This window comes from Fibrella forsythiae, from assembly GCF_017353175.1.
Lineage (GTDB): Bacteria > Bacteroidota > Bacteroidia > Cytophagales > Spirosomataceae > Fibrella > Fibrella forsythiae.
Genome location: NZ_JAFMYW010000001.1, coordinates 1,316,486 through 1,373,418, shown reverse-complemented (window position 1 = coordinate 1,373,418; position 56,933 = coordinate 1,316,486). Strand labels below are relative to the sequence as shown.

General features: G+C 52.2%; 52 protein-coding genes and 1 tRNA gene (1 of these 53 cut by a window edge). 29 read left to right on the top strand and 24 right to left on the bottom strand.

The window, feature by feature from the left end:
- Positions 1-291: 291 nt before the first annotated feature.
- The 3 genes from J2I46_RS06140 (at position 292) to J2I46_RS06130 (ending at position 5,802) form a co-directional block, all read left to right on the top strand.
- Positions 292-3,381 carry an amidohydrolase family protein gene (locus J2I46_RS06140; protein ID WP_207328067.1) on the top strand — a complete coding sequence of 1,030 codons (3,090 nt, stop codon included), beginning with the start codon at positions 292-294 and terminating at the stop codon, positions 3,379-3,381.
- Positions 3,382-3,546: 165 nt separating this feature from the next.
- Complete coding sequence (locus tag J2I46_RS06135) at positions 3,547-4,848, top strand: amidohydrolase family protein (RefSeq protein ID WP_207328066.1); 1,302 nt, start codon at positions 3,547-3,549, stop codon at positions 4,846-4,848.
- A gap of 132 nt (positions 4,849-4,980) precedes the next feature.
- Positions 4,981-5,802: a mechanosensitive ion channel family protein gene (locus J2I46_RS06130; protein WP_207328065.1), complete on the top strand. Its 822-nt coding sequence runs from the start codon at positions 4,981-4,983 to the stop codon at positions 5,800-5,802.
- Here J2I46_RS06130 and ispF read toward each other — a convergent pair.
- Together ispF and J2I46_RS06120 are read right to left on the bottom strand one after the other, a co-directional pair.
- Positions 5,789-6,268, bottom strand: coding sequence for a 2-C-methyl-D-erythritol 2,4-cyclodiphosphate synthase (gene ispF, locus J2I46_RS06125; RefSeq protein WP_207328064.1), 480 nt, complete (start codon positions 6,266-6,268; stop codon positions 5,789-5,791). The genes J2I46_RS06130 and ispF overlap by 14 nt on opposite strands.
- A gap of 4 nt (positions 6,269-6,272) precedes the next feature.
- Complete coding sequence (locus J2I46_RS06120) at positions 6,273-7,517, bottom strand: M16 family metallopeptidase (RefSeq protein ID WP_207328063.1); 1,245 nt, start codon at positions 7,515-7,517, stop codon at positions 6,273-6,275.
- A 156-nt stretch (positions 7,518-7,673) separates the two neighbouring features.
- Here J2I46_RS06120 and J2I46_RS06115 point away from each other — a divergent pair, with 156 nt between their 5' ends.
- Positions 7,674-8,780: a tetratricopeptide repeat protein gene (locus J2I46_RS06115; protein ID WP_207328062.1), complete on the top strand. Its 1,107-nt coding sequence runs from the start codon at positions 7,674-7,676 to the stop codon at positions 8,778-8,780.
- Positions 8,781-8,857: 77 nt separating this feature from the next.
- On the opposite strand, the gene J2I46_RS06110 is transcribed toward J2I46_RS06115, so the two are convergent.
- The 8 genes from J2I46_RS06110 to J2I46_RS06075 all read right to left on the bottom strand — a co-directional run bounded on the left by J2I46_RS06110 (position 8,858) and on the right by J2I46_RS06075 (position 15,010).
- Positions 8,858-9,451 carry a bifunctional nuclease family protein gene (locus J2I46_RS06110; RefSeq protein WP_207328061.1) on the bottom strand — a complete coding sequence of 198 codons (594 nt, stop codon included), beginning with the start codon at positions 9,449-9,451 and terminating at the stop codon, positions 8,858-8,860.
- Between the two features lie 145 nt (positions 9,452-9,596).
- On the bottom strand, positions 9,597-10,805 hold the full coding sequence (locus J2I46_RS06105; RefSeq protein ID WP_207328060.1) for a DUF3570 domain-containing protein: 1,209 nt from the start codon (positions 10,803-10,805) through the stop codon (positions 9,597-9,599).
- Positions 10,806-10,831: 26 nt separating this feature from the next.
- A complete protein-coding gene (locus J2I46_RS06100) occupies positions 10,832-11,062 on the bottom strand; it encodes a DUF4266 domain-containing protein (protein ID WP_207328059.1) in 231 nt (76 codons plus the stop codon).
- On the bottom strand, positions 11,059-12,018 hold the full coding sequence (locus J2I46_RS06095) for an FAD:protein FMN transferase (RefSeq protein WP_207328058.1): 960 nt from the start codon (positions 12,016-12,018) through the stop codon (positions 11,059-11,061). Before J2I46_RS06095 ends, J2I46_RS06100 begins: the two co-directional genes overlap by 4 nt.
- Positions 11,993-12,436 carry a thioredoxin family protein gene (locus J2I46_RS06090; RefSeq protein WP_207328057.1) on the bottom strand — a complete coding sequence of 148 codons (444 nt, stop codon included), beginning with the start codon at positions 12,434-12,436 and terminating at the stop codon, positions 11,993-11,995. Before J2I46_RS06090 ends, J2I46_RS06095 begins: the two co-directional genes overlap by 26 nt.
- A 34-nt stretch (positions 12,437-12,470) precedes the next feature.
- Entirely contained in the window at positions 12,471-12,998 is a 528-nt protein-coding gene (locus J2I46_RS06085) for a Rieske (2Fe-2S) protein (RefSeq protein WP_207328056.1), read from the bottom strand.
- A 179-nt stretch (positions 12,999-13,177) separates the two neighbouring features.
- Positions 13,178-14,143, bottom strand: a complete 966-nt coding sequence (locus J2I46_RS06080; RefSeq protein WP_207328055.1) for an electron transfer flavoprotein subunit alpha/FixB family protein — start codon at positions 14,141-14,143, stop codon at positions 13,178-13,180.
- 129 nt (positions 14,144-14,272) lie between these two features.
- Positions 14,273-15,010, bottom strand: coding sequence for an electron transfer flavoprotein subunit beta/FixA family protein (locus J2I46_RS06075; protein WP_207328054.1), 738 nt, complete (start codon positions 15,008-15,010; stop codon positions 14,273-14,275).
- Positions 15,011-15,206: 196 nt separating this feature from the next.
- Here J2I46_RS06075 and J2I46_RS06070 point away from each other — a divergent pair, with 196 nt between their 5' ends.
- From J2I46_RS06070 to J2I46_RS06060, 3 genes are all read left to right on the top strand, one after another.
- Positions 15,207-15,536: a tetratricopeptide repeat protein gene (locus tag J2I46_RS06070; RefSeq protein ID WP_207328053.1), complete on the top strand. Its 330-nt coding sequence runs from the start codon at positions 15,207-15,209 to the stop codon at positions 15,534-15,536.
- Positions 15,537-15,701: 165 nt separating this feature from the next.
- Positions 15,702-16,796 carry a catalase family protein gene (locus tag J2I46_RS06065; protein ID WP_207328052.1) on the top strand — a complete coding sequence of 365 codons (1,095 nt, stop codon included), beginning with the start codon at positions 15,702-15,704 and terminating at the stop codon, positions 16,794-16,796.
- A gap of 124 nt (positions 16,797-16,920) precedes the next feature.
- Entirely contained in the window at positions 16,921-19,218 is a 2,298-nt protein-coding gene (locus tag J2I46_RS06060; protein WP_207328051.1) for an FdhF/YdeP family oxidoreductase, read from the top strand.
- Between the two features lie 62 nt (positions 19,219-19,280).
- Here J2I46_RS06060 and J2I46_RS06055 read toward each other — a convergent pair whose 3' ends face one another.
- Positions 19,281-20,486 carry an FAD-dependent monooxygenase gene (locus tag J2I46_RS06055; protein WP_207328050.1) on the bottom strand — a complete coding sequence of 402 codons (1,206 nt, stop codon included), beginning with the start codon at positions 20,484-20,486 and terminating at the stop codon, positions 19,281-19,283.
- A 234-nt stretch (positions 20,487-20,720) separates the two neighbouring features.
- Between J2I46_RS06055 and J2I46_RS06050 the strand changes: the two genes are divergently transcribed.
- The 7 genes from J2I46_RS06050 (at position 20,721) to J2I46_RS06020 (ending at position 28,200) form a co-directional block, all read left to right on the top strand.
- A complete protein-coding gene (locus J2I46_RS06050) occupies positions 20,721-21,821 on the top strand; it encodes a mandelate racemase/muconate lactonizing enzyme family protein (RefSeq protein WP_207328049.1) in 1,101 nt (366 codons plus the stop codon).
- A 94-nt stretch (positions 21,822-21,915) separates the two neighbouring features.
- Entirely contained in the window at positions 21,916-22,479 is a 564-nt protein-coding gene (locus tag J2I46_RS06045; RefSeq protein WP_207328048.1) for a GNAT family N-acetyltransferase, read from the top strand.
- A complete protein-coding gene (locus tag J2I46_RS06040) occupies positions 22,476-23,759 on the top strand; it encodes a serine hydrolase domain-containing protein (protein ID WP_207328047.1) in 1,284 nt (427 codons plus the stop codon). The genes J2I46_RS06045 and J2I46_RS06040 overlap by 4 nt, the downstream gene beginning before the upstream one ends.
- A gap of 141 nt (positions 23,760-23,900) precedes the next feature.
- Positions 23,901-25,154: a dicarboxylate/amino acid:cation symporter gene (locus J2I46_RS06035; RefSeq protein WP_207328046.1), complete on the top strand. Its 1,254-nt coding sequence runs from the start codon at positions 23,901-23,903 to the stop codon at positions 25,152-25,154.
- A 64-nt stretch (positions 25,155-25,218) separates the two neighbouring features.
- Positions 25,219-26,856 (top strand): ABC-F family ATP-binding cassette domain-containing protein, encoded by a 1,638-nt coding sequence (locus J2I46_RS06030; RefSeq protein ID WP_207328045.1) that lies wholly within the window; start codon positions 25,219-25,221, stop codon positions 26,854-26,856.
- Between the two features lie 110 nt (positions 26,857-26,966).
- Positions 26,967-27,410 carry a peptidylprolyl isomerase gene (locus J2I46_RS06025; RefSeq protein ID WP_229379550.1) on the top strand — a complete coding sequence of 148 codons (444 nt, stop codon included), beginning with the start codon at positions 26,967-26,969 and terminating at the stop codon, positions 27,408-27,410.
- Between the two features lie 151 nt (positions 27,411-27,561).
- Positions 27,562-28,200 carry an acetoacetate decarboxylase family protein gene (locus J2I46_RS06020; RefSeq protein ID WP_207328044.1) on the top strand — a complete coding sequence of 213 codons (639 nt, stop codon included), beginning with the start codon at positions 27,562-27,564 and terminating at the stop codon, positions 28,198-28,200.
- 61 nt (positions 28,201-28,261) lie between these two features.
- On the opposite strand, the gene J2I46_RS06015 is transcribed toward J2I46_RS06020, so the two are convergent.
- On the bottom strand, positions 28,262-29,011 hold the full coding sequence (locus tag J2I46_RS06015; RefSeq protein ID WP_207328043.1) for a TrmH family RNA methyltransferase: 750 nt from the start codon (positions 29,009-29,011) through the stop codon (positions 28,262-28,264).
- A gap of 5 nt (positions 29,012-29,016) precedes the next feature.
- Between J2I46_RS06015 and tamL the strand changes: the two genes are divergently transcribed.
- A complete protein-coding gene (gene tamL / locus J2I46_RS06010; protein ID WP_207328042.1) occupies positions 29,017-31,641 on the top strand; it encodes a translocation and assembly module lipoprotein TamL in 2,625 nt (874 codons plus the stop codon).
- A 122-nt stretch (positions 31,642-31,763) separates the two neighbouring features.
- Here the strand turns inward: tamL and tgt are convergent, their stop codons facing one another.
- Positions 31,764-32,894: a tRNA guanosine(34) transglycosylase Tgt gene (gene tgt, locus J2I46_RS06005; protein ID WP_207328041.1), complete on the bottom strand. Its 1,131-nt coding sequence runs from the start codon at positions 32,892-32,894 to the stop codon at positions 31,764-31,766.
- Positions 32,895-33,107: 213 nt separating this feature from the next.
- On the opposite strand from tgt, the gene J2I46_RS06000 reads away from it, so the two are divergent.
- The 4 genes from J2I46_RS06000 (at position 33,108) to J2I46_RS05985 (ending at position 35,722) form a co-directional block, all read left to right on the top strand.
- Positions 33,108-34,271 carry a glycosyltransferase gene (locus tag J2I46_RS06000; RefSeq protein WP_207328040.1) on the top strand — a complete coding sequence of 388 codons (1,164 nt, stop codon included), beginning with the start codon at positions 33,108-33,110 and terminating at the stop codon, positions 34,269-34,271.
- A gap of 140 nt (positions 34,272-34,411) precedes the next feature.
- The gene (gene rsmG, locus J2I46_RS05995) at positions 34,412-35,032 is read left to right on the top strand and encodes a 16S rRNA (guanine(527)-N(7))-methyltransferase RsmG (RefSeq protein WP_207328039.1); all 621 of its coding nucleotides are present in this window, start codon (positions 34,412-34,414) and stop codon (positions 35,030-35,032) included.
- Positions 35,033-35,138: 106 nt separating this feature from the next.
- Positions 35,139-35,465 (top strand): hypothetical protein, encoded by a 327-nt coding sequence (locus J2I46_RS05990; protein WP_207328038.1) that lies wholly within the window; start codon positions 35,139-35,141, stop codon positions 35,463-35,465.
- A gap of 183 nt (positions 35,466-35,648) precedes the next feature.
- Positions 35,649-35,722: transfer RNA gene (locus tag J2I46_RS05985), tRNA-Asn, on the top strand.
- A gap of 41 nt (positions 35,723-35,763) precedes the next feature.
- On the opposite strand, the gene J2I46_RS05980 is transcribed toward J2I46_RS05985, so the two are convergent.
- Complete coding sequence (locus J2I46_RS05980; protein WP_207328037.1) at positions 35,764-38,130, bottom strand: T9SS type B sorting domain-containing protein; 2,367 nt, start codon at positions 38,128-38,130, stop codon at positions 35,764-35,766.
- A 368-nt stretch (positions 38,131-38,498) separates the two neighbouring features.
- Here J2I46_RS05980 and J2I46_RS33150 point away from each other — a divergent pair, with 368 nt between their 5' ends.
- Positions 38,499-38,627, top strand: a complete 129-nt coding sequence (locus J2I46_RS33150) for a hypothetical protein (protein WP_262898004.1) — start codon at positions 38,499-38,501, stop codon at positions 38,625-38,627.
- Positions 38,628-38,734: 107 nt separating this feature from the next.
- On the opposite strand, the gene J2I46_RS05975 is transcribed toward J2I46_RS33150, so the two are convergent.
- Both J2I46_RS05975 and J2I46_RS05970 read right to left on the bottom strand, forming a co-directional pair.
- The gene (locus tag J2I46_RS05975) at positions 38,735-39,712 is read right to left on the bottom strand and encodes an aldo/keto reductase (protein WP_207328036.1); all 978 of its coding nucleotides are present in this window, start codon (positions 39,710-39,712) and stop codon (positions 38,735-38,737) included.
- Between the two features lie 312 nt (positions 39,713-40,024).
- Positions 40,025-41,296 carry a DUF2264 domain-containing protein gene (locus J2I46_RS05970; RefSeq protein ID WP_229379547.1) on the bottom strand — a complete coding sequence of 424 codons (1,272 nt, stop codon included), beginning with the start codon at positions 41,294-41,296 and terminating at the stop codon, positions 40,025-40,027.
- 255 nt (positions 41,297-41,551) lie between these two features.
- Between J2I46_RS05970 and J2I46_RS05965 the strand changes: the two genes are divergently transcribed.
- Positions 41,552-42,355 carry a sialate O-acetylesterase gene (locus J2I46_RS05965; protein ID WP_207328035.1) on the top strand — a complete coding sequence of 268 codons (804 nt, stop codon included), beginning with the start codon at positions 41,552-41,554 and terminating at the stop codon, positions 42,353-42,355.
- Between the two features lie 44 nt (positions 42,356-42,399).
- Here J2I46_RS05965 and J2I46_RS05960 read toward each other — a convergent pair whose 3' ends face one another.
- The 3 genes from J2I46_RS05960 to J2I46_RS05950 are packed head-to-tail and all read right to left on the bottom strand — an operon-like array spanning position 42,400 to position 44,548.
- Complete coding sequence (locus J2I46_RS05960; RefSeq protein ID WP_207328034.1) at positions 42,400-43,689, bottom strand: MFS transporter; 1,290 nt, start codon at positions 43,687-43,689, stop codon at positions 42,400-42,402.
- Positions 43,690-43,699: 10 nt separating this feature from the next.
- Positions 43,700-43,927 carry a hypothetical protein gene (locus tag J2I46_RS05955; protein WP_207328033.1) on the bottom strand — a complete coding sequence of 76 codons (228 nt, stop codon included), beginning with the start codon at positions 43,925-43,927 and terminating at the stop codon, positions 43,700-43,702.
- 30 nt (positions 43,928-43,957) lie between these two features.
- A complete protein-coding gene (locus J2I46_RS05950) occupies positions 43,958-44,548 on the bottom strand; it encodes a TetR/AcrR family transcriptional regulator (protein ID WP_207328032.1) in 591 nt (196 codons plus the stop codon).
- Positions 44,549-44,677: 129 nt separating this feature from the next.
- Between J2I46_RS05950 and J2I46_RS05945 the strand changes: the two genes are divergently transcribed.
- Entirely contained in the window at positions 44,678-45,790 is a 1,113-nt protein-coding gene (locus J2I46_RS05945; RefSeq protein WP_207328031.1) for a bile acid:sodium symporter family protein, read from the top strand.
- Between the two features lie 27 nt (positions 45,791-45,817).
- Here the strand turns inward: J2I46_RS05945 and J2I46_RS05940 are convergent, their stop codons facing one another.
- The 3 genes from J2I46_RS05940 to J2I46_RS05930 all read right to left on the bottom strand — a co-directional run bounded on the left by J2I46_RS05940 (position 45,818) and on the right by J2I46_RS05930 (position 48,421).
- Positions 45,818-46,081, bottom strand: a complete 264-nt coding sequence (locus J2I46_RS05940; RefSeq protein ID WP_207328030.1) for a hypothetical protein — start codon at positions 46,079-46,081, stop codon at positions 45,818-45,820.
- A 62-nt stretch (positions 46,082-46,143) separates the two neighbouring features.
- Entirely contained in the window at positions 46,144-47,265 is a 1,122-nt protein-coding gene (locus J2I46_RS05935; protein ID WP_207328029.1) for a glycerate kinase, read from the bottom strand.
- A 115-nt stretch (positions 47,266-47,380) separates the two neighbouring features.
- On the bottom strand, positions 47,381-48,421 hold the full coding sequence (locus J2I46_RS05930) for a glycoside hydrolase family 43 protein (RefSeq protein ID WP_207328028.1): 1,041 nt from the start codon (positions 48,419-48,421) through the stop codon (positions 47,381-47,383).
- Between the two features lie 178 nt (positions 48,422-48,599).
- On the opposite strand from J2I46_RS05930, the gene J2I46_RS05925 reads away from it, so the two are divergent.
- Together J2I46_RS05925 and J2I46_RS05920 are read left to right on the top strand one after the other, a co-directional pair.
- Positions 48,600-49,298, top strand: a complete 699-nt coding sequence (locus J2I46_RS05925; RefSeq protein WP_207328027.1) for a murein L,D-transpeptidase catalytic domain family protein — start codon at positions 48,600-48,602, stop codon at positions 49,296-49,298.
- 105 nt (positions 49,299-49,403) lie between these two features.
- A complete protein-coding gene (locus tag J2I46_RS05920; protein ID WP_207328026.1) occupies positions 49,404-50,105 on the top strand; it encodes a murein L,D-transpeptidase catalytic domain family protein in 702 nt (233 codons plus the stop codon).
- Between the two features lie 5 nt (positions 50,106-50,110).
- On the opposite strand, the gene J2I46_RS05915 is transcribed toward J2I46_RS05920, so the two are convergent.
- Both J2I46_RS05915 and J2I46_RS05910 read right to left on the bottom strand, forming a co-directional pair.
- Positions 50,111-51,265: a L,D-transpeptidase family protein gene (locus J2I46_RS05915; RefSeq protein WP_207328025.1), complete on the bottom strand. Its 1,155-nt coding sequence runs from the start codon at positions 51,263-51,265 to the stop codon at positions 50,111-50,113.
- Positions 51,266-51,336: 71 nt separating this feature from the next.
- Positions 51,337-51,927 (bottom strand): DUF6962 family protein, encoded by a 591-nt coding sequence (locus tag J2I46_RS05910; protein ID WP_207328024.1) that lies wholly within the window; start codon positions 51,925-51,927, stop codon positions 51,337-51,339.
- 92 nt (positions 51,928-52,019) lie between these two features.
- Between J2I46_RS05910 and sucD the strand changes: the two genes are divergently transcribed.
- The 5 genes from sucD to porK form a co-directional block, all read left to right on the top strand.
- A complete protein-coding gene (gene sucD, locus J2I46_RS05905) occupies positions 52,020-52,895 on the top strand; it encodes a succinate--CoA ligase subunit alpha (RefSeq protein ID WP_207328023.1) in 876 nt (291 codons plus the stop codon).
- Positions 52,896-52,963: 68 nt separating this feature from the next.
- Positions 52,964-54,154 (top strand): DUF4271 domain-containing protein, encoded by a 1,191-nt coding sequence (locus J2I46_RS05900; RefSeq protein ID WP_229379544.1) that lies wholly within the window; start codon positions 52,964-52,966, stop codon positions 54,152-54,154.
- 72 nt (positions 54,155-54,226) lie between these two features.
- The gene (locus J2I46_RS05895; protein WP_207328022.1) at positions 54,227-55,012 is read left to right on the top strand and encodes a uroporphyrinogen-III synthase; all 786 of its coding nucleotides are present in this window, start codon (positions 54,227-54,229) and stop codon (positions 55,010-55,012) included.
- A 133-nt stretch (positions 55,013-55,145) separates the two neighbouring features.
- The gene (locus J2I46_RS05890; protein ID WP_207328021.1) at positions 55,146-56,108 is read left to right on the top strand and encodes a PorP/SprF family type IX secretion system membrane protein; all 963 of its coding nucleotides are present in this window, start codon (positions 55,146-55,148) and stop codon (positions 56,106-56,108) included.
- A 224-nt stretch (positions 56,109-56,332) separates the two neighbouring features.
- Positions 56,333-56,933 carry the 5' portion of a T9SS ring complex lipoprotein PorK/GldK gene (gene porK / locus J2I46_RS05885; protein ID WP_229379541.1) on the top strand. The gene runs 542 nt beyond the window's last position, so the window shows 601 of its 1,143 coding nt (coding positions 1-601); the start codon lies at positions 56,333-56,335; its stop codon lies beyond the right edge, outside the window.

The following is a 56,933-nucleotide window of genomic DNA, read 5'->3' as shown; positions in this document are numbered from 1 at the left end:
CTATACATAAGCATTCAAACAGCTAAGTGAGAACGTGCGAAACAGCGATAACTCAAGAGCCAACGGCAGGCAGAATACGTTGACCGAATAGGACACCGCTGACTCCATAGGAAACTCGATTTAATCAGAATAGTATTCTGATAGAGATTGTGATTAAGGTAGTTGGCTTATAATTTATTTGGTTTTTTTGAGCTGGTCAGGATATATATACCGTATCGTATCGAAAAGCGGATTGTTCTTTCGTTGTCTGAGCTATTTTTGATGCTTAAACTAAACAGAACACTCATCTACATGCGTAAACATCTCCTGTTGCTCTTGTTGGCAGTCGGGTTCACAAAGTCAGGGCTGGCACAATCTATAATACCCCAGAACGGTGTCCACGACGAGCGACCAAACTTCTACGCGTTTACCAACGCAACCATTGTAGTTGACCCACAAACTACCCTACAAAATGCCACGCTTATTGTTCGCAATGGTCGGATCGAAGCCATTGGCACATCTGTAACTGTACCGGCCGGAGCCGTTGTTGCCAATCTGGCCGGTCGCCGAATATACCCCGGCCTGATCGATCTTGATTCTGACTATGGTATGCCTGAAATCGTTCGGGGAGCACCCGGTCAGGGACGTGGCTTTGGCGGTGCGCCTCAGCTTGAATCAAACAAAAAAGGAGCCTACTATTGGAATCAGGCTATCCAGCCAGAAAACGATGCCAGCCAGCTTTTTAAAGTAACGGCCGCCAAAGCTGACGAACTGCGTAAGCTGGGTTTCGGAGCTGTGCTGACCCACAACCACGATGGCATTGCCCGTGGTAACGGCGCGCTGGTGACTGTGGCTGATGACCGCGAAAATATGGTGTTGTTACGCAATGGGTTGAGCCAGCATTTTTCGTTCAGCAAGGGGACATCAGGGCAGTCGAATCCCAATTCAATAATGGGTACGGTGGCTCTGCTGCGGCAATCGCTCTATGATGCGGATTGGTTCAAGCGGTCGAAACAGAAACCGCAGATGAACCTATCGCTCGATGCATACAACCGGATGGCGGGCGTACCGGCGTTTTTCGAAGTCGGCGATAAATTAGGTGTACTTCGGGCGGATAACATTGGCGATGAATTCAGAATGCAGTTTATCATCCGCACGGGTGGCGATGAATACCAGCGGATCGACGAGATCAAGGCAACCGGCGCTACACTGATTGTGCCCGTGGCGTTCCCACAGGCCTACGACGTTGAAGATGCCTGGGATGCCGACAACGTGTCGCTGGCGGAAATGAAACATTGGGAAATGGCACCTGCCAATGCCGCGATGCTGGCCGCAGCAAACATTCCGTTTGTATTGACCAGTTCAGGGCTCAGAAACCGGAGCGAGTTTATGGCCAATGTGCGCAAAGCCATCGAATATGGTCTTAGCGAGCAAAAAGCGCTGGAAGCATTAACAATTGGCCCTGCCAAATTAATTAAAGCTGATGACCTGCTGGGTACGTTGGCGGTTGGCAAAGTGGCCAACTTTGTGATCACGTCGGGCAACCTCTTTTCGCCTACCAATGTCGTCTATGAAAACTGGATTCAGGGTAAACAGTATGTGGTGACTAACCCGAACATTGCGGATATCCGGGGTACGTATGACCTGAAAATCGGCACCGCCGGGTCGCCGGACCGGCCTAACGTAAAACTGCTGGTAACGGGGGATAATCCGGAGAAGCCGACGTATCAGGTGACGGTTAACGATACGACAAAGCTGACGCCGATCGTATCGCTCGATAATAACCTGATTTCGATGCGGGTGGCCCTGAACCGGCGCCAGCCCAACGCCATGACCCGCCTGACAGGCTACCGCGATGGCACTGGTTTCAAGGGAGACGGCGAGCAGCCAAACGGCCAGGATGTGACCTGGTCGGCCACCCTGAGCAAACCATTCAGCGCGTCGATTGCCAAAGCCGATACGGCCAGAAAGCCTCAACTTGGTGGCATGCTCTATCCGTTTGTGGGTATGGGAAACACCAGAAAGCCACAGGCCCAGACCATGCTGATCCGGAACGCAACCGTATGGACCAATGAGGCCGATGGTATCCAGTCAAATATGGATGTGCTGGTGACCGACGGCAAAATTGCGAAGATCGGTAAAAACCTGCCGGCCCCCGCCAGCGGAAGCGTTGTTGACGGAACAGGCAAGCACCTGACAAACGGTATCATCGACGAACATTCGCACATTGCGCTGGTATCGATCAACGAAGGCTCGCAGTCGAGCACGGCTGAGGTACGTATGTCAGATGCCATCAATCCAGATGATATCAACATCTACCGGCAGTTGGCGGGTGGGGTTACCTCATCGCAACTCCTGCATGGTTCGGCCAATGCCATTGGTGGTCAGTCGGCTATTGTGAAATTGAAATGGGGTGAACCGGCTTCGAATATGCTGATCAAAGGTGCCGACGGTTTCATTAAGTTCGCCCTTGGTGAGAACGTAAAACAGTCGAGTGCGCCAGCTGCTGCTCAGGTACGTTTCCCACAAACACGGATGGGCGTTGAGCAGGTATACATGGACCACTTCATGCGCGCCAAAGAATACGCTAAAGCCTGGGCCGACTATAATGCGCAGGTTGCTACGCCCGCTAAAGGAAAGAAAGGTGCCGCAACCGCCACGCTTGAAATGCCCCGTCGGGATATCGAACTCGACGCACTGTCTGAGATTCTGGCGAAGAAACGGTTCATCACGTGTCACTCGTATGTACAATCGGAGATTAACATGCTGTTGAAAGTAGCCGATTCGCTGGGCTTCAAAGTCAACACGTTTACCCATATTCTGGAAGGGTATAAAGTAGCCGACAAGATGGCAAAACACGGCGTTGGTGGTTCGTCGTTTGCCGACTGGTGGGCCTACAAAATGGAAGTGAAAGATGCCATTCCATACAACGCTGCCCTGATGAGCCGCGAAGGCGTAACGGTATCGATCAACTCGGATGATGCTGAAATGGCCCGCCGACTGAACCAGGAGGCTGCCAAAACGGTGCTGTATGGTGGCATGACAGAAGAGCAAGCCTGGAAAATGGTGACACTGAACCCCGCCAAACTGCTTCACCTCGATAGCCGCATGGGTAGCATCAAGGCCGGTAAAGATGCCGATCTGGTGCTTTGGAACAACAACCCGCTCTCGATCTACGCTCGTCCAGAATTCACGATGATCGAAGGAGCGATTTATTACAGCCGGGAAAACGACGATAAGAATCGCGAAACGATGGAGGCAGACCGTGCCCGATTGATCCAGAAGATGATGCAGGCCAAATCGGGGGGACAGTCTACCGTACGGCCAACCATGCGCCGTCAGCGGATGTGGCATTGCGAAGACGTTGAAGGTGTATTCGCTGAAGGAGAAGAAAAGAACTAGTCAGTCGGTAAGCGTCATTAATTGGTATTGTGCTTCGCTGTTAGTCAACGGTCATTGCTAGTCATCAATCTTTTCGATGAACGCTAACCTGTTGTCTATCAGTGATTCTCAACCCGACGACCATGAATTAGACGCGCCGAAAGACAATCAAAAGACATGTATACTATGAAACACATTCTCATTACCATATTATCGCTGGCCTCGCTCACAAGCTTTGGCCAGAACCCCGCCCCGGGGCGGGCACAGGAGCGGCCTATTGCGTTGCTCGGTGCCACCATTCACACGGGAACCGGCCAGGTTATCCAGAACGGCCTGATCACCTTCGATAAGGGAATCATTACAAACGTGGCCGATGCCAGCACCATTCGCCTGAATACCAACGAGATGCAGGTGATTGATGTGACGGGTAAACACATTTACCCCGGTCTGATATCGCCCGCGTCGCTGGTTGGTATGCAGGAAATCGCCTCTGTGCGGGCCACCGTCGATTCGCGTGAGATTGGCGTACTGAACCCAAACATGCGTTCGCTGATCGCCTACGATTCTGACTCGGAGATTATCCCGACGATTCGGAACAACGGTGTTTTGCTGACGCAGGCAATGCCGATGGGCGGTACTATCTCGGGGTCGTCATCGGTCATGCAAACGGATGGTTGGAACTGGGAAGATGCCGTGTTGCGGAAAGACGATGGTCTATGGCTCAACTGGCCGGGCTATTATGCCCGTGAGTTCGATTTCGAAACGTTCCAGGCAGCCATCAAGAAAAACGAACGCCGCGACGAAGCCATTCGGGCCTTGCAGGCTACGTTTGCAGAAGCCAAAGCTTACGCCGATGGTACCAAACAGGCCTCATCGAACCTACGCTTCGAATCGATGAAAGGGCTATTCAAAGGTACACAGAACCTCTACGTGCGCGCCGACTACGCTAAAGACATTATTGAAGCTGTTCGTTTTGCCAAAGGGGCAGGCGTTGCCAAAGTAGTGATCGTTGGCGCTGAAGATGCCGATAAAGTGGCGGGATTCCTGAAAGAAAACAACGTACCTGTGATCCTGAGTGCATTGCACCGCCTGCCTAACCGGCAGGATGAACCAACGGATATGCCGTACCGACTGCCAGGCATTCTGCAAAAAGCAGGCGTAATGGTTAGCCTAAGCTACGCTGAAGAATGGTGGCGGACCCGTAACCTGCCTTTCCTGGCCGGTACAGCCGTTGGCTTCGGCGTTTCTGATCGGGAAGAAGCCCTCAAAATGATCACGTCGAACACGGCCAAAATTATGGGTATCGACGCTCTGGTAGGTACGTTGGAAACGGGGAAGCATGCCACGCTCGTTGTCTCGAAAGGCGACCTGCTGGATATGCGGACCAACCTGGTTGAACACGCCTTTATTCAGGGGCGTAAGGTTGACCTCGACGATAAGCACAAACGCCTGTACAACAAATTCAAAACGAAGTACGGTCAGAAGTAAGTAACGATCTGTTTGTTTTGTAGGGCCGCAATATCTTGCGGCTCCTCACGCGAAAGCAACGTATTGCCCACATCGCTGACGCATGAGGAGCCGCAGGATAATGCGGCTCTACGTTTTACCAGACATCCCTCCATGAACGATCTAACCCATCTTTCGACCACTTTAAGTGCGCACCTTACGCAGTACGGCTGGCAATTACTTATGGCTGGGCTGATGGCTGCGGGTGGGTTGTGGCTCATCAAACTGGTTACACAGGCTATCGGGCGGTTGATGAACCGGCAGGGTATTGAACGGGATGTACAGCCATTCCTGCTGGCAACCCTGCGCATAGGATTACGGGTGGCCCTGTTGCTGAGTGTACTGAGTGCACTGGGCGTAGAGACCTCATCATTCGTGGCTGTAATTGGGGCAGCCGGGCTTGCCGTTGGCCTGGCATTGCAGAATAGCCTGGCCAATTTTGCCGGTGGGCTGCTGCTTCTGGCATTCAAACCGTTTCGGGTAGGTGATCTTATCGCGGTGCAGGGGTTCACTGGGTACGTTGAAGCGGTTCATCTGTTCAACACCATCTTGATTACCAGCGATAACCGGACGCTGACGCTGCCAAACAATTCGATCACGACCAACTCGATCACGAATTACACCCTGCTGGGTACGTTACGCGTCGATGCCCAGTTTCAGGTCGATCGCGACTACGATATCGATCAGGTGCGTGGAGTTATTGAGCACGCACTAACTACCGCTACGCACCTGCTTCCCGATCATCATCATGAGGTTTTGCTGAGTAAACTCACCGCCGATGCGCTCCAGTTCGACGTCCGCGTCTGGATCAATGCGGCCAGTGTTGAAGAAGCACCGTTTGTGGTTCAGGAAGCCGTGGCAAGGGCCTTTGCACGGCATAAGATAACCGGGCCGAGAAATGTGGTTGAGATCGGTAGTAGAGTTACTGCTGGTTAATCAACGCCACGCAGAAGCCTGCGATGCCTTCTTTGCGACCGACGAAGCCCATGTGTTCCGAGGTGGTGGCTTTGATGGCAATGTCTTCGCTGGGTACGTTCATCACGCCAGCCAGGCAAGTCACCATGGCGGGAATATGCGGGTTCAGCTTCGGCTCCTGCAAAACGATTGTTACATCGACGTTACCGACTTCCCAACCCGCTTCGCGAATCATCCGCATCACCTCGGCCAGCAACACTTTGCTGTCGACTCCTTTCCAGCGCGGATCTTTATCGGAGAAGTGATACCCGATATTCCGCATGTTGGCCGCACCCAGCAGCGCGTCGCAGATGACGTGGCAAACAATATCGGCATCTGAATGACCGTAGGCCCCGTGGGTGTGCGGAATCTGAATACCACCCAGCCAAAACGGATGCCCTTCTACGAGTTTATGGACGTCGTAGCCCTGTCCAACGCGAATTTTCATACGTTCAGGCAGCTTCTTCGCGGCGATAGTAAAGCGTTGAGCTGTTTTCGGGACGTAGAATCTGGCGGGCAGCGGTTTGAATAGCCTCGGGGGTAACGGCCTGAATTTTTTCGGCTTCCTGATTCACCAGTTCGGGATCACCCGCGTTGGCAGCAAAGGCAAGGTTCATAGCCCGGTTCAATAACTCCACTTCCGAAAAAGCCAGGGTTGACTCGGCCTGGTTTTTTACTTTCGTGAGTTCTTCGTCAGGTACGTATTGATCGATTACCTCCTGTAAGACGCCCTGCACGGCAGCATCGGCCTCTTCGAGTGTAACGCCTTCATTCAGCGTACCCTGTACCAGCAACAGACCAGGGTCGATGGATGAGGTGATGTACGCACCAACGTTACTGAACAGCGATTGTTCCTTCAGCAGTTTCTGATATAACCGCGACGATTTACTACGGCCCAGCAGGTCGCTTAGCAGATCAGCTTCGGCAAAACCAGCGTCGAACCGGCCGGGCATGTGGTAGGCTTTGTAGAGGGCATTGAGCGGCACATCAGCCATCGTCTCTTCAAAACGAGCCTGTGTCTGGCGAGCCTCGGTGGGTAAGCTACGGACATAGTCCTTTCCGGCTGGAATTGGCTCGAACCACTTCCGGCAGAGTTGCTTCACCTGCTCGGTGGTCACGTTGCCGGCCACAACCAGAATAGCGTTGTTGGGTAAATAATATTTGTAGAAAAAGGCCTTTACATCATCCAGAACGGCATTTTCGATATGACTAATGTCTTTGCCGATTGTGGCCCAGCGGTAGGGATGCTGCTGATACGCCAGCGGCCGCAATTTCAGCCAAACGTCGCCGTAAGGTTGATTCAGATAACGCTGGTTGAACTCTTCAATCACCACTTTCTGCTGCACATCAAGCACCTGCTGATCGAACGACAAACTCAGCATCCGGTCAGATTCGAGCCAAAAAGCTGTTTCAAGATTGGCCGAGGGTAGGGTAATGTAGTAGTTCGTAATGTCGGGACTGGTGAAGGCGTTGTTTTCACCACCTACCCGCTGCAGGGGTTCGTCGTAGCTTGGAATGTGCTTCGACCCGCCAAACATCAGGTGTTCGAACAGGTGAGCAAAACCTGTGCGGTTGGGGTCTTCATCGCGAGAACCAACGTTGTAGAGAATATTGACGGCGGCCATTGGCGTGCTGGCATCCTCGTGGACAAACACCTTCAGGCCATTATCCAGAACAAATTGAGTATATTGAATCATTGAAAACGGTTCGCAAAAGCCTTGTTGAAGCTATAAACAAAAGTACACTGCCAAATGCAGATAGCCATCGCATCTAGTCATCATAGACAGCTATCGCAGACAGACAATAAACCATTAGTGGTAAAAAACAGTCATACTAATGGTTATTACTTACCTATGAAACGCATCTCACTACTGCTTCTGTTCGTACTCACGTCATTTCTTGCGCCCGCCCAGATCCTGACTGATCCTGCTGCGCAACAAACCGTTGCCAAAGCACTCGATCACATCTATAATTACGAGTTTGCGGAAGCCGCTCCATATATCCGGCAAATTCAGACCAAATACCCCCAAAGCCCGATCGTTCCTGTTCTACGAGCACTCACGCTGCAATGGCAATACCTGCCCATCAGCGAAAGTCGAACCGTGACGAACCAGTACGTTCAGCAGGTTAACCTGGCAATTCAGGGCGTCGAGAAAATGATTGAGAAGAATGAGAACGATCCTGAAGCGATCTTTCTCGGGTTAACGGCGCATGGCTACATGTCGATGAAGCACAATTTCGATAACGAGACGATGAAGGCCGTTAGTGAGTCGCGGAAAGCCTATGTGTACATGAAGCAGGGCTTCGAGTTGCTGGATAAGAACATCGAGTTTTACTTCTCAACCGGCCTCTACAACTTCTACGTTGAACGCTACCCCCTCGACCATCCGGCGGTGAAACCGTTCATGTTCTTCTTCAAAGACGGCAATATGGCGTTGGGGTTGAAGCAGATGGAGGTATCGGCTAAACGGGCGCTATTTACCCGGCCAGAGGCGAACCTGTACCTGGCCCACATTTACGTGAAACACGAAACCAACTTCCCGAAAGCCGTTGAGAACCTCCAGTTTCTGGTTGAACGTTACCCGAAAAACCCGATTTTCATGCTTAGGTACGTTGAGGCGTTGCTACTAGCCGGACGTTACGAGGCCGGGCAGGAGGCGTTGCAAAAACTGAAGAAAATGCAGCATAGGCTGCTGCCCGCCGCCATCTACACGTTTGACGGGATGCTGGCCGAACGCGTTGCCAAAAACGATTCAGCCGCGTCGGTAGCCTATCAGGCCGCGTTGAAACAGCCGGTAAACATCGCCTACACGACAGAAGAGCATGGGTTGGCATACTGCGGTCTGGCTCGTATTGCAGCGCGGGCAAACAACCACGCTCAGGCAAAAGCTTATTATAAAAAGGCGCTCGACATTGCCGAATACAAGTTCGTCATCCGCGAAGCGAAAGGGTATAAATAATTAATCATTACGAATTGATAATGGCTCTGCCAAAGTACCATTGGTGCTTTAACAGAGCCATTATCAATTCGTAATGATTAATTCCGCTTCGAAATTTCGTCGCGGATTTTGGCGGCGCGTTCGTATTCTTCGTTGCCAAGGGCCTCATCTAGCATTTTTTGCAATTCGTCTACGGTCATGTCTTTCAGCTGCTCGCTGAAAGCGCGGGGCGACTTGTTGGAGGTGCGAACCAGTTCTTCCTGCTCTTCATCTTCGTCATCGGCCGAGGCCGTAATGCCCGCTTCCGACAGAATAGTTTCATAAGTGAAGATCGACACGCCGAACCGAATGCCGATGGCGATCGCATCTGATGGACGGGCATCGACTACCGTCTCCTGAACGCCGTCTGAGCAGACGATTCGGGCGAAGAAAATGCCTTCGCGCAGATCAGAAATCACGATTTCGCGCACAGTGAAGCCGAAATTCTTGGCGAACTGCTTGAACAGATCGTGCGTCATGGGCCGGTTGGGCACAATCTTCTCGATCTCGATGGCAATTGCCTGCGCTTCAAACATGCCAATGATGATCGGTAAACGACGATTACCGTATTCTTCGCCCAGTACCAGCGCAAACGAACCCGACTGCGACTGACTCGGCGATAAGCCTAATATCTCTAACTTAATTTTTTCCACGACGCAAAATTAACTGATAGCAGGCTTGTTTGTTCGGTTGTTGGTGGGATTATCGGGCCGTTTGTTCGACAAACCGGCGACTATGTACCCGATAACGTACCTGTCTCTACAACAAAACGACTAAAAAAATGCCCGGATCAATCACCTACTTCACTTTCACCATCAGCGTAACGATGTTGGCCGTCATGCCGGTGCTGCGTAAATAGTGGCCGTAGCGTAGTTCCATTGCGTTCCAGCCGCGAAGGCCCATGATACCGCCGGGAGGAGCATACCGAATACCCGAGCCAACAAACTGGGTGGTCATGTTGCCAATGTCGTAGTCGCTGGTGTAATAGGCCTGGGTTGGGTTGTGCTGGCCGTAGGGATGAAAATAGCGAACCGCCGTTTGGGTATGGAACCGGTAAAACGGACTCACCGACAGGAAAGGCGTCAGCTTCACCGGCACCTCAACGCTTGCTGTATGGGCTACCATGCCCCAATCATCCAGGTAGAATCGGTAAAACGTACGCAGAATAGCCCGGTCGCCTTCAAAGTAGTTGGCGCGCAGACTGATCGGAAACTTCAATCGGGTACCGGGCAATTTTTCGGTCGTCACGGCCCCGTTGGTGAAATACACGCGATGGAACGGCGTGCTCAGCAGACCATCCTGATACGACGGCTCAACCGTGGCCAGCATCTGTAAGCGTTTATTGACAACCTGCGACACTGAGAGGGCCAGGTTGAACGAGTTTCGTGGCTTACTATCTACCCGGACCCGATCGTTATGCGAGCCTGATCCGTAATAGGATGGGCGAAGCTCAGACGGCAGAATGGCGTCATACGTATCCAGAAAGGCACTGGCCCGCAAACTTACCTCGCGGTTACGATCAGCTGAGAGTTTGGCAAATTGTGCCGTAAATCCGTGCGATCGGTAATCATACTCTGTTGAGTACGAATAGCCGAAGCCTTTAGTGATCCGACTCTTGGGATCGAATACCCGCCATGAAACAGACGGGTAGATGTGTACATCGCTTTTCGAGGCCGACGACACGGTCAGTGGGTCAATATTGTCTGATGAAGCTGAAGTGTACGCGTCAATATTGAAGTCGATATTGATGGAATGAAGCCGGCCGTAACGGTCTGTTTTCGAGAGCGTCAGGTCAAACGAATTGGCAAAGTCGGTCAGTTTTTCGGTGCCGATTCCGCCTGTTACGGCCGACCGGTTACCATCCTGACTGTAGTAGCTGGAAACGAAATTGATCTCTTCCACTTTCAGCGGACGAGCTTCATACGACGAAGCCGCTTCTGGCTTCGTCTGAGCCCACGTGCCTGATAGTGAGAGTAATGCAGCGACGGTGAATACGATTTTTTTCATGGCATGTCTATGTAGCGAAGGACAGTTCAGTTACAGCCACAGCCACCGCTGCTCTTACCGCCGCTGGCTCCCGACGGTCCTTCCCGATAGAGATAGAAACTGCCCTCGAATTTCTCCGATTTGCGGTTCGACAACTCCATTTCCGAATCGTTAATCCGGCTCTTTTGATACTCTTTCACCGATACGCAGGACGTTGCAACAAGGGCAAACGCGAAAGCGATAAGAAGTGATAGCAGCGAGTTACTACGTGTTTTCATGCGTGTAGGCGAATATTTTTTGACGTAAAGAGCCGGTCGTTATCGTCGATCAGGATGCAGCCGACCTGCGGCATTTGGTTGATCAGGTGTAGTCCCACGCTTCGACCCATGACCATGACCGGCGTGGCCAGTGCATCGGCAAGCTCGGCGTTTGGCGCCAGAATCGTGACGCTTTTCAAGCCCGTTACCGGGTAACCCGTTCGCGGGTCGATGGTGTGGCTGTAGCGTTTTCCGGCGATCAGCACGTATTTTTCGTAATCGCCCGACGTTGCCACGGCAAATCCGCTGATCGATAATTTGGAAAAAGCCGCTTGGCGCGTGTTTGGGTCAGCAATGCCGATGGTCCAGGGTTCGCCGTTGGGTTGTTTTCCCCAAGCCGTCAGGTCACCCGCCGCGTTTACCACGCCCGACGTTACGCCCAACCGGGCCATAACGTACCTGGCGCGTTCGGCGGCGTACCCTTTCCCGATACCGCCGAAACCAATTCGCATGCCTTTCTCGCGAAGGAAAACGCTATTATCGGCTTCGTTTAGTAATACGTTTCGGTAATTGATGAGCCGAACTGCTTGCCGGGCCATTTCGCGGTCGGGCAGGGCCGTCATCGTCGTGTCGAAATTCCAGAGCCGCTGATCAATCGAGCCGTAGGTGATGTCGAACGCGCCCTGGGTCAGTTCTGAGAGCTTTAGTGATCGACCAATAAGGGCAAACACCTCCTGATCAACCCTCACCGGGGAAATACCCGCCTGGGCATTGATCTGGTTCGTCTGACTGTCGGAGTGAAACGTTGTCAATAGCGCTTCAATCCGGCTCACTTCATCGATGGCGGCGTCGATGGCGGTCTCAGCAAAAGCAGCATCGGTCGTTACAGCGCTGATCTCGAACCGGTTACCCATCAATCGCAGCACTTTTTTATGCAATTGACCCGCCGGGTCAGTGAGCAGCGGCGTGCTGGGCATCTATCTCGTTAACAAGCGTTTGCACGTTCAATGTAGCCGGATAGCCAACCCAATGTTTCAACTCTTTACCCGAGGCGTCGATCAGGACGGTGAGCGGAAATTGTCCTTCCGGATTGTAGCGTTCGGCAAGACTTTCGTTGTGGGTCGTCTGTTGTGGGCTTAGCTGATTCTTTTTCGAGCGGGGGAAATCGGCGCGAACCAGTACCAGGTTTTTATCGGCGTAGCTCAAAAACGCTTCTGACTCAAATACCTCTTTTTTGAGTTTGATGCAGGGTCCACACCAGTCAGAGCCGGAGAAGTTGAGTAGAATGAACTTATGGTTGGTCTTGGCCTCTGTTTTGGCCTGTTCCATGTTTAGCTGCCACTGCGGCGCGTTGGCCATTCCCAGGATCAGCAGGAAAGTAAATAGGGACTTCATAGGTGAAAATTGGCGTTACGGATAAAGACGAAAACTAGCTATAAACCACCAGGGTTGTCCCGTCGGTGATAACCTTATAAGCAGTAATACCGCGACCGGCAAGGCTGTTTCGGCCAGAACCGTCGATATTGAACTGAGCACCGTGGGCGGTGCAATAAAATACACTGCCACTATAGATAACCTGCCGTTTAGGCTCGTGGCTGCAAGTTTGGGTAACGGCAGCGTAGGCGGTTGCACTCACCTTGGCCACGACGATGCCGCCAGACACGATGTAGCCGCCCACATTCTTCAGGGCAGTAGTCGTGGCCAGATTGATCTTGAGCAGTGGGTTCGCCACGCCCAATATGTCAGATGAGGAAGCTGTAGTACTGGTTGGCGTACCGACAGAGGTTGAAGTCGATGAACTGACGGTTGTGCCATTTGGTCCCGTTACAGTCTGGCCCTGAGAATTTAAGGTCAGCGCAGGTACGTAGGTGTCCTCCTCATGAACGCAGGAAGTCAGCACAGCCATCAGGGCGGCTCCCCGAAATCCGAGATTTTTTAAGAAAGTGTAGCGATTCATCAGTTCAAGCAGTTACCGTTTATAATAATCAGTACGCAGGGGTAGAACGGTTCGTTGCGCTTTTACTTTTGTAAGTATAAACAACGAAAAAGGCACCCCTACCAAGATCAAGGTAGAGGTGCCTCAATATAGTCAGCGATTTGTTTGATTACCAGACAGATTCGCGTCGTACAATGCAACTAGTTCAAAGCCTGAACGGCTTTTGTCAGTTTGGGTAAAACCTCAAATACATCACCAACAATACCGTAGTCGGCCGATTTGAAGAACGGTGCATCAGGATCCTTATTGATCACCACAATCACTTTCGACGAGTTTACCCCCGCCAGGTGCTGAATGGCTCCCGAAATACCAGCAGCGATATACAGGTTTGGGCTCACCTTGATCCCGGTCTGACCAACGTGCTCATGGTGAGGCCGCCAATCCAGATCCGATACGGGTTTTGAGCAGGCCGTAGCCGCATGAAGCGCTTTAGCCAGGTCTTCAACAATACCCCAGTTTTCGGGCCCTTTCAAGCCACGGCCGGCTGATACCACAAGATCAGCTTCAGGTAGTAGAATATCGCCCGTTGCCTTCTCGGTATTGGTCACTTTCAGCACGAAATCGCTATCGGCAACAGTTGGCGTAAAGGCTTCTACGCTGGCCGTGGCATCCGTTTCTTCGGGAGCAATTGTATTCTTTTTGATCGCCAGAATCTTCACGTCGGCCTTCAACTCATTATAGGCGAAGGCTTTACCTGTATAAATACTGGTCTTCACGCGAAAGCCGTTGCTCAGATCAGGAAGATCGATCACGTTCGGAGCCAGACCTGCTTTCAGTTTGCCAGCCAGCCGTGCTGCCATTGCATCACCCAGGGATGATTTGGCCAGTACGACCACTTTCGCGCCTTCCTGCTGGGCTGCCGCCGCCACAACCGACGCGTAGGCCATGCCGTTTACTTCGTTCAGTTTGGCGTCAGCCGCATGCAACACTTTCGTAGCACCAAATCGCCCTGCCGTGGCAAGTTCGTTCTGGTCAGCGGCGCCAATGACAACGGCCGTTGCCGACGTACCCAGCATACCGGCTACTTTAGAACCGTAAAAAATGGCCTCCTGCGAGGACTTTTTGAGCTTCCCTTCGTCGAGTTCAGCAAAGATTAAGACAGACATAAACGAGTTTACAGTTTACAGTTTGCTGTTTTCTGTTGCTCCGCTATACTTTATGGTTGGCTGTATGCAGCGCAACAGTAAACCGGTTCGCCGGTGCGTGCGGGTAAACAGAAAACAGTAAACTAGTTTTTAGATGACTTTTGCTTCGGTACGCAGGAGTGTGATGAGCGTTTCGGCTTCGTCGGCGGGGATCATTTTCACGCTGCCACGGGGGGCGGGCAGTTCGTAGCTGGCTACGGTTGTGAGTGAATCCTGACCGGCGGGCTGAACAATTTTCAGCGGCTTTGTCCGGGCCGTCATGATGCCACGCATGTTTGGAATCTTCCATTCAGCGATAGGCTCCTGGCAACCAAGTACCAGTGGTAATTGCGCTTCGATATCTTCTTTGCCGCCTTCGATTTCGCGGGTCATCTTGGCGGTAGTGCCGTCGATATCCAGCTTCATCACGGGCGAAATCGACGGGATACCCAACAGTTCACCTACGATACCGTGTACCTGACCGCCGTTATAATCGATCGACTCGCGACCCATCAAAATCAGGTCGTAAGGCGTCTCTTTGGCCACTGCGGCAATTTGTTCAGCCACGAAATACGCGTCGATTGGTTCGGCGTTCACCCGGATAGCATCGTCGGCACCGATGGCCAGACATTTGCGGATCACCGGTTCAGCATCGGCCTCGCCTACGTTGAAAACCGTTACCGAAGCGCCCAGCTTCTCTTTCAGCTCAACGGCCCGCGCCAAGGCGTAGTCGTCGTAGGGTCCGGTGATGAACTGAACTCCCGCTTTATTGAACTTGGTGTTGTTATCGGTGAACGTAATTTTGGTCGTTGTGTCGGGCACACTCGTGACGCACACTAAGATTTTCATAGACTGGCGTTTAGTTTTCAGTTTACTATTTACCGTCTTCTGCGATCCGCCGTCGCGGTGCTTCGCTTGTAGCAGTCTGTCTCAGTTAGCAGCGCCACATAAGACAGTATACAGTAAACGGTAAACAGTTTGATTTGGCGAAATTACACACGATTTTCAAAATGGTATGCATGCATACTACTTTTCTTACTAACTCATGAATCAGGAACGTATCCAACAACTCCTTCAGTTTGTCCAAGATGAACCCGGCGAACCCTTTAATGTTTATGCTCTCGGTATGGAATACCTGACGGAGAACCCCAGCCAGGCGCAGCATTACTTCGAACGGCTGTTGACCGATCACCCTCAATACCTGCCGACATACTACCACGCCGCCCAGCTTTATACCGACTTGGGCAACCGCGATCGGGCCGCCGAACTCTACGACTTTGGTCTATTACTGGCCAAGCAGCAAGGCAACGTGAAAACCTTTGACGAACTCAACCGTGCTTTCCGCTCTTTCAAAGATGACGAGGACGATTTATAACGAGTAGGTCCAGGTACGTTGCTAGTACGTTTCGACTGGTGCTTTATCCTCAGCCTCCGGTGACCATAGCTAGATAAGGAGGGTATTTTTCTATGCCCTTTCCCGCGAGAAATAAAACATTGACAGGTGCGTCAGGTTTGTCTTGAAACGAAAAAATTAACAGTGATGAACCAAGCCCCTGACCAATTTAAGCCATTACGTTACGATCCTGCGTATGAACAACCCGAGCCCGATGAAGCCGAGACCATCCAGGAAATAATTGCCACAATGGCGGAGATTCAGCAGAAAACCTATCAGTCGCAGGGCCATGCCATACGCAGTGTGCACGCTAAAAGCCATGCGCTTCTGAAGGGTGAACTGCAGGTGTATGACAACCTGCCTTCTTACCTCGCGCAGGGTCTTTTCGCCAAACCCGGCACGTACCCAATCGTGGCCCGCATCTCCACGCAACCGGGTGATGTATTGCCCGACAGTGTATCAACGCCCCGTGGTATCTCCTTCAAGGTGTCGGGCGTGGATGGCGAACGCCTGCCGGGTTCAGATGAGCAGGATACGCAGGATTTTATTCTGGTGAACAGCCCTGTTTTTCCGCAAAAACTAAAAGATTTCCTGAACGGTCTGAAACGGTTCGATGCCCTGACCAACAAAGCGGAGGGCTTTAAAGAAGGTCTTTCCAAAGTGTTGCGGGCTGCTGGTGAAGTGGTTGAAAAAGTTACCGGTTCCGATGCGGGCGTAATGGCCGGTATGGGCGGTCAACTCGCCACGCACCCTATGGGCGATACCTACTACTCGCAGGCTGCTTTTTTATACGGTGATTACATGGCTAAGTTTTCCCTGACGCCAGTAACGTCCAACCTGACTTCTCTTAAAGACAAATCCATCGACATCGACAGCGACGATTACGCCCTGCGCCACCTGTTGCAGGATTTTTTTGCCGGCAATGGCGGGGAATGGGAATTGCGCGTTCAGCTATCGACCGATATTGAAAAAATGCCGGTAGAAGATGCGTCGGTAGAATGGCCGGAAGAGGAAAGTCCTTACCTCACCGTTGGCAAGGTGACCATATCGCCTCAAATCGGCTGGTCGGACGAGCGATCGGCGGTGGTCGATGACAAGATGTATTTCAGTCCCTGGCATGGGCTGGCTGCTCACCGTCCACTAGGCGTCATTCAGCGGGCACGTCAGGCGACCTATAAAGCATCCGCCGATTTCCGCCGAAACATGTACGGTAAATCAGCAAATCCGGCAGATGTGAAGTAAGGTTAATACGCTTACTCAGTTTATCGGTTTCTACAGAAGGTCAAACGCCAGAAGGTTGCTCGCTGTAACCGCTGGCGTTTGCGCGTAACTGTTCATCGACAACCAGTTTTTCTTAAAACAACCTATGAATCAGAATACCCCACCGGAAGAGTTTACGGGTGACCTTGAACTAGGCAAACCTAAAACGGAGGCGGCCGGTATGACGGCCATTGCTAAATCGTTTGAGCATGTGTTGCGCGGAACGGGCGTTGGTCGTGGCTGGAAGGCCCTTGTCAATCTGAATCAGAAAGACGGGTTCGACTGTCCATCCTGCGCCTGGCCCGACCCCGACGGGAAGCGGTCGGCTATTGCTGAGTATTGCGAAAGCGGTGCCAAAGCCGTGGCCGATGAGGTCATGACCAAACATACGGCCTCTCCCGTGCTTTTTCAGCGGTACTCGGTGGCTGACTTACTGGAGAAAAGCGATCTCTGGTTAGGGCAGCAGGGGCGGTTGACGCAGCCCATGATCTTGCGGCCCGGCGCTACGCACTACGTACCTATCGAGTGGTCCGACGCCTTTCAACTCATGGCTGATCAACTCAACGCGCTTGACTCGCCGAATGAGGCCATTTTCTACACGTCGGGCCGCACCAGCAATGAGGCCGCTTACCTCTACCAGCTCTTTGTGAAAATGTTCGGGACCAATAACATGCCCGACTGTTCCAACATGTGCCATGAATCGACCACCGTTGCTTTAACGGAGACGCTCGGGTTGGGAAAAGCAACGGTGACGTACGAGGATTACGAAACGGCCGACGTCGTGATGATCATGGGGCAGAATCCGGGCACGACGGCCCCCCGAATGCTGACGCCGATGGAGAAGATGAAACGCAACGGTGGGAAGATCATTGCCGTCAATCCGTTGCACGAAGCAGGACTGCTGGCGTTCAAATACCCGCAAAGTCCGCGCGATATGCTGTTGGGCGGTGAAAAATTGACCGACGTATTTCTGCAGGTACGTATCAACTCTGACCTGGCGCTGCTGAAAGCGATGTGCAAACTGCTGCTGGAGGAAGAAAAGAAGACGCCGGGCAAGGTACTCGATCAGGCGTTCATCAATACATACACGTCGGGTTACGAGGACTTCGTGAAAAGCCTTGACCACTTTGACCTTGATGATCTGGCTTCCCAATGCGGGCTAACGGTGGCTCAGATTCAGGAAGCTGTCGATCTCTTCAAGTACACGCCTAAGCTGGTAATCATCTGGGCCATGGGATTGACTCAACACAAAAATGGTGTTGCCACCATTAGTGAACTCATCAATCTGTTGCTACTGAAAGGGAGTATCGGCATCAAAGGGGGAGGAGCCAGCCCCATTCGCGGACACAGCAACGTACAGGGCGACCGAACAATGGGCGTCTACGAAAAACCGAAACCAGAATTGCTGGCGGCGCTGGAAAAAGAATTTAACTTTACCCCGCCCCATGAGCATGGCTACGACGCCGTGGCAGCGGTGAAGGCTATGCACGAAGGCAAGGCCAAGGTCTTTTTCGGACTGGGAGGAAACTTCGCCATGGCTATATCCGATACGAATTACACGGCTGAGGCGCTGAGGCACTGCAAACTGACCGTGCATGTATCGACCAAGCTAAACCGCAGTCATCTGATTCACGGCGAAACAGCGTTGATTCTTCCCTGCCTGGGTCGCACCGATCAGGATGTGCAGGCAACGGGTCCGCAGTTCGTTAGTTGCGAAAGTACCACCGGCGTAGTAGCACAGTCACATGGGGTAGTAGATGCGGTTTCCCCGCATCTGAAAAGTGAGGTTGCCATTGTGGCGGGGTTGGCCAAAGCCACGCTGAATGAGCGATCAACCATAGACTGGGACAGTCTGGTGGCTGATTATGACCGGATTCGGGACCTGATTGCTAAAACAATCGACGGGTTTGACGGCTATAATGAAAAAGTTCGGAAGCCGGGCGGGTTTTATATTCCCAACGGCCCCCGCAAACGGGACTTTGCCAAAACCACTGACGGGAAAGCGCACTTTACGGTCAACGTACCGACGCGGCATGAACTGCAAACGGGTAACTTGCTGTTGATGACCATTCGCAGCCAGGATCAATTCAATACGACTGTCTATGCCAATGATGACCGCTACCGGGGTGTTTATAACGAACGGCGGGTGGTCTTTATGCACGCCGACGACATGGCCAATCTGGGCTTACAGGAAAAGCAAACGGTTGATATGCACAGCAACTATGATGGCGTGACCCGTACCGCCCATCGATTTATTGTGGTGCCCTACAACATTCCGCGTGGTTGTATAGCGGCCTACTACCCGGAAACCAATGTCCTGGTACCCATCGACCAGATGGCGGAGAAGAGCAACACGCCTATTTCCAAATCGATCGTGGTCACCGTAACGCCGACGAACGAGTAGACGTAAACCTATTGTGTCGATAAAGTGGGCGTCGATCGGGAATTGAACTCCGGCAATTTACTTCAGGCGTAGTCAGGGAGGTCAATGCCATCGTCTTCCTGCTTGTCATCAGGCTTGGGACTAAACAGGCTAACCAGTTTTTGAACCGGCTTACTGGCGACAAGTCCGGCAACTGCATTCAGCACGGACACGCCCAAGTGTGACTTAGGATAGACCAGCCAGGGCACGCCCGGTGGCAACTTCTGTACCGCCTCTACATACGGACGCATCCGTTTTTCGTACGCGACAAATGCGTCCTGATAGCGTTCGTGTCTGGCTAATTCGCCAGCCAACAGGTAAGCACCAACCATGGCCAGGGTGGTGCCCTTACCGGTTAGAGGTGTGGGGCAATAAGCTGCGTCGCCAATCATTGCCACCCGGCCTGCTGACCAACGCGGGGCTTTAATCTGACCAATTTTGTCGAAGTACACATCCTGAGTTTCATCAATGGCGTTAATGATCCGGTCTGCTTCCCAGCCCGCACCTGCCAGCCTGGTTTTAAGTACCCGTTTTTGCTCCTCGGGCGGTAATTTTTCGTACGATTCACCAGGTTCCATGAAGGCGACCGATGCGCGTATGGTCCCCTGATTGTCGGGCCGGAGCATAACGATTCGGCGGTCGGCGGCCGTATACCAGCGCCACCAGTCGTTGTCTGACTCTCGTCTGGGTATAGTCAAATAGGCGGTGTACAGGCCCAGATACGTAAATACAGGCTCCTCACCGAACACCAGTCGGCGAGTACTCGATCGGACACCGTCGGCAGCAACGACAAGCTGAAAGCGTTCTGTCTTACCACTCGAAAAGGTTACGGCAACATCGTCGGGGTGCTGCTCCAGACCTGTAATTGAATCGCCAAACCGGTAGTTTACTGCCTCTTTGGTCGCTTCGTAAAGAATGCTGACCAGGTCGCCCCGCAGAATTTCGAGCTCCTGGGTTCCGCTCATCGAGCTTTCTTTAGGAAAGGCGGCTGCTACCTGATTATTCTGGCCGATTAGCTGCAGCCCAACTTCGCCCGTATTAGCCGCCCGGATGGCGGTTTCGATCCCCATTTTTTGGGCAATTAGCTGAGCTGGCCCGTTTACATCAATATTTTGTCCACCAAGACGCAGAGATGCCGATCGTTCAACAACAGTGACTGCAAAGCCATACTTAGCCAGCCAGAAAGCCAGTGTCGGGCCTGCAATACTGGCTCCTGAAATGAGTACTTTTTTCGCCTTAGGGAGAGACATAACTGGTAAATGGTGTAAAACGAGATCGAAGCGTGTCGTTATCAGAACTGGTTAACGGCTGACCTGTTCAAAAGCAGGAAGTCATAAGAAGCCAAATAAAGCGGTCTTCGTAAAAAACTGGCTGTCGACTACGGCGTATGAAGGCTTGTCATTATCAGTCTACTTAGTTGATGAAACAGTGTTAAAGCCCCTTGTCTTGCCAGGTGGTTCGCCGTTCGTGCGTATTTTGCGCCAATGAAGATCACCGGCGTTACGCTCTACCAATACAACATCCCGCTGAAAGCGCCCATCGCCATTTCGTTGGGTACCATCGACGCGGCTCGTAACATGCTCGTTCGCATTGATACCGATGCCGGCCTGACGGGGTGGGGTGAAGGGTCGCCGTTCTGGATGATCGTGGGCGAAACGCAGGCATCAGGCCTGGCGGCGGCGCAGGATGTGGCCGGGCTGCTAATCGGTCGTGACCCATTGGCGATTGAACATTGTCTGCAAGCCATTCTGCGGTACCTGCCCGGTCACCCCACCACGCGCTCTGCGTTCGACATGGCCCTGTATGACCTGACGGCCAAAGCGGCTAATATGCCGCTTTACCAGTTTTTGGGCGGGGCTAACCGTACGTTGGTTACCGACGAAACGATCTACATCAACGACCCCGAACGGATGGCTGAAGACGCCCGGCGCATTGAAGCCAACGGGGGAGAGGCCATCAAAGTAAAGCTAGGCACCACCGCACAAGACGACCTTGACCGGCTGGCCATGATCCGGCAGGTGATTCGGTACGAAACGCCGATTCGTCTTGATGCTAATCAGGGCTGGGACGTACCTACGGCCCGCGCGGTGCTGAGTAAACTGGGCGACTGGAACGTGGAGTATTGCGAACAACCGATTCTGAAAAGCAACGTACCTGGCCTCCGGTTGCTGCGGCAGCAAACCAACGTACCTATTATGGCTGATGAATCAGTGTTCGACGCCGTTGATGCGATCCGGCTGGTGCGTGAAGAGGCCGTTGACTACCTGAACATCAAGCTGTCGAAAAGCGGCGGTATTTATGAAGCGCTGAAGATCAACGCCGTCGCCGAAGCCGCCAACATGGCCTGTATGATTGGTTGTATGTCAGAGTCAAGGCTGGCGCTGACCGCCAACGCTCATTTTGCGGCGGCCCGCCAGAATATTCGTCTCTGCGATCTGGACGCCTGTTTCGAACATGCCGAAGACCCGGTACTGGGCGGCATCGTCTACGACGGCTACCAAATCACGATTCCCGACGTACCCGGCATCGGCGCTGAGGTCGACCCGGTATTTTTGGCGAATTGCACATCGGTTCACATAGGCTAAGCGCAGCGCTTTTGTCATCCCGCAACGGCGGACCGCTCCTTACGTCGGGATGACAAAAGCCCATTTTCATTTATACTTCTACCGTTTCCACCGTATGCCAGTTACCATCACTACCACACAAACCGACAACGATCTTCGCGGGCTGCTGGCTCTGCAACAACGCAACCAGGTACGTAACCTCACGCCCGAGCAGCAGCGGGAGCAAGGGTTTGTTACGCTCACGTATACGCTGGATCAGATGCGCCGGATGCACGAGGCGGCGCCAACTGTTATTGCTAAAGACGGCGACGAGGTGGTTGCCTACGCCATCACCACGGTGCCAGAGGTACGCGCCGACGTACCCGAATTAGCGACGCTGTTTAGCCTTTTTGATACCTTGACGTATGAAGGAAGGTTGCTCTCAGAATACCCATACTACGTAGTTGGGCAAGTCTGCGTCGACGCACGATATCGGGGGCAGGGTATTTTCGATAAGCTCTATGCGTACCACAAAGAATTATATCAAAGCCGGTTTCGATTATTCATCACTGATATCTCGGCCCGGAATACCCGGTCGTTACGCGCGCATGAACGGGTAGGATTCAAATCCATTCATTCTTTCCATGAACCCGACGCCAATGAGATCTGGGAAGTCGTGGTCTGGGATTTTACAAAATGAAAAAAACGCTTTACCTCTGTTTGCTCTCTACGTCGCTGCTGGCGCAACGACCATCTGTTCCGATAAACGTACCCAATCAGCTAACAGTCAGTGCTAATCCGGCGAAGCAGGGTTTTTCGGCCGAACGATTAAAACGCGTCGATGAACTGCTTCAGGGGTTCATTGATCAGGGCCTGGCCCCAAACGCCGTGGCGATGGTCGTCAGAAATGGTGAGATCGTCCTCCACAAAGCCTACGGATACAGCAACCTGGAACGGAAGACGCCGTCTCGCACGACTGACATCTATCGGATTGCCTCGCAGTCGAAAGCCATCACGACAACAACGCTGATGACCCTGTTTGAGGAAGGGAAGTTCATGCTTGATGAGCCGATCTCGAAGTACATTCCGGCCTTTAAAAACCCGGTTGTGCTGGTGAAATACACAAAGAACGACCCCGTAAAAGGAGCGTATGAAACCCGCCCTGCCAAATCAGAAATAACGATTCGGCAATTGCTGTGTCATAATGCGGGCATCCCCTACGAACATCCACTCGATCAGCGGCCCGAGTTCCGAATTCCATTTTTTGGCTCGAAAGAACCTGATCGGCTCGAAGACGTGGTGAACAGGCTGGCGAAACGGCCGTTGGTAAAAGACCCCGGTGATGGCTTTACCTACGGCCTGAACACGGATATTATTGGCCGACTGGTCGAAATACTATCGGGTGAACCGCTCGATGTGGCCATCCGGAAACGGGTACTCGACCCGCTGGGCATGAATGATACCTACTTCTACCTGCCTCCCGGCAAAGCAAGTCGCTTGGTGGAGTTGTACTCGAAAAGTGCCGACGCCCCCTTAACGGTTAATCCCAACGACACCTACCGAACCCTCGCCGTGTCGGGTGCCCGAACCTATTTTTCGGGTGGTGCTGGCCTGGTCGGAACGATAGAAGACTACGCCAAACTGTGCCAGCTATTTCTGAATGGCGGCACATTCAACGGCAGACGAATTCTGGCTCGGAAAACCGTAGACATGATGCTGACCAATCAATTGGGAGAAGACAATGTCTGGGATCGGCAGGATAAATATGGCCTTGGCTTTCAATTGATCACACCGAACAGCCACTACGGTGATCAGGCAACGCCGGGCTCGTTTACCTGGGGCGGCATGTACTGCTCAGAATTCACCGTCGACCCCACCGAAAACCTGATTATGCTGGTCTATACCAACGTGCATCCATATGCCTATTACGGCGACTTTGTCCGCAAATTCAGGGTTGCAGTTTACCAGGCTTTAGAGTAGCTGTTTTGTATTCTGGTCGGGAAGGTTGAAATTTAAAGCTGCGTTTTGTCATCCCGCAACGGCGGACTGCTCCTTACGTCGGGATGACAAAAAAACATACCCAATCACCCACCATAGCCCAGTTGCTTTTTTACACTTCATATGAAACTAAATATTACTACTAAAATCGTCATTGGCTTTGTGCTGGGCGTACTGATCGGGCAGATTCTGCATGCTTCCTACGACGTAGCTACGGCCGAGGCCATTGGTCAGAAATTCCAGTTGGTCAGCAAAGTGTTCCTGAAGCTGATCAAGATGATTATCGGGCCGCTCGTTTTTTCGACGCTGGTCGTCGGCATTGCCAAGCTGGGTGATTTTAAAGTAGTTGGCCGGATTGGTATCAAAACGTTGGGCTACTTCTACTTCGCCACCATCCTCTCCCTCATCATCGGTCTGGTTGTAGTCAACGTAACCAAGCCGGGCAGTATTCAAAGCTGGCCACGGCCCGCCGCCGGTACGTCGATTGGCGTTGAAGGCAAGAAGTTGAATTCGATTGAAGAATTCATCCTGCACATCTTCCCCGATTCAGCGTTCCGGGCATTGGCCGAGAACGAGATCCTGCAAATTGTGGTGTTCTCACTGTTTTTCGGGGTGGCGCTGGGCGCGATTGGCGATAAGGGAAAGTCGATCACCAAAGCGTTGGATGCGCTGAGCGAACTGGTTTTCAAGATGGTTGGGTACGTGATGCAACTGGCTCCATTTGCCGTACTGGGCGCTATGGCGGCTGTTGTAGCGTCGAAAGGGCTGAGCATTCTGGCTTCTTACGCCTACCTGTTGGTTTGTTTTTATGGAGGGCTGCTGTTCTTCATCTTTGTGGTGCTGTTTGCTATCTGTACCGTCTCAAAAATTCCGTTCTTCCGGCTGTTGCAGGCCATGAAGGCGCCGCTGCTGCTGTCGTTCAGTACGGCATCGTCGGAGGCCTCGTTACCGCAGCAGATCAAAGTGCTGGAAAACTTCGGCATCTCGAACCGGATTATTGGTTTCGTCTTGCCGCTGGGTTATTCGTTCAACCTCGACGGCTCTATGATGTACATGACCTTTGCTACGGGTTTCATTGCGCAGGCCTACGGCATTCCGCTGACGTTGAACCAGCAGATTTTCATGCTCTTAACGCTGATGATCACTTCGAAAGGCATTGCGGGTGTACCCCGCGCCTCCCTCGTCGTTATTGCCGGCACGCTGGCGCAGTTTAACCTACCCGTCGAAGGGCTGGCCCTTATCCTGGGCATCGATCCCTTTCTCGATATGGGTCGCTCGGCCACATCCGTAATGGGCAATGCCGTTGCCACGTCGGTCGTAGCCAAATGGGAAGGCGAACTCGACCTCAACCACGTACCTGTGCTGGAAACAGAGTAGCCGCCTGCTAATCCCGCTAAAATTTCGTACCTTTGCGGCTTAATTTCAGCCACAACGAACGCGAATGATATCAGTATCGAACGTCTCGCTGCGCTACGGCAAGCGGGTACTTTTTGACGACGTTAACATAAAATTTGTACCCGGTAACTGCTACGGCGTTATTGGTGCCAACGGAGCCGGAAAATCAACGTTTTTGAAAATCCTGTCGGGTGAGATCGAGCCACAGACGGGGCAGGTGACCATGGGGCCCGGCGAACGGATGTCGGTATTGAACCAGAATCAGTTTGCCTATGATGAATACCCTGTTTTGCAAACGGTTATCATGGGGAACAAGCGCCTGTATGACATCATGCAGGAGAAGGATATTCTTTATGCCAAAACCGAATTTACGGACGCCGATGGCGAGCGTGCTGGCGTGTTGGAATCAGAGTTTGCCGAGATGAACGGCTGGGATGCCGAATCAGATGCCGCCTCGCTGCTATCGGGACTAGGCATTACCGAAGACCTGCACTATACGCAAATGGCCGACCTGAACGCCTCGGAGAAAGTGCGTGTGCTGCTTGCTCAGGCCCTTTTCGGCGATCCGGATATCCTGCTCCTCGACGAACCGACCAACAACCTTGACGTGGAATCGGCCATTTGGCTCGAAGGCTTCCTGGCTAACTTCAAGAACACGGTGATTGTAGTTTCCCATGACCGGCACTTCCTCGATCAGGTGTGTACGCACATCGTCGATATTGACTTCTCGAAAGTGAAGCAGTACGCCGGTAACTACACGTTCTGGTACGAGTCGAGCCAGTTGGCACTCCGTCAGAAGCAGGATCAGAATAAGAAGACCGAAGACAAGCGGAAGGAACTGGAAGAGTTTATTCGCCGCTTCTCGGCCAACGCCTCGAAGTCGAAGCAGGCTACAAGCCGCCAGAAACTGCTGGAGAAGCTCACCATTGAAGATATTGCGTACTCTTCACGGAAGTATCCATATATCCACTTCAAGCCGGAACGTGAGCCGGGCGACCAGATCCTGACGGTCGAGAACCTGTCGTACACGGGTGAAGACGGCCAGAAACTGTTCAGTAACGTGTCGTTCTCTATGAACCGGAACGATAAGGTTTTCCTGTATAGCCGCGACAGCCTCGCCGTTACGGCGCTGCTCGATGTGCTGTCGGGCACAAAACAAGCAGACTCAGGTACGTTCAAATGGGGTGTAACGATCACCAACGCGTACTTCCCGAATGATACCGGCCGTGATGCGTTTTTCCAGGCCGCCGATGACCTGAACCTGGTCGATTGGCTGCGTCAGTATTCGGTTGAGAAAGACGAGTCTTTTATCCGGGGTTTCCTGGGCAGGATGCTTTTCTCGGGCGAGGAATCGCTGAAGAAAGCGTCGGTGTTATCAGGGGGTGAGAAGGTACGTTGTATGCTCTCGCGGATGATGCTATCAGGTGCCAACGCCCTGATGCTCGACGAGCCAACCAACCATCTGGACCTGGAGTCGATTGAAGCGGAAAACCGCGGTCTGATCGAATTCAAAGGCCCGGTGCTGTTCTCCTCGCATGACCACCAGTTTGTGCAGACGATCGCTAACCGGGTAATCGAACTGTCGCCAACCGGCATGCTCGATAAATTGATGACCTACGACGAATTCATCGCCGACCCGCGTGTAAAGCAGCAGCGGGAAGAATTATATAAACAAATCGCATAAAACAGTCTTCTGTTTTCAGTTTGCTGTTTTCTGTTGCGCTGCTTAAGTACTAATCTGAATCTAGCGGAGTAACAGAAAACGGTAAACAGAAAACGGTAAACTCTCTTCCAATGAAAGCTCTAATGAACACCGATCGTGGTACTATGACGATCGAATTTTTTGAAAAAGATGCACCGGGTACGGTTGCCAACTTTGTGAAACTGGCTAAGTCTGGTTTTTATGACGGTGTTGTGTTTCACCGCGTCATTCCCAACTTTATGATTCAGGGTGGTGACCCAACCGGCACGGGTGCAGGTGGCCCCGGCTACAGCATTCCCTGCGAACTGTCGGGCGACAACCAATACCACGATCGCGGGGTGTTGAGCATGGCGCACCGGGGTCGCAACACGGGCGGTTCACAGTTCTTCATATGCCACAACCGGCAGAATACGGCTCACCTCGACCGGAACCACACGGTTTTCGGTAAAGTAACCGACGGTATCGACCTCGTTGACCAGATCAAACAAGGCGACAAAATCCAGTCGATCACGATCACGGAAGAAGCCGAAGCGTAAGCGTTAATCCTCTTTTCAGGAGCCCCGCCAGATTTCTGGCGGGGCTTTTTTTGTGGGTACGTTGCCGTTAATGTATTGCGGTCGAAGGGCCTGGCGTCAGCAACACACTAATCTACAAAGCATTGTACCTGAAAAACTAGTTACTTGCGGTATGACAGCATTACCCCCCTGGACCTTGACGGGCAGTGGCCTCGTTCTGATTGCGCATTTTCCCGAGATGTTCGTGCGGCAGCATGGGTTTCTGGATGATTTCCAGCAGGCAGGGTATCGCGGCTGGATCGGTACCGTTATGCTCGTCGATTATACGTCGTCGGATGTGGGGCCGTACTGCGAGTTGCTGTTCATCCCCGGCCTCTTCAACCTTAACGGGCGAACCACCTTTTCGATCTCAAAAATCTACGTGTCAACCCAGGTGAGCGTCGACAATGGCATCGCCAACTGGGGTATTCCGAAAGAGCAGGCCGATTTCACGATTACGACCCAGCCAGACGGCTCGAAGACGTACCTGGTGCGTAAAGACGGGCAGGCATTTTTCTCGGTGCGAGTCAGCACCGGTGGCCTGTCGTTTCCGGTGAGCACAAGATTGTTACCCGGCTTTCAGGTGACCCAACGGCGAGGGCACGAACTGGTCCTGACAGCACCTTCGGCCAGCGGAAAAGGGCAGTTCGCGTCGCTTCATGCGCTTCAGATCAACACCGATTACTTCCCCGACATCAGTCAGGGTACGCGGCTGGCGGCTATCGCAATGACATCCTTTGAGATGGTGTTTCCCGTTGCAGACGTGTTGTGACGTTGCACTTAGGTGGTACTACTGACAGGCAACTCGCCACATCACCCAGTGAGCAACGTACCTACCCCTGCACGCGGCGGAGGTTATCCAGGATCACGGCGGTGGCAATACCAACATTCAATGACTCAGCGTCGCCATAGCGGGGAATCGTAATCCGTTGGGTAACAAACGGCGTTATGTTCGGACCGATTCCGTTGGCTTCGTTGCCCATCACGATATACCCGCCCGCTGCGTTGAATGGACTCTGATGAACGTCGTCGCCATCCAGAAAAGCGCCGTACACAGGTGCATTGGCTTGGTTGAGCACGCCTGTCAGATCGCCATACCACCAGTTTACGCGTGTAAACGAGCCCTTACTGGCCGAAATTACTTTTGGGTTATACACGTCAGCGGTTGTTTCCGAGCATAAAATGGTGTCGATCCCATACCAGTCGGCGATGCGCAAAATAGTGCCCAGATTGCCGGGGTCACGAATGTCATCGAGAACCAACACCCAGGCGTCTGGCGCTCGTAAAAGCGGTACATTTGCACGCATACGGACAACGGCCAACGCGGCGTTATTGCTTTCGAGCGTACCAACGCGGGTTAGTTCTTCGGCAGTAGCGGTTTCAATTCGGCAGCGTTGGCGGTCTGCCCCGTCGGCGTTTTCTTTGTAGAAAGCGTCTGTCGTCAGTAAGAGATCGACCTCAAATGTTGATGACAGCACTTCCTGAACGCTCTTCGCGCCTTCGACCAGAAAGCAGCCTTCCTGCTGACGGTATTTTTTCTGGTGCAACGACCTGACAAACTGCGCGACAGATTTTGATATCATAAGGAATGACTAATAGACAATCGGCCCCCCGGTTCAATACAGTAGAGCAGAAACCCCGGTGGTGGACCAAAGGTATACTCAGTTTTGGCAAGCATGAAGCCCAACGCTCAGTATGCACGATCGGTGGCCTGATTTTACTGTCTGTTTATTTGATGGCCGCCTGCGCACCAGCGAAACGGTCCGGGAATCAATACCTGCTTTTTTCACAGTCTGTCAAAGGAAATCAGACCATTGACACCGAAGAACTGGAAGCGCTTATTCCCCGACGTCCCAACAAACGACTGCTTCAACTGCCTTTTACACCTGGTTTATGGATTTATCAGGGCTTCTCCGGAAAGTATGACCCCGAACAGAGGCGTAAAGAATTAGAAGCGCTGACCGTGCGTTTCGAACAGGAGAGCCAGGTGGTAGGAGGCGATTCCAAAGCGTTGAAAAAACTGAACAGGCGCTTCAACCGGGAAGCGCGACGTGATCAGAAATACATCGAAAAAGGCAACTGGGTGATGCGTAATTTCGGCGAGCCCCCCGTTTACTTCGTGCAGGCCGACGCCCAGGCTGACTCCGCTAAAATGCGTCTCTTTCTGAGAAAGAAAGGCTTTCGGAGCGCAACGGTTCGCTACACCGTTGATACACTGGCCGACAGCCGAGTACGAGTCAATTACATTGTTTCTGAAGGAATACCGTCAATTCTGCGGTCAATTTCGTACGACATTCCCGATAAACGGATCGATTCGCTGGTCGGCTATTCACTTAGCGCTGCGCTGATTAAAGCGAATGACCGGCTAGACGAGGACAAGGTTTTTGCGGAAAGCGTCCGAATTGAGGAGCTGCTGCGCAATAGCGGCTACTACAGCTTCTCACGCCAGTACATAATCCCGTTCGGGAATGATACAATACAGAACGTGTCCGGGGATAAGTCCAGCCAGCCTGTTGATCTGACCATGCAGATTCTGAACCCGCCCGGAAAAAGCGCTCACCCGGTTTATTATGTTGGTGACGTGCAGATGACGCTGGCCAGAGACCCTAAAGTGGCCGTCGATACGGTTCGACGCAATGGCATCCGGTATTTTCTGGAGCCTGGTATGTACTCGACACGCTTACTTGATACTAAAATATCCCTGCGTCCGGGCGCGCTCTACCGGTTAAAAGACTACGCCGACACGCAACGGCAGCTCTTTCTGTTAAACCAGTTCCGGTTTGCCAACGTCAACTTCACGGATACAACTGGTCGCCGCCTGAGAACCGTGATCACGGCCACTCCGCTGGATAAGTACGATATCACCACTGAGTTAGGGGCAACCGTGTTGTACTATGGGCAGGGTTTTCCGGGCCCCTATGCCAATGCTGCACTACGGGTACGTAATCTCTTTGGCGGGCTGGAGACTTTTGAGGTAGCTGCTCGGTTTGGTCTGGAAGCGCAGTTAGGTTTCGCCGTCAATAAAGTGCTGTATTCGCAGGAATTTGGCCTGACGACTTCGTTGATTTTTCCACAGATTCTGTTTCCCGGAAAAACGCGTTTTCTCTTCAATGAGCTTAACCCACGTACGCAGTTATCGCTGGGATACACGATTACCGACCGGCCCGATTACACCCGTCGAAATCTGCGCGGTACCATGACGTACCTGTGGCAACGTACCCAGACGCAGCAATTCAACGCCAGCATCGTTGACGTCAACTACCTGCAGGCTGGTATTCAACAAACGGATATCGGCGCACAGTTTCAAAAGTCGCTGGATAGCCTGACGAACGAGGGGAGCACAATTGGCAACAGCTTTCGAAACGCATTTTTCTCCAGCATAAGTTTTGGCTACACGTACAATACCAATATTCTGGGGCAAAACAAACGCGCCAATTTCTTCCGGACAACGCTTGAGTCGGGTGGCACCACGCTGAATCTGTTGAAGACCTCGGCGGTCGAATCCCTATCGCAAAGCTCAGGCCTGAACTTATACAAGTACCTGCGCACAAACGTAGATTACCGGCACTACCTGCCTATCTCGTCACGTGCGCTGCTGGCTTTTCGGGTAAATGCCGGGGTCGTCTTTGGCTATGGGTCCAATCTGACCGCCCCCTATGAAAAACGGTTCTTCGCGGGTGGTTCCAACAGTGTACGGGCCTGGTTGCCCCGCCGTCTGGGTTTAGGGGCGTCGTATCCGCGTTCATTCACGCTATCGGATGGAACAACGTTGCCGGTCTTTGCTAACGGCCAGAATGGGGAGTTCGATTATCGTTTCGAGCAACCAGGCGACGTATTAGTGGAAGGCTCAGCCGAATTACGGGCCAGACTTTTCCACTTTGGGGCTGATATAAATGGCGCCGTGTTCGTTGACGCCGGAAACGTGTGGCTGCTCCGTGATCCGGGAAACAACCCAAACGCGGTATTTCGGCCCGGTACGTTCTATCAACAACTTGCCGTAGGCACAGGCGTGGGCTTACGCCTTGATTTCTCGTTTTTTGTGATCCGCTTCGACTTTGCCGTGAAAGCCTACGACCCCTCGCGCAGGTACGTTGATGCAACGACGAAACAACTGGTCGATGAGCGATTTATCCTGAACAGGTTCTCGTTTAAAACCCCGTTCTCGGGTACTAACCCAGTCAACGTTGTCTTCGGCATCGGGTATCCGTTTTAGAGGAGGAAAGGGAAGAGAGGGAGGAGGGGAAGAAAGGGAGGAAGGGGCATCTGCGTAAGCAATACCAGCGCGTAAGCATCCCCTTCCTTCTTTTCTTCCCCCTCCTCCCTTTCCTCCCTCTTCTACATCCTTACCATTAATCGCTTCACCATATCGTTTTTCCACGACACAAAATCGCCGGCTTCGATATGGGCGCGGGCTTGCCGGACGAGCCAGAGGTAGAACGTCAGATTTTGAAGCGAGCCAATTTGGCCGGCCAGCAGTTCGTCTGACTTGAAGAGGTGGCGCACGTAGGCTTTTGTGTAGAACGTACTGGCGTAGCCGCCCAAACCGGCGTCGATAGGGCTGAAGTCACGGCTCCATTTTTCGTTCTTCATGTTCATGATTCCTTCCGTTGTAAACAGCAGTCCGTGGCGGCCGTTGCGGGTTGGCATCACGCAGTCGAACATGTCGACGCCCAGCGCAATGGCTTCCAGAATGTTGGCGGGCGTACCCACGCCCATCAGGTAGCGCGGTTTATGGCGGGGCAGAATCTCGTTGACCAGGTCGATGGTTTTATACATCTCTTCGGCCGGTTCGCCAACGGCCAGACCACCGATGGCGTTACCCACCCGTTCTTTACCGGCAACGATAGCCGCCGATTCGCGCCGCAAATCGGTATATGTGCTGCCCTGAACGATGGGGAACAGGTATTGCGTGTAGCCGTAATGCCCCTCTGTTTCGTCGAAACGCGTAATGCAGCGGTCGAGCCAGCGGTGGGTCATGTCCATCGATTTTTTGGCATAGGCGTAGTCGCAGGGGTAGGGGGTACACTCATCGAAAGCCATCATGATATCGGCCCCGATCGTGCGTTGGATGTCCATTACTCCCTCTGGCGTGAATGTATGTTTCGATCCGTCGATATGCGATTTGAACGTGACGCCCTCTTCCTTGATCTTCCGGGTGTTTGAGAGCGAATAGACCTGATAGCCCCCCGAATCGGTCAGAATGGGTCGTTTCCAGCCGTTGAAACCGTGAAGACCGCCCGCCTGCTGAAGCACGTCGAGGCCGGGACGTAGATAGAGATGGTAGGTATTGCCAAGAATAATGTCGGCATTGATATCTGTTTCCAGTTCGCGCTGATGCACCGCTTTTACCGTTCCCGCCGTACCGACAGGCATGAAAATAGGGGTTTGAATTGGGCCATGATCGGTAGTTAACGTACCTGTGCGTGCCTGCGAAGCCGGATCGTTGTGTTGAATTGTAAAGGTCATTGGTTGGAGTTTACCGTTTACTGTTTGCTGTTTACAGTTGCGCTGCCATAAGTACCCTGAGGCTCATGAGCAGCGCAACTGTAAACAGCAAACAGTAAACGGTAAACAGAAAGCATTGTGCTGAAACCACAAAGGTACGATGCCGCTGTTTGTCTCTATCTTTGCGGCGTTGAATAGTCTACTTCCTCCTTTGATTAAACTGCTACCGTTCTGGTGATTACTAGTTTACTGGCGGGATGGCTTGGCGTGCTGGTGATTCAGGTGCTGTGCCTCCTTTTTCTGTTTGCCCGAACGGCGTTTCGGCCTGTGCCGACCCCGGTTGGTGCGCCGTCTGCTGCCCAGGGAGTAACAGTCGTGGTTTGTGCCAATAACGAACACGATAACCTGCTCGAACTGCTCCCGATGCTGACCGCGCAGGATTACCCACTCTTTGAAGTGCTGGTGATGGACGACCGCTCCACCGATCTTTCCGACGTACTGCTGGAGGAACTGGTGCCGTTGCTGCCTAACCTACGCTATATCCGGGTCGATGTGGAAGCGGCGCATGTGACGCCCAAAAAATATGCACTGACCATTGCCATGAAAAAGGCAACGTACCCGACCGTTTTGCTGACCGATGCCGATTGTCGTCCCGCGTCTGATCAATGGCTGGCGGGTATGGTAGCGCCACTCCAGAGTCCGTCGACCGAAATGGTACTGGGTATCTCGCCGTATAGCCGCCGCCCCGGTTTTCTCAACTTCCTGATTCGCTCAGAAACCCTGTTTACGGCCGTGCAATACGTATCAATGGCTCTTGCGGGGCGGCCCTACATGGGCGTGGGGCGTAACCTGCTGTATCGGCGCGATCTGTTTTTCCGGCATAAAGGTTTTTACAGCCATATGCGCGTGTGGGGCGGCGATGATGATCTGTTCGTAAATGAAGCCGCTACGCCTCAAAATGTAGCCGTCAGCCTGCACCCGGATACGTTCACGCTGTCGACGCCGAAAGAAACCTGGGCTGACTGGAAACGGCAGAAACAGCGGCATCTGGCCGTAGGTAAACATTATAAAACCGGCGATAAGCTCTGGCTGGGCCTCATCACAGGCACTCACGTGCTCAGCTGGTTGCTGGGCTTGCTGGTGGCTGGGTACGTTGTCTGGCTTATACTGACCCATCAGACCACGTTACTGTATCAGCCGCTGTTGCTGATCACAACCGGTCTGTTTGTGCTTCGTTTTGGTTTATTTTGGGGTATAATCGGCCGTATCAGCCACCGATTCGACCAGTTGGTTCGCTGGTATGCGATGCCGGCCACCGACCTCACGCTGGCCGTTTATTATTGCCTGTCGACCGCACGCATGGTCTTTACCTGGCGCCGCAAACAGACAGGATGGTGAAACTAGTTTCGGGCATTCAATTTCGAGTTTCAGATGTTAAACGGTCTGCCGTTGCGGTGCTTTGCCAAGCAATCAGCCGGTTGATCAGCAGCGCCATTTGAAACCTGGAACTATATCCCTGAAGCGTAATATTTTGACACGTGGAACTCATTAACAGCTACTTCCCGAACCTGACCGACGAGCAGAAAAGACAATTTGCTGCGCTCGACGGGCTATACCGCGACTGGAACGCGAAAATCAACGTAATCTCGCGTCAGGATATCGACGCCTTGTATGAAAAGCACGTACTGCATTCGCTGGGTATTGCCAAGGTGATTCAGTTTAAGCCCGGCACCGAGATTCTCGACGTAGGTACGGGCGGCGGTTTTCCCGGCATTCCGCTGGCGATCCTATTTCCGCTGGTGCAGTTTCACCTGGTGGATAGCATCGGCAAGAAAATCACGGTGGTGCAGGGCGTGGCCGAGGCGCTGGGGCTGACCAACGTGCGTGCCGAGCAGGTACGTGCCGAATCGATAGGCCAGAGCTACGATTTTGTGGTGAGCCGGGCTGTAACGCGGCTACAGCCGTTTATGAGCTGGATGCGCTACAAAATCACGAAGCGCGGCAACAACGACCTGCCCAACGGGGTTCTGTATCTGAAAGGCGGCGATTTGACCGAAGAACTCGCCGAGATTCCTGATAAATACACCATTTACAATCTCTCTGATTACTTTGAGGGTGAATTCTTCGAAACAAAAAAAGTAGTACACGTTAAAAAATAGTTTACAGTTTGCTGTTTACCGTCTTCTGTTGCTTCGCTGTGGTCAGATACGTACCTGAACGAAGCAACAGAAGACGGTAAACAGCAAACTGTAAACGTAAAAAGCCATGAACGAACGTTTTAGCAGCAGCAGTTTTAAAGACCCGATCCGGCAGGACGTGGTTGAGTTTAACGACAAGGGCGTCACCTTCCGCGTGAAGAAGCTCATTGGTGGTACCGACAACTTCATCTTCTACTCCGACATTTCGGGCGTAGAGATCGACAACGGCCTGTTCTTCTCCACGATCCGCATCCTGCCCCGTGCCCGGCCCGAGATCGTGCTGAGCAACTTCACCAAGGGGGACGCCCGCCGGGTAAAGGAGTTGATCCTGGAGAACGTACCTGCCAACCGCCCCGACGTGTTCGGCGGCCCAACCGGCTACGGACAGCGATAAAATTTTTAGCCTTTGCTGGTCATTCGTAGTCACTGATAGTCATTAGGTTGTGCAGGCAACCCTAAGGCGAAAGCAGCGGCAGCAACGAAAATGAACGTTTTTTTTCGCCAAACGCTTGCGTTGAACCACTCAGCGGCCTACTTTTGCACCACGATATCAGAACAACGACATCGTCCGGCACATTCCCGAATAGCTCAGCCGGTTAGAGCATCTGACTGTTAATCAGAGGGTCGCTGGTTCGAGCCCAGCTTCGGGAGCAAAATCCCCAAATCATAGCGATTTGGGGATTTTTTGTTGGCTAGCGAAGTACGTCGATGACACCTTTTCGGGTGAATACGTCCGGATGGTCCGTTCCTTTTATCTCGAGTCGATATAAGTACAGGCCGTTGTTAACGGGTTGGCCGCGGTAGGTGCCGTCCCAGGTTGACCAGCCGGCCTGGTTGCCTGGTGTGTCGGTAGAGCGGTAAAGTACTTCGCCCCAACGATCATAGATGGTGAGGGTCATGCGCTCCGTTCCTGAGCTATGAATGACCAGGGTCTCGTTCAGGCCATCCTGGTTAGGCGTGAATCCATCAGGTACGTATGCCCTGGGTAGGGTAGGCGGGCAACTGGAGACAATACGCACCGAGTCGGCTGTTTCGCAGCCCGCCGATGATCGGGCTATTAATGTATAAAGGCCATATGATTGCGCCTGCACGACCGGGTCTGAACTGACTATCCGACCAGCCTGTAGCCAGCGGTAAGTTACGTTGGGCAGCGGGCCCGCATCAAGCGCAAGATAACCCAGGGCGATGTTTCGGAAACAGGTGTCGATCAGCCGACTGGTCAGTTGTACCGCCGGGTACGGGTGCAGGGTCACATTCAGCGAGGCATCGCTGCTACAGCCGCTGCTGGTGCTGAGCGCTTTAACGGCGTATTGTCCGCTCTGCCGGGCCACAAGGCGTCCACCCGTTACCGTCTGGCCAGTAGGCAGTGTCCACTGGAAGTGATCCCAATCACGGGTTGGGGGAGCTTCTACAGTCAGTGAGTCGCCACAACCCGATCGCGTTGGCTGGCTGAGCTGATACGGGGCGGGCTGTTGAAACGTTACGGTTACCTTTTTCTCGGAGAAGCAAGTGCCGTCGGTTAAACTGCTGACCCGGACCGTGTACGTCTGCGTACCATCCAGGGCAGTCACCGTCAGTGAATCCAGCCTGTCGCGGGGCGGTTGAATACCAGCGCCTGTCCATTGCGGCGTACCGCCAGTGGCATGTGCCTGTAGCAGGAAACGGCCACACGAATCGGCAACAGCCCGTGCGGTGGGGTTTACCTCAAGCAGCACAACGGGCACCTGGTTCGATTGAAGTTGAATGTCTTTGCATTTGATTTCCCGTAGCCTCAGGCTGTACGTACCTGATTTCGTTGGGATTACGGTGGGTCTATTTGCGCCGTCGATAGCCGTGCCGTCAGCATACCATGCGTATATCAGGTACGTTGAATCAAGGTTTTCTACCTTGGACGTGAGCCGAAATTGATTGCAACCAGCGAGTTGTTCGAGCGAAATGCTGAGTTTTGGCGGCAGGCTGGGAAGGGTATCAATAAGGGGGGGCAGTCCCGCCAAAGCCCGCCGACCGCCCAGGTCAACCGCCTGAACCACCAGATTACAGGCGGGGCCAGGCTGGTTGGGTTGATTAATGGCTAACAAATGGGTTTCCCCGGGTTGGGTGCCGTAAATCCTGGCGTCGGGGCCAAGCTGCAACGCGCCTATTCCGGGCGAAGCAGTCTGTTGCGCCTGCACAGACAGCCGTGCGGTAACTGTCAGATCCGTTGCCCGAAGCTGATAAATCGTTTTGCCGAAGAGCGTGGTCAGGTAGATCAACGTGTTGTCGGGCGAAAACTCAAGTCCGTATGCCCCATCCGTTTCCGGGCTCTGCCATTTCATCGGGTTCGAGATCGCGCCGGTTTTCGTATCAAAATCGAACACCTCCAGAAACCCGCCGTGGGCACTGTCTGACACCGCTACCGCTAGCTTTCGCCCATTGTGCGACGGCTTCATATACCCTTTCCGCTGCTGATGTACGCTACCAACCCGGTACAGCGTTGGCGGCATAATTACGCCGTTGTCATTGAGGAGGTTAACCCGGAACGCATTTGTTCCCGCGTCGTGTGTAATGACCCAGTGGTTCAGGTTATTGCAATGGCTGATTGTCGCGATTTTCTCCGTAGACTGGGCTGCCAGTTGTTTATTCTTCGTCGTTAAGCCGCCCAATCCGCCGTTCAGAGTCATGTTTACCCGGGCATATTGGATACCGGTTTGCTGGTTGCCCGCTACCGAAAAGACGTAGAACTCGGCGTTACTGGCCTGATGCGGTACGATGAGCGCTGCCTGGGTGCTCTGGCCGCTTCCGCCAAGATCGGTAGCCCCCGGCATTGCTTCATGCCTGCGATTCCAGATTGTGCTACCGTCTGTATAAAATTGCAATTGACCCGTCTCATCCGACCGGGCAGCACAGCCTTCCGTCGAACGAAGCTGGCCATTCGTTACGGCCTGAATGGTGCCTCCACTAAACGAAAGCCCCGCATTCGTGCCGAAATACCAATTTGAGTTCTGTGGCCCCTGCGCCTTGCTGAAGTAGCCACTAAGTGTACCAATAAGTATACTGGCAACAAACAGATGCTTATTCATAGACAGGCCCGATAAACGCTGTAACTAACCGGGCCAGACACGCTAATCGGGCCGGGAATGGTAAAATAAGTAGATTAGTTTAATAATTCTATAGAACAAGTAATCAATAATGGGCGGGAACTTACTTCCAGACCTCTTTATCGATTATAAGGTTGGAATGACTATCAGGATGATAGATACTGCCCAGAAGTGGAAGTGGAAAAGGCGCTGCTTCAGAGTGGATGTAGCCCATACGAGACACTATACGACGGCTTTGGTTTCGCCCAGCTTCTACTTAAATGTATTTATTCGTATTAAAAACTTATTTAAAAGAAACTATTGTTATCCGTTTTCCGTAGGTAGATGCACTGTAACGCCTAAAACACGTCATGCCTACTAAATCACTTCCATCCGTATCACTTGCTACTGTTAATCTGATTACCTGGTCTGTTGTGCTACTTTGCTCGGCACTGATGGCTTTCGGACTTTGGGAACTAGCCACCAGCCTGTTTCACTAAGCGAAACGTACCTGGTTCAGATCGGATACCTTACCGTATCGACGAACGCGTAAAAAAGCACTCAACAGTGATGTTAAGTGCTTTTCTGTTTTCTACTCTGTTGATGCTCAAATGCCCGCCACCGGATGCGGTTGGTACGCGCTTTCCAATTGCTTTACTTCGTCGTCGGTGAGCGTCACGCTTAACGCGCCCACAGCGTCTTCCAGGTGACCGGGTTTGCTGGCTCCAATAATGGGTGCCGTAATGACCGGTTTGGTAAACAACCAGGCCAGGGCAACCTGCATAGGCGGAATGCCGCGCGCCTCGCCCATCTTCGTAACCAGATCTGCAATGACGTAGTCATCATCACGCGTGTACAGCGATTTGCCGAAGGCATCTGTTTTGGCTCGCTCGGTTTCGTTGCGCTCCCTGCTGCGTTTTCCGGTCAGCAGGCCACGTGCCAGCGGCGACCAGGGAATAACCGCAATTTTCTGATCGTCACAGAAAGGCAACATCTCACGTTCTTCTTCCCGATACACCAGGTTATACTGTGGCTGCATCGACACAAAACGGGTCCAGCCGTTCAGATCGGCGGTATATTGTGCTTTGGCAAATTGCCAGGCAGCCATTGATGATGCGCCGATGTAACGGGCTTTACCGGCTTTTACCACGTCGTGCAGGGCCTCCATCGTCTCTTCAATGGGGGTGTTGCTATCCCAGCGGTGAATCTGATACAGGTCTACGTAGTCGGTACCAAGGCGTTTCAGACTGGCATCGATAGCGCTCATGATGTGCTTGCGAGACAGCCCTTGATCATTCGGGCCGGGCCCCATTGGGTTGAACACTTTGGTAGCCAGCACCACCTCGTCCCGGGACGCAAAATCGCGGAGGGCGCGGCCAACTACTTCTTCACTGGCTCCGGCGGTGTATATATCGGCCGTGTCGAAGAAGTTGATGCCCAGGTCCAGCGCTTTTTGAATGAATGGGCGGCTTTGCTCTTCATTGAGCGCCCAGGGCCACCGGTCTGTTGGCCGCCCATAAGTCATGCAGCCAAGGCAAAGTTTCGACACCCTCAGGCCCGTGTTGCCAAATCGAACGTAGTTCATTGTTGGTACGTGTGTTTACGTGTATCTGAGTAACTGACCTGAGAAAAGATAGTTTACCCCGGCCCTTCAGAACGACATTGCTACACGAGTGCTTAACTAATTCAGTTGGTTGAATACGCATCGCCTCTATCATCCCGACGACGGGAGTGATGACAGAGGCGATGCTTACCAATATCTGTACATTAAATTGGAAGACCATTGGGTACGTTCCTGCCTTAAGTTAATTGGGGTGGAAGTAACGCACTATTTATCACTGGTTAAAGACGGCTTACCATACTGTACGCCATTCACTAGGTCCAATTCAACTGCCGTTCACCCCTTGATAGCGTGGTCTGCTTTTACGTCCTGGCCCGACCAGATCTTTTTTGCAGTCCAGTCTTCGGCGGGTGCGGTCCAGAATGGGTCATTGGCGGCGAGGCCCAGCGGCAGAAAAGCTTCCGAACATAAGTATAGACTTCCGGTAGAAATATAGGTTTCACCGATGGAGGGCTGGTGACCGCACAAGCCAATTTGCAGCCAACCCTTGGCGTCGAACGTACCTGGCGCGTCCATGGTGCGGTGAATAACGGCTGTTAGTGCGCTACGTACCTGAGCGCCGGTCAGATCGGGCGGCAACTGGTTTTGTAAGGTAACCTGAGCCAGTAGCTGGAAGGCCCCGCAGCGGTAGGCCAGCGACCGGCCAAACGCTGCGAACGATCCGTCGGGGCCAATTAACCGCTCCTGAATGAGGGCGTATCGCTGAGCGCGGGCGAGCAGCAAATCATACAGCGACTGGTCGGCTTTTTTTGCCCTCACGAGCGTTTGCAACACATCCAGCAGCATAGGCTGAATAACGTAACTGTTGTAGTAATCCCAGTGAAAATCAGGACCATCGCCATAGGCACCGTCACCTTTGTACCAGACCTGGTGCTGTTTAATGGCGTAATCCATGCGCATCTCGTCGCCTTCGCCGGTGAATTTGAGCAATGCTGCTTCAACCATCGCGCTGAACAGCAGCCAGTTCGTATAACCGGGCTTGATGGTCCGGGTCGATTTCAGCGCCTCTACCAAACGTACCTGGGTTTCTTTATCCAGTTGTTGCCAGAGTTGCGTTGGTGCCCGAAGCAGCCCGTGGGCCAGAAAAGCAGCATCGACCAGCGGCTGACCACCCTGGGTGAAATTCATAAAATCGGGCGACTGCGGGTTGACGGCGTTCGTAATCGCCTGCCGCGCCAACCCGGCATAGGCCTGTTGCTGCGCCTTTTCGGCTCCTGCGGCCGGGTGCTCCAGCCAGGGTGCCATTCCCGCCAGCGTACGGCCCAGCGCTTCCAGGTAGGATACTTTCCGGCGACTGGCCTCTTGCCCCGGTGCAGATTCAACCGGCATAATGGCTTTCAACTGGCCTTTCGCCAGCGCATTTAACACCGGATCAGCTACCTTCAGCAACGTCTGAAGCCAGTAGGCTCTGTCATCACCGGCCAATGGCGGAACTGCATTGCCGGTAGAGAGTGGAGAGTAGCTAGCCTGCACGGGATTGATAGAGGCTAATGGAATTGCCGAAAACAGGCGGGTAAAGTAACGTCGGTTCACAAGGTCGTAGAGCATTCGCTTAATAGAAGCCCCGCAAAAAAGTAGGAGATCGGTGTCGACTTACTGTCTGTCAGCAGGCAATTATTGGCTGTTTTTGCCTGTTCTGGCCGGAACGTACCCAATACAAGCCAGTTAAGCCGCCGGCAGGCAAGGTAACCGGTAGTAATTTATGCTTTGTACAACAAGGTGGTTACCTGCCCTGGCATTTCTTTTGGTGTCATGACGGGGTTTGTGAAACGGTAATCGCCACAAAAACTGACATTGATTCATATGTATAAACGTCTGCTGATCGCCTTTCTTCTGTCACTAAGCCATTTAACCATGCTGGCTCAATCAGCTTTACCCGCTGGTGTAACACCCGCTAACTTTCATCTCTACATGCTGGCTGGCCAATCGAACATGGCCGGGCGGGGAACCGTTGAGGATACCGACAAGATACCGCATCCCCGCGTTTGGGTGCTGAACAGGAGCAACCAGTGGGTGCCTGCTACCGAGCCATTACATTTTGATAAACCGGCCGTAGTGGGCGTGGGGCCGGGTTTGGCGTTTGGCAGGCAGCTCGCCGCGCAGGATACGAACGTTTTTATTGGCCTGATTCCAACGGCTGTTGGTGGATCGGCGATCGATGCGTGGCAACCGGGGGGCTACCACGAGCAAACAAAAAACTACCCCTACGATGAGGCAATCAAGCGAGTGAAGCTGGCCCAGGAATCAGGTACGTTGCACGGCATTTTGTGGCATCAGGGCGAGAGCGATAGCAAACCGGAACTGGCGGCTGTTTACGAGCAAAAGCTTACCCAACTGATCGGACGGTTCCGCCAGATAGCCAACAGCCCGACGGTGCCGGTTGTGGTGGGTACGTTGGGCGATTTTTATGTCGAGAAAAACCCGGCTGGTACGCAAATCAACGCTATTCTGCGCAACGTACCTACGCATGTGGCCCGGGTTGCCTGCGTCGACGCATCGGGGCTGACGGATGGGGGCGATGCGACCCACTTCAATGCGGCGTCAGCTCGGGAACTGGGCCGCCGGTACGCGACAGCCATGCTGAAACTGGAGCTGGCAAAGCCGTAATGTGTGACCTTCCTTGTCTCAGACGAAGTGCTGTGGTCAGAAAATCAGTCTGTTATGACAAGAGGTGGACTGTCGGCCGGTTCGGTCGATACAACAATTGATGCTTCTCGCGACCGTTTCGTGACAAGCTCGTTCATGCGGTAAACGAAATAGATACAGGCCAGGAAGGCAATCGATACCACGTACCCAAGCACATTATAATGCGCCAGCGGGCTACTCTTGCCAGCCTGCGTAACGATCAGCCCTGCGCCAACTGCCGCTACGCCACCAGCCATTTGCTGGAGCGAAGATGTGATACTCATGTAAGCGCCGCGGTCTTTCATGTCGGGTAACCCGCTGCTGAGAATATTGGCGGGGATCATCCGGCTCATGATACCCATGAACATGATAACATTGATGACTGCAACCTCCCACAGCGGAATGGGCGGAATATTGGTGTAGATGATTACCATCACGATAGCCAGCATTGACCCGCCCGTAAACAACCAGAACTTATTGACCCGGTCGCTCAACCGCCCTATAACGGGCATAATAATGATCGACGACAAGCCGGATACCAGGAAAATCAGGGGTAATTGTGCCTGCTGCAAGTGAATGTTGTTGATCAGATACGCGCTGCCAAACGGCATCAGCATAAAACCGCCAATCGACAGAAAGGCAACGGCCAGGTAACCGGTCTGGTACGTCTTGTTGGCCAACGCATTCCATAGATGCCGAAACGCGTTGTCATCTGATTGTAAGGCCAGGTGTTTGGTAACGGGCTGCATCCGTAGCAACACGGCGATACCAATAAGTATGGCCAGCAGAACGATCATCAGAAAGACAGCGTGCCAACCCCATAGATTTGCGAAATAAAGGCCAATCGGGATACCTAACACCTGACTGGCGGCAAAGGCCATCTGTATAAACCCCATGACCCGCCCACGCTGGTTGATGGCGAACAGATCGGCCACAATGGCCATAGAAATAGACCCGATCACTCCGCCGAACAGGCCCGTAATGATCCGGGCCGCGAGCAGCATTTCAAAACTGTTGGCCATGGCGCAGAAGAACGTGCCGGCAATGAAACCAACATAAAAGAATAGCAACAACTTCTTGCGGTCGTATTTATCGGCGAAGCCGGCCGCCAGGATGCCCGACGCGCCCGCGCTGAACGCGTAGGACGAAACAACCAGGCCAAAGCCCGATGGCGTCATGTTCAGGGTTTTCATCAGAATATCGCCCAGGGGTGAGAGCACCATAAAGTCAAGAATGACGGTGAACTGCAACAGGGCAAGTATGGCAATCAGAAATTTCTGATATCCGGTAAAGGCAAGTATACGTGGTTGGTTCATGTGCGATGTGTTACTCTAGCTCAGCGCAGGCAAAGCCATGTTTGTTGATAAGGTGAATGATGGAGGCGGGCGCCAGCGTGGCCGACACTATGCGTAGCACACAGTCAACGTCCTGTAAATCGATGGTCCATGACAGGATCGCCTCATGGGCGTCCAGACTGGCGCTTACACAATGCTTGTCGGCCTCGGTTTGAACCGTGGTTCTGAAAACCAGTATATGTGTTAATGGAACTGTCATACATACAGGTAGTTAAGGTCTTCAATACGATTAAGGTTTCAAGCCATTGAGCACCATCTGGAGGGCATCTTCCAGCAGATCGTCTGACAGTTGGAATGGTTTGCCGCCCAACCCCTGTCGTTCTCTGTGAAAGCGAAGAAGCGTGTATAATGGCCCGTAGGCAACGCTCCAGAAGACCTCCGGCGCAACCGGCTTTAGTTCATGGTTAGTAATAGCGTTCTGGATGAATGTAGCCATGACATTTTTAAAGGTTGTCACTACTTCGTCGAGAATATAATCGCCATAGTGGGTGTGGCGGATCATGTCGTGATAGGCAACCTCATCGGGGAAGGCCATGGCAAACCGGGCTCGGTTCTCCCATTGTTTTCTAAGTCCCTCGGCAAACGGCATATCGGGTGAAAAACCGTCGAAGGTAGAGGCCACGAAGTTCCGACTGATATCAAGCCCGATCTGCTGAATCAGGTCATCCTTGTCCTGAAAGTAGATGTACAGCGTAGCTACTGAAATACCACACGCTTTGGCCAGCTTATTCATGCTGAACCCGTCCAGGCCATCGTTGACGAGCATCGAAATGGCGCGTTTCCTGACTAACAGTTCTTTATCGGTATCTCTTGTCCGCATTCGGCAATGGCTCAGTACAGGAAACGCAGAATTAATAAATAAACGTTCATTCACTTATAAAAAATAACAGCGGTAGAGTAACAGTGCTTATACCGCTTACTTTTTGGGGCAACTATTTCCTAAAACACGATGACTATCTATAAAGCGATGACAGCACTGGCAGTGTTATGCCTGCTCATTGCGCTCTATTTTGCGCTGGCCGGCAGGTTAGAACAGGCCGGTCCGTTTTTGATCGTTGCCTTCCTGGCATTAGCTATCGGCTTCAGAGGATACGAAAAGCTGAAGGGATTTTCCTATACCGTCGTCATTTTTGCGTCGGTAACCACGGCCCTCTATTACCCGAATTACTTTGTTGACATAAATGGCTATAAGCTATCGGGGCTGATCACGCCGTTGATCCAGCTGATCATGTTCGGCATGGGTACGTCGATGAGTGCGCAGGATTTTGTGGGCGTGGTGAAAATGCCGAAGGGCGTGTTCATTGGTGTATTCAGCCACTTTCTGATTATGCCATTGCTGGGCTTTACGCTGGCCAATCTGAGCGGTCTACAGCCCGAGATTGCAGCCGGGATCGTGCTCATAGGCTGTTCGCCCAACGGCATGGCCTCAAACGTGATCTCTTATCTGGCCAAAGCCAATCTGGCTCTGTCAATCACCATTACGGCTATCTCGACTACAATTTCGCCATTTGTGACGCCGCTATTGATGAAGTTGCTGGCGGGCGCATTTGTTGAAATCGATATGATTCATATGATGTGGGACATTTTTAAGATGGTCATTCTGCCCATTGGTGCCGGGCTGTTGTTCAACAAGTTCCTGAGCGGAAAAGCCAAATGGCTCGACGACGCCATGCCGCTGGTGTCTATGTTCGGCATCGCGTTCATCATCGTAGTGATTACGGCAGCCGGCAGAGCCAGCCTGCTCACGATCGGTCCGACGCTGATTGGCCTGGTGCTGATTCACAATCTGTGTGGATACATTCTGGGCTACTGGTCGGCCCGGCTGTTCCGGATGAGCGAACGGGATTGCCGAACGATTGCCATTGAAGTGGGCATGCAAAACGGGGGGCTTGCCTCTGGCATTGCCAAAGAAATGGGCAAGATGGCTACGGTTGGGTTGGCCCCCGCCATTTTCGGACCGCTCATGAACATTACGGGGTCAATGCTGGCGTCGTGGTGGCATCGGAAACCGGTTGATGAAGAAACGGCCAACACAGACGTGATGGCGAGCCTTCACCAATAGAACTGGCCCCGGTGTCAGGAAGACTCGTTAGTCTTGCCGTATAATCAGGTTAACTGGTGGTTGCCAGGTGCCGTTGTGCCACTGAAAGTCAAATGTTTCCTGCGAGATGCCCCACATTGACCATTTTCCCGCATTGATGGTATTGCTGATGTTCTGGCGATACTGCATGGCGGTAATCGGGAGCGATGTGGCCTTTTGCCCGGCTGTTCCGGTGGCCGGTAAACTGCTCAGTGCAATCTGGTAGGCTTCTTTACTGATAATGTATTCGGTGTGCGGATCTTGACGGGCCATGGTGGTTTTGTGTTTAGCTTCTAAACCCCAGGATAGGGGAGAGTGTTACCGAATAAATAAGCTCAGGAGGCTGGGTACGTGTCAGCAACCGCTTCACGAAGCAAGCTAAATGCCTGCTTTCGGGCTTCGTCGGTGGTTAGGTGTGCGGGTGATATCTGAACAGCCTTCTGTACGCCTAATTCCTCTAGCTGTGCTTCATTCAGGGCTAGTTTTCCGCAGAAGGCTACTACTGGTTTATTGGCGGCGTTCGCTAGCACGGCAATACCGCGAACGGCTTTGCCATGAAGGGTTTGCGTATCTAATTTTCCTTCGCCGGTGATGATCAGATCGGTGTGCCTGATGGTCTCGGCTAATCCTGTATAATGCGCCACAAGGGCAAAACCGGGTTCTAACTGAGCCTGTAAAAAGACCCGCGCACCAAACCCCACGCCACCCGCTGCGCCGTTGCCAGGCTCCTGGGCAACCGATAGGTCCTGGGTTTGTTCAACAATAGTGGCAATATGTCGAAGGCCATCGTCGAGTTGGCGCTGGGCAGTGGCGTTCGCCCCTTTCTGATGCCCGTAAACGTAAGCCGCTCCCGTTGGACCATATAACGGATTCGTTACATCGCAGGCCACGCGGATACGTACCTGACTGAGGGCCGGTGCCACGTTCGTCCGGTCAATCCGTGCGATTCGGACAAGGTTATTGCCGCTGGGGAACAGGGGCTGATCCTGTGCATCAAGAAACTGGAAACCCAGCGCCGCCGCAATGCCAATGCCTGCATCATTGGTAGCGCTGCCGCCAATGCAGAGCACTAATTCGGTCACTCCCGTTTCCAGTGCCTGCCGGATCAGTTGGCCCGTTCCAAACGTGCTGGTATACAGCGGATTTCGTTCTTTGTAGGTAAGCAGGTGAAGACCCGACGCTTCGGCCAGTTCAACGAAGGCCGTTTTCCCATCGCCAGATAAGCCGAAACTGGCAGTGATAGGCCTGCCCAGTGGATCAGATACTGTACAGGTTCTGAACGTACCCAGCGTTGCCTGGGTCAGCAAGGCTACAGTTCCTTCGCCACCGTCAGCAATGGGCTGGATCGTAATGGTCCAGTTGGGGTGGTGCCGGTGGAAGCCTGCCCGAATTGCCTCGGCTGCTTCCTGCGCCGTAAGCGACCCTTTGAATTTATCTGGAACAACTAGAACATGCATGCGTATAAAATAAACGGACCGATCGACTGCAGAAAAGTAGTGGAACAACGCTATGACTACCCGAAACTACCCGTTAAATTGCAATTATGCTCGTTGCCAACTCGGGCAGACTGCCTCACTGGGCTGGTGAAGGCGTAGGAACCTTTGGAATAGGCTGCCCGAAGTTGGGTGAACCATCTGCATTCCAACTGAAAGTCTGGATGTGTGGGGCCCGCTTGTTTCCGCATCCATCAGTAGCACCGGGATTTGCGTGGTAGATCATCCAGTTTTGTCCTTTCCCGTCCTGAAAGAACCCTCCATGGCCCGGTGCGTAGACGCCATTCTCGGCCGACTGCGTGAAGGCTGGCTGTGGCAGTTTGGTCCAGTTTTTCGGGTTCAGCAAGTCGCCTTTTCCGCGATAACGCAGCAAGCCCAGGCAGTAGTCGAGCCAGCAGGCATTGGCCGAAAAAGCGATAAACAACTGGCCGTCGTGTTGAAGTGCTTCAGGGCCTTCATTGACAAATATCTGGGGTACTTCGCCATTCTTCTGCCAGGCTGCAGGTACGTCTCCGTGCTTTTCCCACTCAAATGTTGGCGATGAAATTTTGGCCCGTTTTCCCTTTTTCAACGTCCAGGGGTTGGTCATTTCACTAATGAAAATATCCTGCTGCCCATTCTTGCGGCCATCCCAACCTGACCAGATAGCGTAGCGCTTTCCCCGAAAATCAAACACCGACATATCAATGGCCCAATGGTCATCGCGGTCGCCAATCTTACCTTTCACGATCCATTCACCCGTAAATGGGTCGGCGGAGGTGTTTTCGGCTACCCAAACGCGATGACTGAGATTAGTGGCCGAATCGGCCGAGAAATAGACATACCACTTATTATCCAGGAAGTGAATTTCGGGCGCCCATAGCTCTTTCGAGTAGCCTGTTTTGGTGGGCGGCGTGAAAATAACCTTCCGTTCTGCTGTGTTCAGGTCGGCCAGATTCTTCGTACGCCACAACGTCAGGTTACTTCCGGTGGTGTTCATATAATAGTACCAACCATCTTTCTGCAACACCCACGGATCTGGCCCTGACTGCTTAATGGGGTTTGTGAACGTGTTCGACTGGGCTATGGCAACTGAACTGATGGCAAGCCCTAGAAGCAGACCGAGAAGGCTATTCTTCATTTGATAACAAGACTTAGGAATGATTATACATTGACAGACTTCATTCTACCAGGTAAAGGCAGGCGGGGTCTAAAATAGCCCTGCGTCCGGGAATTTTCTCTAAAAAAGTGGCAGCCTGATTGTCTGGTGGCCCTGAGGCATGCGTAGGGCATATCGACTACATACTTACCTTTGGTATATGAAATACGTTGCCTGTCTACTCGTATTAATACTGGGTTGCACTTCACTGGAAACGAAGGTGAACCAATCGGCGGAAATTGCCCAGCCTGTGAAGCTGGCAACAGGGCCGTTGTATGATTCGCTGGGGCTGGCAAAGCTGGGGCTCAATCCGGTGGTTTTCGATCTGGCCTGGCGCGGGATGCAACTTATTCCTAAAACAAAACCCCTGCTACTAATTGCCGATATGACAAAACCATCGTCGGAGAAACGTCTATACGTGCTGGATCTGAAGAAAAAGCTGATCCTCTTTCATACGTATGTGGCTCATGGGCGTCATTCGGGAGGGTTGCTGGCTACTCAATTTTCAAACGAAATAAATTCAAATCAGACCAGCCTGGGTTTCTACCGGACAATGGGCCGCTATCATGGTAAGCACGGATTGTCATTGAAATTAAAAGGGCTGGAAAAAGGAGTGAATGACAATGTGTTCTCGCGCAATATCGTTCTGCACGGTGCCGACTATGTAAGCGAAGATACAGTTCGTCTGAAAGGGCAGCTCGGCCATAGCGAGGGTTGTCCGGCTATTCCAAATGCGGTGAGTATGACCATGGTAAAAACGGTAGAAGGTGGAGCCTGCCTGTTCGTATACTACCCCGACCCAACGTACCTGAGAACGTCATCGTTTGTCAATACACACCACCCCACTAATACCCAGTAACTGAAAACACCATTAAAAAGGGAGCGCCGGAGCTGTAATAGTGAATCAAAATAGTAGACTAGTCGTTTTTGTAGGACCGAGTCGAACGTAAGCCCCCGTATCTGCATGAAACAAGCGTTGATCGCTGTCTTCTCATTGCTTTCGATAGCCATCACCGGCTCAGAAAAGTTTACAGCTCCTGCCGAAATTCATCGAGAAATTACGCCAACAGTTGCGCCTGCCCCTTCTACTTTCCAGATGCTCTACGATGAGCTGAATCTGGCCTCGTCTGGTCTGAGTCGTGAGGCGTACCTCATCGCGCTGCGAGGTATGCTACAAATCTCGGGTGCCAAACCGCTGCTGTCGATCGTTGATATGAGTCAGCCTTCAAGTAAAAAACGGCTGTACGTCATTGATTTAGTGAAGCGAAAGCTGCTGTTCAACACGTACGTAGCTCATGGCCGCAACTCAGGCGAACTCTTGCCGAAGCGATTCTCCAACACCAATTCATCTTTTCAATCCAGCCTTGGTTTCTATAAAACCCTGGGACTGTATCAGGGAAAGCATGGTTTGTCGATGCAGTTGCAGGGTCTGGAAAAAGGCATAAATGATAATGCCTTTTCGCGAGCCATTGTGATGCATGGTGCCGACTATGTATGTGAGGAGGTCATCCGTCGCACTGGTCGGTTAGGTCGTAGTCAGGGTTGCCCCGCTGTGTCGACGGCCGAGTGTTCGCCAATTGTTCGCACAATCGCCGGCGGTTCCTGCCTGTTCGTTTACTACCCCGATGATACGTACCTGAAGAAGTCGGTGTTCTTGAAGTCATAGCTCAGCTATGACTTTTTATATACGTCTTTATAATAAACCAGTTGGCCTTGCTCGTCCACGTCGGCTAAATTATAGGTAACAAACACCGGGTAAGGCTTCGGTAATTTGAACGACGACGGGGTTTGGTCGGTCAGGCAGCGGTTGTAGAAACCCTGATCGAATTTTGGCGTGCCCAGTACGAAATTAGCCAACTCAACGGGTCTCTCAACGCGAATACACCCGTGGCTACGCCAGTGATCGGTGGTCTGGTCGAACAATTCCCGGGCGTTGGTATCGTGTAAATAAATGGCAGGTGGCCCATTGAGCACGAATTTGATCAACCCCAGCGAGTTGTTACAGCCCGATCGCTGACGAAACCGGTACGGAAAATTTGCGGCCGACACACTACTCCAGTCAATCGATTCCGGGTCGACCGGTTGCTCGCGCCTATCCAGAATCTCCATGTTCTGGCTATCTAAATAGCTCAGGTTTTCTTTTACCTTGGGCACGATTTCCTTCATGGCGATGCCCTCAGGTACGTTCCAATAGGGGTAGGCCACAATTTCCGTCAGGTAGCAATTGAAACGGGGCGTTGCTTTGGCTGCTTTCCCCACAATTACGTCCATCGGCAATTCACGTTTACCGGTTTTATCAAATACTGCGAGCCGAGCGGCTGGAATATTCACTACGATAAACTTCTCTGCGCCGAACCGATTCAGGTACCGGTAGAAGTTCAGCGTTTCCCTGATTTCATTAAGCTGGGTTGGGCTGGCTGTTTTCTTCGCTTCATTATACCTGGCCAACAGCGCCTGATAGGGAGCAAACGTAGCCGCATCAGTTTTCAGTGCGCCAACTACATCAACAGACTGGGCTAGCTTGCCGATTACCTCCGCATCTACCTTTTCGGGCAGCTTGGCAAATGACTGGCTAGCAGGTTTGTGCCCGTAATGAATTTCGGTAATCAGCTTTTCGAGTGCAGCCCGGGCGGCAACAGTATCTGCCTGGGCCGAAGCAACAATATAGTGTGTAGTATCGATGCCGATTGAATCAGCAAACCGGCGTGCTGCCTGAAGCTGACGGGGCAGAGTGTTCGTTCGCTCTTCTTTCTTACAGCTCGAAAAAAAGATCGTTAAGGAAAGAAAAGCGCCAATGCCAAGTGTGAATGAGGTACGTTGAGTCATACTATACAGACGAATGATGGCAGCAAAATGTTATCATTCGCTGAACAAAGCGCCCGTTCTATATTACGCTATCAAAGAGTTTGTTCGCGTTTACGCATGGCGTATCCAAAGCAAACAAGTGCCAGCGCGATGAGGTAGTGATAGGCATCAAGCGGGTGAATGGGTAACATAACGTTCTGAACTTTCGTGGCAAAAGCCATTAGCATAACAGCTACCACAATCCAGACGGCCCAGTGCTTTTTTCGTAGCAGAGCGAACACAGCCAGCAGCATAACCAATAGAATGCCCAACGCCGCCACAACGGGAGAGAAAATAGCAACTTCCGGAAAAAACAAGACGATAAACAGCAGTATGCCAATGCCGAGCGAAACACTGAAGCTGACTGGCGAAAGCGGCTGGTCGAGAACAATAGCGTATGTAGCTACAACGACTGCCACAACGCCCAGACTGCCAGCCAGTGTGGTAAGTGAGCGATGAAGTGGCTCCAGAACGAGTAATCCCGCAAAGGTGAGAACACCAACTAAGGCTGCTAGAGCAATGGTCAGAAAGAAAAAGCCCCAAAGCAGGCGATTATAAAAAGGAACTCGTCCGAATGCCGTGGCAAAGACCCAGACACCCGTTGCGGCCAGCACCGCGTCGGAGATCATATGCGAAAGAATCATTGCGGAAGATATGGTTTTTCGGTCTACTTTTGCGCCATTATCTGCAATATAGACGTCAACGCACGAGGCACCGCCTACGACCCACGAACAGCATGAGCGTATTAGTAAACAAGCACTCGAAAGTGATAGTGCAGGGCTTTACCGGCTCTGAAGGGAGTTTCCACGCCCAACAAATGATTGACTACGGAACAAACGTAGTAGGTGGCGTAACACCTGGAAAAGGAGGTCAAACCCATCTGGATAAGCCTGTTTTTAACACCGTACTGGAAGCCGTGTCAACTGCTGGTGCCGATACATCGATCATTTTCGTGCCGCCAGCGTTTGCCGCCGACGCGATCATGGAAGCTGCCGACGCCGGTATCAAAGTGATTATTTGTATCACGGAAGGTATTCCTACCGAGGATATGGTGGCGGTTAAAGCCTATCTGAAAGGAAAAGAAACGCGCCTGATCGGCCCCAACTGCCCTGGTGTGATGACGGCCGGAGAGTGCAAAGTGGGAATCATGCCAGCTTTCATTTTCCAGAAAGGGAAAGTTGGTATTGTTTCGAAGTCAGGTACGTTGACCTATGAGGCGGTTGATCAGTTGACCAAAGCTGGCCTTGGCCAAACAACCGCTATCGGCATCGGTGGTGACCCAATCATTGGTACAACCACGAAAGAAGCCGTTGAACTGCTGATGAACGACCCCGAAACTGAAGCCATTGTTATGATCGGCGAAATTGGTGGTGGTATGGAAGCAGAAGCCGCCCGCTGGATTAAAGCCGATGGGAACCGTAAGCCTGTAGTGGGCTTTATTGCCGGCCAAACTGCACCGAAAGGTCGCCGGATGGGCCATGCTGGTGCTATCGTTGGTGGTGCTGATGACACAGCGGCCGCCAAGATGGCCATCATGCGTGAGTGCGGTATTCATGTAGTGGAGTCGCCAGCTCTGATTGGCGAAACCATGCTGAAAGCACTGGGTCAATAGGACGTATACGTATTAAAGCGTGAAAAAGAGTGAAAGAGCGACTGACTGGCTTTGGTAAACAGACACGTATGAAGATGGGTGTCCGGATTGCTAGCCTTTCAGTCGTTCTTTTTCTATTACTCGTTCTCGCTGCCTCTCTTCCGCTCGTCGCTCAAGGCCGCCAGGAAGGTGTTGGCCCGAAACAGGCTTACTTTCCTGTTCACGACTTTCAGCAAGAGCTTGTCATCTATGACGAGGCGTTTAAAGCGTATGTCCCGTTTATTGCCGAACAGCACAGTGCCGAAAACGCGCTGAGCGCTTCCGTAGACATAGAAAGCAACCGTCATTACAAACTGCTGATACATAGCAAAGAAGACGGTTTTTTATTCATCGATGCCGCATTACGCCGAAAATGCCCGGCGGGCCAATGGCAGGTGCTCGATATTGATAGCCTGTATCGGTTATACAGAAAGCCGCAACTCTTCTTAACTCTGTATGGGCCCTCCTTGGCTGGCAATTGGCAGTTGATTATCGGGTATCCCCGGGCGGCATCCAGCCAAACAATTCGGATCAATGATGATCTATTGAGTGTAAGACCCCGAATCATATCACCATTCGGTAACTTCTTTGGCGTTGGTTTGGTGTTCCTGCTAGCCTTCAGTGCTTTTCTATATACGTTTTTCCGCCGCGCGTTTCAGCTTTTTTACAATCCGGTCAACCTGATTCGGCTGGCCTCGCCCGAAGAATCGTTTGTTGTAAGCAGGCCATTGAGCCGTGTTTCGCTGGCTTTTACACTGAATCTTAGCTTCATACTGGCTTTTTTGTTTATGTATGTGCAGCATCAGAATGTATACCTGTTTGGCTCGAACGGCCTGTTGCCTGAGCAGCAGACATTCATTTGGTTGTTAATAAGTTATGTCATCGTTAGTGCTGGTATATTTCTGCTGCTTATCGGAAAATACTTACTGATAGCTGCCGTAGGAAGTTTGTATAAATTTGATGCATTAGTGAATTCACACTACTTCAAAGTAATACAATCTTCGCTGATATTCACCACCATATTAGTCTTACTGGTAGCGGCTACGAGCCCCTATGTTTCCATAACTGATACATCAGTAAGTTATGTGCTGATTCCGTTCATTAGTTTCTATCTGGGGCGGCTGGCCTGGCTGTACCTAACCTTCGTGCGCCTGATGCCGGTCAAAAATCTCTATTTATTTTCCTACCTTTGCATCGTGGAATTAATCCCGCTTGTTGTCGGTATCCGGTTTGCCGTTTAACAAGCGTGCTCTTTTCCCAAGTGCAGAACCACACCGCGTAGCCGCCGGAATGCGTAACATAAGGTAGATTCAATGAGCCATACCAACACACAGCCCACCGAGGAACGTCAGACGAAAGTCAGCCATGTGTTAGTGACCCAATCCAAACCCGCAGACGATAAATCTCCTTACTTCGATCTGGCCGACAAGTACAATATTACCATCGACTTTCGGCCATTTATTCAGATTCAGGGAGTATCGTATAAGGAGTTTCGTAAGCAGAAGATTAACATCCTGGAGCACACGGCGATTATTTTTACGAGCCGTAATGCCATTGACCACTTCTTCCGGATCTGTCTGGAGGCCCGTATCGACGTACCTGCCGACATGAAATATTTCTGTATTTCTGAGCAGACAGCCAATTACCTACAGAAGTATATTGTCATCAGAAAGCGGAAGATATTCTCGGGTACGAAAACGGCAAAAGAACTTTTTGATCTGATCAGAAAGCATAAGACTGAGAAGTTCCTGTTCCCGTGTTCCAATATTCGTAGCAATGATATTCCAGACTTTATGGATACGGGCGGTTTGCACCTGTCAGAAGCGGTGATGTATGAAACGGTGGCAACAGACCTGTCTGATCTGGATGTCAGTTACTTCGATTTGATCGCGTTCTTCAGTCCATCGGGGGTATCTTCGCTGATGACCAACTTTCCTGATTTTAAGCAAAACGGGATCCGTTTGGCCGCTTTCGGCCCAACTACAGCCAGGGCAATCACGGAGGCAGGATTAACACTGGACATTGAGGCACCGTTGCCCAATGCGCCCTCAATGACCGGTGCGTTGGACCTCTACATACGGAAAGCCAACAATAGTTAAGTGTAAGACGTTAGAGAAAGGTCGATACCAGTGGAAAAAGCAGGTATCGACCTTTTTTCGGTCAATATTTTGTGTTTACGGGCGTTTATCAGGTAATTGACCAGGGTAACAACTGCCCGGATTTTCTTCGTCTATGCTTCGCAAACTCTACGTGTCACTTGGTGGCTGGCTGCTCGCGCTAACGGCGTTTGGACAGCAAGACCCGCAATTCAGTCTGTTTCCGTTCGCGCCTACGTTCTACAATCCGGCGGCGGCTGGTTCTGAAGGCCTTACGCGGATACAACTTATCTACAGAACCCAGTGGGCAGGCTACCAGACTTCCGGGGGGGCTGGTGGAGCGCCTACTACACAGTTACTAACGGCTAACCTTCCGCTTACCCGGTTGAACAGTGGCGTTGGTATTTATGCGTTCAATGATGCCATTGGGCCTCAGGCAAACCAGTCTGTACAGGTTGCCTACGCGTATCGGTTACCGCTGAAGTCAGGTACGTTGGCGTTTGGCGTTCAGGGCGGCGTGTATAATAAATCGATCGATTATAGCGATGTGATCGTTCGCGACCCGGGAGATCCCCTGATAGGCACTGGGAAGGTATCACAAATGCAACCTGACGTTAGCGCGGGTATTCATTATAATACTGTTGATTACTGGGTAGGAGTAAGTTTGTTTCACCTCGCTACGACCAGCTATAAGCTCGGAACGGCCCAGGGGATCAATCCACTCTCACGCACGGCCTACTTATCAGCTGGTTACCGACTTGGTGTAAGTTATGCTGTAGACGTTCAACCGTCAGTATTGTACAAATACAGTACTGAACCAGGCCCGCAGGCCTCTTCACTTGATCTAAATCTCTTGGCGACCGTAAATAATTATTTCTTTTTTGGGGCCGGATACCGGACTGGAGAAGCCATTACCGGAATGGCAGGAATTAACCTGTTAGCCAATAATGCCTTGCGGCTCGGACTATCCGGCGATCTTACTACGGTAGGAACTTCGGCAAAACGCCCGGCTTCGTACGAGTTTATGTTAAGCTATGCCTTGCCAGCACCTAATACCAGTAAAAAACCAATTATTCGTACGCCCCGCTTCCGATACTAACATTACTTTTTCGTCGTTTTGAGACAAACCACTCGGTGAAGTCGACAAATTGGCTTCATTGTTGTTAGGCAGTTTGGTGCCACGCGTTTAATTTTGACCGTTTCGCTCATTTCAGCCATTCTAAGCAGATACTGCTTCGTTCCGGCATTCAAAATTTACATACAATAAGCGTGAGGATTTTCGTTCTTACGTCAGTCTTGCACAAGTTTATGCAGTTTATACATATGAAATCGAACCGAATGCCGGCACATACACTCCGGGGCGTATTGGTTGTGGCGACAGTGCTGGTTTTGCAGAGTTGCGGCTTTGTTAAATCTAAATTTGGGGGCGGAAAGTCTGGAGATGTTGGCGTAAGCAACGGTGAGATTGTGGCTAAGTCGCGGCCAGGATACCGGCAAACAACACCATACGGCATGGTACTCATTCCTTCAGGCTCATTCATTATGGGTCAGGCAGATGAAGACATCGCTGCTACGCAGATCAACATGAATCGCCGCGTGACGATCAGCTCGTTCTACATGGACGATACGGAAATCACAAATCATGAATACCGCCAATACGTAAACGCCATGCTGGCCGATTCTGCTGCTTCGATCGGAGAAGAAGAGATCATGGCCAAATATTACCCTGATACAACCGTCTGGAAAAACGACTTTACCTATCACAATGGTGACCCAATGCTTGAGTACTATTATGGTCACCCGGCCTTCGATACGTACCCGGTAGTGGGGGTCAACTGGAAAGCTGCTCAGCATTTCTGCCAGTGGCGCACCAATCTGTACAACGATTATCGTACGAAAGAGAACCTCGTCAACTCGCCTCGTT

Excerpts from the sequence above, each read along its gene's own strand:
- sucD (WP_207328023.1), top strand. The coding sequence starts at position 52,020 with ATGAGCGTATTAGTAAACAAGCACTCGAAAGTGATAGTGCAGGGCTTT.
- J2I46_RS06025 (WP_229379550.1), top strand. The coding sequence starts at position 26,967 with ATGAAAGCTCTAATGAACACCGATCGTGGTACTATGACGATCGAATTT.
- J2I46_RS05890 (WP_207328021.1), top strand. The coding sequence starts at position 55,146 with ATGCTTCGCAAACTCTACGTGTCACTTGGTGGCTGGCTGCTCGCGCTA.
- J2I46_RS06140 (WP_207328067.1), top strand. The coding sequence starts at position 292 with ATGCGTAAACATCTCCTGTTGCTCTTGTTGGCAGTCGGGTTCACAAAG.
- J2I46_RS06090 (WP_207328057.1), bottom strand. The coding sequence starts at position 12,436 with ATGAAGTCCCTATTTACTTTCCTGCTGATCCTGGGAATGGCCAACGCG.
- J2I46_RS06045 (WP_207328048.1), top strand. The coding sequence starts at position 21,916 with ATGCCAGTTACCATCACTACCACACAAACCGACAACGATCTTCGCGGG.
- J2I46_RS05915 (WP_207328025.1), bottom strand. The coding sequence starts at position 51,265 with ATGACTCAACGTACCTCATTCACACTTGGCATTGGCGCTTTTCTTTCC.
- J2I46_RS05950 (WP_207328032.1), bottom strand. The coding sequence starts at position 44,548 with ATGCGGACAAGAGATACCGATAAAGAACTGTTAGTCAGGAAACGCGCC.
- J2I46_RS05975 (WP_207328036.1), bottom strand. The coding sequence starts at position 39,712 with ATGAACTACGTTCGATTTGGCAACACGGGCCTGAGGGTGTCGAAACTT.
- J2I46_RS06085 (WP_207328056.1), bottom strand. The coding sequence starts at position 12,998 with ATGAATCGCTACACTTTCTTAAAAAATCTCGGATTTCGGGGAGCCGCC.
- J2I46_RS06115 (WP_207328062.1), top strand. The coding sequence starts at position 7,674 with ATGAAACGCATCTCACTACTGCTTCTGTTCGTACTCACGTCATTTCTT.
- J2I46_RS05980 (WP_207328037.1), bottom strand. The coding sequence starts at position 38,130 with ATGAATAAGCATCTGTTTGTTGCCAGTATACTTATTGGTACACTTAGT.
- J2I46_RS05920 (WP_207328026.1), top strand. The coding sequence starts at position 49,404 with ATGAAACAAGCGTTGATCGCTGTCTTCTCATTGCTTTCGATAGCCATC.
- J2I46_RS06135 (WP_207328066.1), top strand. The coding sequence starts at position 3,547 with ATGAAACACATTCTCATTACCATATTATCGCTGGCCTCGCTCACAAGC.
- J2I46_RS06130 (WP_207328065.1), top strand. The coding sequence starts at position 4,981 with ATGAACGATCTAACCCATCTTTCGACCACTTTAAGTGCGCACCTTACG.
- J2I46_RS05930 (WP_207328028.1), bottom strand. The coding sequence starts at position 48,421 with ATGAAGAATAGCCTTCTCGGTCTGCTTCTAGGGCTTGCCATCAGTTCA.
- J2I46_RS33150 (WP_262898004.1), top strand. The coding sequence starts at position 38,499 with ATGCCTACTAAATCACTTCCATCCGTATCACTTGCTACTGTTAATCTG.
- J2I46_RS06050 (WP_207328049.1), top strand. The coding sequence starts at position 20,721 with ATGAAGATCACCGGCGTTACGCTCTACCAATACAACATCCCGCTGAAA.
- J2I46_RS06015 (WP_207328043.1), bottom strand. The coding sequence starts at position 29,011 with ATGATATCAAAATCTGTCGCGCAGTTTGTCAGGTCGTTGCACCAGAAA.
- J2I46_RS06075 (WP_207328054.1), bottom strand. The coding sequence starts at position 15,010 with ATGAAAATCTTAGTGTGCGTCACGAGTGTGCCCGACACAACGACCAAA.
- J2I46_RS05970 (WP_229379547.1), bottom strand. The coding sequence starts at position 41,296 with ATGCTCTACGACCTTGTGAACCGACGTTACTTTACCCGCCTGTTTTCG.
- J2I46_RS06055 (WP_207328050.1), bottom strand. The coding sequence starts at position 20,486 with ATGTCTCTCCCTAAGGCGAAAAAAGTACTCATTTCAGGAGCCAGTATT.
- J2I46_RS05940 (WP_207328030.1), bottom strand. The coding sequence starts at position 46,081 with ATGGCCCGTCAAGATCCGCACACCGAATACATTATCAGTAAAGAAGCC.
- J2I46_RS06065 (WP_207328052.1), top strand. The coding sequence starts at position 15,702 with ATGAACCAAGCCCCTGACCAATTTAAGCCATTACGTTACGATCCTGCG.
- J2I46_RS06040 (WP_207328047.1), top strand. The coding sequence starts at position 22,476 with ATGAAAAAAACGCTTTACCTCTGTTTGCTCTCTACGTCGCTGCTGGCG.
- J2I46_RS06035 (WP_207328046.1), top strand. The coding sequence starts at position 23,901 with ATGAAACTAAATATTACTACTAAAATCGTCATTGGCTTTGTGCTGGGC.
- J2I46_RS06100 (WP_207328059.1), bottom strand. The coding sequence starts at position 11,062 with ATGAAAACACGTAGTAACTCGCTGCTATCACTTCTTATCGCTTTCGCG.
- J2I46_RS05910 (WP_207328024.1), bottom strand. The coding sequence starts at position 51,927 with ATGATTCTTTCGCATATGATCTCCGACGCGGTGCTGGCCGCAACGGGT.
- J2I46_RS06060 (WP_207328051.1), top strand. The coding sequence starts at position 16,921 with ATGAATCAGAATACCCCACCGGAAGAGTTTACGGGTGACCTTGAACTA.
- tgt (WP_207328041.1), bottom strand. The coding sequence starts at position 32,894 with ATGACCTTTACAATTCAACACAACGATCCGGCTTCGCAGGCACGCACA.
- J2I46_RS05925 (WP_207328027.1), top strand. The coding sequence starts at position 48,600 with ATGAAATACGTTGCCTGTCTACTCGTATTAATACTGGGTTGCACTTCA.
- J2I46_RS06080 (WP_207328055.1), bottom strand. The coding sequence starts at position 14,143 with ATGTCTGTCTTAATCTTTGCTGAACTCGACGAAGGGAAGCTCAAAAAG.
- J2I46_RS05960 (WP_207328034.1), bottom strand. The coding sequence starts at position 43,689 with ATGAACCAACCACGTATACTTGCCTTTACCGGATATCAGAAATTTCTG.
- J2I46_RS05990 (WP_207328038.1), top strand. The coding sequence starts at position 35,139 with ATGAACGAACGTTTTAGCAGCAGCAGTTTTAAAGACCCGATCCGGCAG.
- ispF (WP_207328064.1), bottom strand. The coding sequence starts at position 6,268 with ATGAAAATTCGCGTTGGACAGGGCTACGACGTCCATAAACTCGTAGAA.
- J2I46_RS06020 (WP_207328044.1), top strand. The coding sequence starts at position 27,562 with ATGACAGCATTACCCCCCTGGACCTTGACGGGCAGTGGCCTCGTTCTG.
- J2I46_RS05895 (WP_207328022.1), top strand. The coding sequence starts at position 54,227 with ATGAGCCATACCAACACACAGCCCACCGAGGAACGTCAGACGAAAGTC.
- J2I46_RS06095 (WP_207328058.1), bottom strand. The coding sequence starts at position 12,018 with ATGCCCAGCACGCCGCTGCTCACTGACCCGGCGGGTCAATTGCATAAA.
- J2I46_RS06105 (WP_207328060.1), bottom strand. The coding sequence starts at position 10,805 with ATGAAAAAAATCGTATTCACCGTCGCTGCATTACTCTCACTATCAGGC.
- J2I46_RS05945 (WP_207328031.1), top strand. The coding sequence starts at position 44,678 with ATGACTATCTATAAAGCGATGACAGCACTGGCAGTGTTATGCCTGCTC.
- J2I46_RS05900 (WP_229379544.1), top strand. The coding sequence starts at position 52,964 with ATGAAGATGGGTGTCCGGATTGCTAGCCTTTCAGTCGTTCTTTTTCTA.
- J2I46_RS05935 (WP_207328029.1), bottom strand. The coding sequence starts at position 47,265 with ATGCATGTTCTAGTTGTTCCAGATAAATTCAAAGGGTCGCTTACGGCG.
- J2I46_RS05965 (WP_207328035.1), top strand. The coding sequence starts at position 41,552 with ATGTATAAACGTCTGCTGATCGCCTTTCTTCTGTCACTAAGCCATTTA.
- J2I46_RS06120 (WP_207328063.1), bottom strand. The coding sequence starts at position 7,517 with ATGATTCAATATACTCAATTTGTTCTGGATAATGGCCTGAAGGTGTTT.
- tamL (WP_207328042.1), top strand. The coding sequence starts at position 29,017 with ATGACTAATAGACAATCGGCCCCCCGGTTCAATACAGTAGAGCAGAAA.
- J2I46_RS05955 (WP_207328033.1), bottom strand. The coding sequence starts at position 43,927 with ATGACAGTTCCATTAACACATATACTGGTTTTCAGAACCACGGTTCAA.
- J2I46_RS06030 (WP_207328045.1), top strand. The coding sequence starts at position 25,219 with ATGATATCAGTATCGAACGTCTCGCTGCGCTACGGCAAGCGGGTACTT.
- J2I46_RS06070 (WP_207328053.1), top strand. The coding sequence starts at position 15,207 with ATGAATCAGGAACGTATCCAACAACTCCTTCAGTTTGTCCAAGATGAA.